Below are 55684 nucleotides of genomic sequence, written 5' to 3'. Positions count from 1 at the left end.
AAAAACGAAGTGATTATGTTAAAAGGTCATAACGTTCAATACGGTGCTCCTGTTGAAACGATGATTTACTTAGGCGGCGGTAAACTTGTAGAAGTTGGCTATGCAAATGAAGGGAAAGCAGAGCATATTGAAGATGCAATTGGTGAAAATACAGCAGCGATTCTGTATGTGAAATCACATCATGCAGTGCAAAAAAATATGATTTCTGTTGAAGAAGCATGGGAAGTTGCGCAGCGAAATAAAGTACCGCTTATCGTGGATGCAGCAGCTGAAGAAGACATTCAAAAATATGTGAAGTATTCAGATCTTGCTATTTATAGCGGTTCAAAGGCAATTGAAGGACCTACTTCTGGTATTGTGGGCGGTAAAAGAAAGTATATTGAATGGCTGAAAGTGCAATTACATTGCATTGGAAGAAGCATGAAAGTTGGGAAAGAAACAACTTTTGGTTTACTTCAAGCACTTGATGAGTACGGAGTAAAAGAAGATAAGAGCGAGCAAGAAAAAGAATTGCTACAAATACTTATGCCGCTAAAAGAATTAAATGGTGTAAATGTAACGATCGTTCAAGATGAAGCTGGGAGAGCAATCTTTCGAGCTCGTATTCATATTAACGAGAAAGAATTAAATAAATCAGCAAAAGATGTTGTGACTGCATTACGCGAAGGGGAAATTGCCATTTATACACGTGATTACGGAGTAAGACAAGGATTCTTTGATATTGATCCACGTCCACTTCAAGGTGATGACATATATGTGATTGAAGAAAAATTGAGAGAAATTGTAGGGGGAAACTAAAATGACAAACATTCAAAAACGTTTTTATAAAGACCGCGTAGCATTAAATGTATTGGCAAACAATATCCAAAATGCGAAAGATATTTTTGAAGCAGCAGAAGGATATGTAGTAGTAGGTGTTTTATCAAAAGATTATGCAACTGTAGAAGAAGCTGTTACAGCGATGAAAGCATACGGAAAAGAAATTGATGACGCTATATCAATCGGACTAGGTGCAGGAGATAATCGCCAAGCGGCAGTTGTCGCTGAAATTGCGAAGCATTATCCTGGCAGTCATATTAACCAAGTGTTCCCTTCAGTTGGAGCGACACGTGCAAATCTTGGCGAAAAAGATAGCTGGATTAATAGTTTAGTATCGCCAACAGGAAAAGTAGGTTACGTAAATATTTCTACTGGCCCAATTAGTGCGGCTGGAGAAGAAAAAGCAATCGTTCCAATTAAAACAGCGATCGCACTTGTACGTGATATGGGCGGAAATTCATTGAAGTACTTCCCAATGAAAGGGCTAGCTCACGAAGAAGAATATCGCGCAGTTGCGAAAGCTTGTGCGGAAGAAGGATTCGCATTAGAGCCAACAGGCGGAATTGATAAAGAAAACTTCGAAACAATTGTACGTATTGCGCTTGAAGCAAATGTAGAGCAAGTTATCCCGCACGTGTACTCTTCTATTATTGATAAAGAAACTGGTAACACGAAAGTAGAAGATGTGCGTGAATTATTAGCAGTCGTGAAGAAGCTAGTTGATCAATATGCGTAAGAAAATTGCAGCGTTCGGCGAAGTAATGATGCGCCTGCAAGTACCTGGATATGAATTGTTGTCGCAAGCTAACACGTTAAATTACTCATTTTCAGGTACAGGTGTGAACGTTGCAGCGGCACTTTCTCACTTAGGGCATGAAGGGCTTCTTATTTCAACTTTACCGGAAAATTCGGTTGGAGATGCAGCTGTATCTTACATTCAAAAGTTAGGGATTCAAACTTCTCTTGTTTCAAGAGGCGGTAAATATGTAGGTATGTATTTTTTAGAAAATGGATTCGGTGCACGTGCAAGCCGCGTTACGTATTCGAATCGACTAGAAAGTAGCTTCAATACGGCGTCTGAAGAGATGTACCAATTTGAAGAAATTGCTAAGGAAATTGATATCGTTCATTTTTGCGGTATTACACTTGCGATGAATGATACGGTGCGCCATCATATGAAGTCTTTAGCGAGAGCAGTTAAAGAAAACGGAGGAACCGTCGTTTTTGATTGTAATTATCGTCCATCACTTTGGGGAGAAGACGGATATGAACAGGCAAAACCGCATTATGAAGAAATGCTGGGACTTGCTGATATCGTTATGATGAACGAAAAAGATGCAATGTTTGTTTTAGGAATAAAAACCGAAGAAACGGAGCGAGAGGCGCAACTTGTTGATCTTATTCCAAAGGTAGCTGAAACGTATCATATCGCTACAATCGCTGGTACTCATCGCTCTATTAACAGTGATAATACACATTCGCTTCGCGGGTTTATATGTAAAGATGGAACGTTCACTTTTGCAAAAACACTTACGTTTTCTGTATATGATAGAATAGGTGCTGGAGATGCTTATACGAGCGGAATTATTCATGGCGAGATAAAGGAGTTCGCACCAGAGAAAGCTGTTTCATTTGCGTCAGCAGCTGGAATGCTAGCACATACAATCGTCGGTGATACGCCAATGTCATCAGAGAAGGATATACTTCGGGCAATGACGGCATCAGTAGGTGATGTAGAAAGGTAGTGGGTGTAACGGTGAACGTAACGAGAAAAAAAGGACCATTATATTTGCAAATAAAAAATATTATTCGTGATCGAATATTGCATGGTGTATATGCGATTCATACGAATATTCCTTCCGAACCGCAGTTAGAAGAAGAGTTCAAAGTGAGTAAAATTACAGTGCGAAATGCGATTAAAGAACTCGCTCAAGAAGGATATTTGGAAAAGAAAAGCGGTAAAGGAACGAAAGTCATCCGCAATACTTCTGCGACAAAACTGTCAAAGGGTAAGAAATTTACTGAAGTGTTAGTGGAAGAAGGATATAAAGTACAGAAGAAATTGCTAAAAGCAGAAATTGTGCAGAATGAAGAAGGAACAGTGCCATTTCGATTATTCGGTAAGGAGAGTTTTCGTATTGAACGTTTATATACGTTAAATGATGCACCGTACATTCATTATACGCACTATTTCTCAGCAGGAATGGCAAGTTCAGATTTATCGGATTTTGACTTGCAATCGCTTTATGATTTAGTTGAAGACCGAGGTATTCATTTAGAAAACTTCAGAGATGAATTCGCTGTTGGACTCGCGCCTATTTTCGTTGCAGAAGCGCTAGGTGAAAAAGAGGGGACAGCGCTATTAAAACGCATGCGTTATTCTTACGATGAAGTTGGCGAAATAATTGAATATAGCGAAGGCTACTACAATACAGAAATGCAGCATTATGTAGTGAATTATGACGTATAAAAAAGAGGGGATTTTCCCTCTTTTTTTATAAAGTAAGGAGAATGGGAGATGGATATATACTTATTAATCGTCACGTTACTTGCAATTGCGATTGTTATTTTAGGGGTATCATGGTGGAAATGGCATGCATTTATTAGTTTAACAGTTGCGAGTTTGTTTTTAGCTATCATGTCTGGACTGAACTTAACGAAAATAGTGACTGCCTATGAAACTGGTGTTGGTAGTGTACTAGGGCATTTAGTTGGTATTTTAGCTCTCGGAACAATTTTAGGGAAAATGATGTCCGATTCAGGGGCCGGCATGCAAGTGGCAGATTTCTTTATTCGATTTTTCGGTGTAAGGAAACTACCTTGGGCTATGTTATTTGCAGGATTTGTTATAGGGATTCCAGTGTTTTTTGAAGTGGGGATCGTCATTTTATTACCACTTGTTATTTCCATTCGAAAAACGACGAAGCAAAATATATTATTAATTGCGTTACCTGTCATTGCAGGATTATCTATTGTTCACGGGCTCGTGCCTCCGCATCCAGGGGCGATGACAGCAATCGGTATTTATAACGCGAACTTAGGAAAGGTACTTTTATATTCATTAATTATCGCGTTACCAACAGCCATTATCGCAGGACCGATATTTGCAAAGTGGGTACATAAAAGGGTTATACCTGAAAATGAACCAGAGCTTATTCGAGTTACGACTGTCTCAACTGATTTGCCGAGTAGTAAAGTTTCATTCTTTATTATTTTACTACCAGTTGTATTGATGATTTTATCAGTAGTTGCACCATATATTTCATTACCGAAAAAAATGACTGAATTTTTCGTGTTTATAGGAAGTCCAGTAATCGCCTTACTTATTTCATGTTTCGCAGCATTTTATTTACTTGGTATCAAACAAGGAATTAATAAAAAGATGATTAAAAAATTAACAGACGAAAGTTTATTACCGGTCGGTTCCATTATTTTAATTATCGGTGCAGGCGGTGGATTTAAACAAATATTAATTGAAAGTGGCGTTGGAACGGCCATTGCGCAAATGGCAGAACATATATCGTTATCACCAATTGTATTAGCTTTCATGGTAGCTGGATTAATTCGAATTGCAACAGGTTCAGCGATAGTAGCATTAACGACAGCAGCAGGGATTGTTTCACCAGTTATTCAGCACATGTCTGGTGTGAATTTAGAGTTGCTTGTTATTGCAACCGGTGCAGGATCATTGATGTTTTCTCACGTAAATGATGCAGGGTTCTGGCTTGTAAAAGAGTATTTAGGTTTGACGGTGAAGGAAACGTTTAAAACGTGGACGGTACTCGAGACATTGTTATCATTTATTGCATTTGGTTTTGCTCTTTTGTTGAATATGTTTCTTTAGGAGAGGAGATCAGATTTAAACGAATAAAACCTACAGAGGAAATGTAATTTCTCTGTAGGTTTTATTCGTTTTTTGTGCTTTCTATTACTTAATGGAACGGACATACTGATCTTCTCCATCGTCTTTGACAAAGACTCCTAGCTCATTCAAATCTTTGCGTAAATGCTTCTTTTTTTTCGAGTTTCCTTCTCGAAGGGCATTTCGTCTTTCATACAAAATAGTATTTATGCTTTTATTAAATCGCTCATCCTCTAATTTCCATAAGCTATACTCATGTTTATAAGGATCTTGTTCCACCCAGGGGAAGCCGTGCATTAAGAAAGTATCTTTAATTTTGCTTGGGGTAATGTCAGATGTTTCACGTAACCATTCTCGGTCTTCTTGATCAATGATAACCACTTGACGCTTATCTACAAAAACGGCTTTTACATTTGATCTGGTGATTTGTTTCTTTTGATCGTCCTTATTCACGTGAATGCTTTCCGAAGTAATGTTCATTTTTAAAGCTTCACTATAAATAATTAAAGAAAATAAAATTCCTGCAATAACACCAATTAGCATGAGGATAATAGGAAGCCAGAAGGGGTTAATAGAATGTAAAAGTTCTATAATTTTTGAATCAGAAAAGAGAGGAATCTTTTTTATAATCTCTATTAATTTAGGGGAAAAATATCCAATAACGCCTAAAAGGATGGGACTTGCTATAGCAAGTAATTTTTCTAAAAAACCTAATCCAATGACAGATGCCTTTTTCATGTGTAGTTCATCCTTTCTTATATATTTTTTTAACCAGGCATGTTTTAAACAGTGAGTTTCTTCACCATTTTTATGAGCTCATCTGAGTAATTTTCTATGGATATAGATGAATTTGCCTTCAGCATTCTTTCTTCGATTGCTCCTAAAATAAATGAAGCTAATGTGTCGGTTTGGAAAGAATCGGAAAACACGCCATTTTGTTGACCAGTCTTCAAAATATCTAATAACATCGTTCTAAGAGCATCCTCCTCTTCGTCGTCTTCGATTCTGTAATAAGGAACGTTCTCTTCATTTCTTGCATTAAAGACAATCTCAATTAAGGCAATATTATTTTTGTAATGAGTTTCTTGATAAGCCAAATGTGCTTCAATAAAAGCCTCTAGTTTATTTATTTCAGATTGAGCTAATAGCACTCGATTACTAATAAATTCATGTTGCTTGGCAACTAAAAATTGTAATGTGCGATTCATAAGGTAAAGCTTATCATTAAAATGATAAGAAATAAGTCCGGTACTAATCTTAGCCTTTTTTGCCACCTTCGTTAAGCTTAAGTTGTTATATCCAACCTCTTCTAATGTATCAATACATGCAAGAATAATTTGTTCACGCCTAGCCTCTGCAATAAAAGAATCAGTCACGCTATTCAACTCCTGATTTATATAATTTGAATGTATAATCAAAAAATTAATTGATCGTTCAATTAAATATTAGTAAGAAATTATTAGTATGTCAAATGTTTTATACCTACATCTTGATAAGGCTCATTTTCTGAAACAAGCCCGTTTTTAGGTAAGCCAAGCTTCCTATTCGCCCTGAAAACATAATATAAATGGAATCCCCTCATTTAGAGCAAGGTGAACTTGTTATGAATGATACTAAAGGAGGAATAGGGTAATGAGCGAAAAGTGTGAACACAGACATGATGATTGTAACCGCAGACATGGTTGCGGAGGCGGTTTTGCGCTTCTAATCGTATTGTTTATTTTATTAATTATCATCGGTGCTAGCTGCTTCGGCGGAGGCGGCGGTTGTGGCTATGGTGGTTATGGCGGTTATGCTGGCGGCTACGGCGGATATTGCTGCTAATTATTAAAAACTATTGAAAATGGCCTTGTGCAATACGCACAAGGCCATTTTATTCATATTTTTATATGCTGTGATAATTTATTAATGTACAGAGAACGGATTAAGAAGAAGAAAATGATCTCGATAATCCCGAAAAAGGTGAGTACGATACATGTCTCTTTTAGTAATGAGAAAGAGAACATGCTTTGTAAAAACTTAACTGCAAATAACGTGTGAATACCAGCAACGATGTAAGGGACGAAAAATAAAATTCCTAATTGAATCGTTGCAGAACGAAACATTTCTGTTTCTGTTAAACCAAGCTTTGTAATCGTAATATACTTTTGTCTCTCAGTTGTTAAGTCATTATACATACGGAAATATAAAACACTAGCTGCTCCGATAAAGAAAATAAAGCCGAGAAATGCCCAAATAAAGAAAGTAGCAATTGAATTTCCTTTGCTGTATTTTAGGTCATCGGCCGCTGTATAAATATTAAATGGGGGTTGAAAATCAGTTTCCGCATTTTTGTGTGCCTCATAGAAGTTATCTGTATCATTTCTAATATGTTTTAATATATTTTTCGTAGGAGCAATCGCATTTTCCCAGTTTTCAACGAAGTAATTATACACTATGGTTGTTTCAATATGAGGAATCATATTATTGAATACATCATCTTGTACAACCATTAAATAAGGGAATGCGAAGGCTGGTTCAATTGATTTATTAATAAATCCTTTAATATGAAATTCTTTTTTATTAGATCCAATTGTAATTGTATTTTGTTTTGCGAATGGATTTGATACAAGATTTAAGAGCTCTGGTGAGTAACGAGAAATAATATAAACTTGTGTAGAATCAAGATGTATTTCGGGTCTCCTTAATTGTTTCGCAAGCGTGTTATAATCACTCATTTTCATAAGAGCAATGTCTTCTTTTAAAGCGGTATCTTTTAACAATGTAGACTTATGTTTGTTGTATTGAAAATTAGCATTTGTAAGCTCCGTTTCAATTTTAGCAATATGTTTTTGTTCAAGTGCATTTTCCCCTGTAGACGTATATGTGAAGGGGAAAGGACGGCGTTCTAATATCATTGCTTTCGTATTATTATTAGTAGCAAATAATCCGATAATAATCGTAAATGCAAGTGCAGATAGCATAGAAACGATAAAGAGTACATTAATATTACTACGAGTACGGTTAGCTAAATCTGAAATCCATAACATATTTATTTGCTTCATATAAAACTTTCTCCGCTTTTTCAAAATAAAGATAAAGAGAAGAAACGTTTGTGAAAAGAATAAATATGTTCCCACCACTACGAGCGGCAAAATAGATAAAATAATAAGGAGGGCAGAGCCGTTTTGTAAATTTTTTTCTGTTATATAACTTTGCGGATAACCAGCAATATAATAGCATAGTCCTAAACAAATTAAGGCAAATAGTGAAATGAGTATAGACGGTCTTTTTTCGTTTTTTTCCTTTTTATTATTTTTAATTAATCGAGTTGTTTTACGAGTACGAATGAACATCGGTGTAAACGTAGATACGATAAGAAATAAAATAATAAAAGTTATTGTTGTAACGATAATTGCTTCTGTAGGCCAATATAAATAGAGGCCTTTTGCGTTTGTTAATTTAGAAGTAACGAGTAAGAAAAAGTTAGAAAAAACAAGACCGCCTTGAATACCAGCAAAAATAGCAAGCATTCCAATGATCATATTTTCAGTAAACAAAAGACGTTTTAATTGTTTTTGAGATATACCGAGAACAGTTAAAACGCCAAATTGCTGTTTCCGTACATTTAAAAACGTCCCAATAGAATATAAGAGAAAGAAGAACGAGAACAAAACGATAACAAACTGTGCCATGCCGGTTAAGTTCATGAGCGGATCTTGTTCTTGTAATTTATTCATAATTTGTAAGCGCGGATGATACGCGTATACAGTAAATGAAAAGAAAACCATTATCGAAAACGCACTACTTACGAAATAAGCGAAATATGCTTTCGAATTACGTGAGACATTTTTAAATGCGAATTGCCAAAATGTCATCCACGTCTTCCTCCTAATAATGCTAAAACATCTAATATTTCTTGATAAAATTTCTCACGGTACAATCCGCGGTGTAGTTCATTGTAAAGCTCTCCATCTTTAATGAAAATAACACGGTTACAATAACTTGCTGCAAACGGATCATGGGTAACCATTAAAATCGTTGCATCTTCTTCTTTATTTAATTTCGTAAATAGCTCCATTACGTCAATTGCCGCTTTTGAATCTAAGTTTCCTGTCGGTTCATCGGCAAGTAGAAGTGAAGGATGATGAATGACAGCACGTGCTACTGCGGTACGCTGTGCTTGTCCCCCGGAAACTTCAAAAATACGCTTGTCCAAAATATGATCAATTCCAAGCTTTTTTGAAATGTTATCAAGCTTTTCATCCATTTCTTTTAATGGAACATTATCTAATGTTAAAGGTAGTACGATATTTTCACCGATTGTTAGTGTATCTAGTAGGTTAAAGTTTTGGAAAACAAATCCTAACTCTTGGCGGCGGAAAATAGCTAACTTCTCTCTACGAAATGTGTGCGGTTTTTTTCCGTTAATCACGACATCACCAGAAGTCGGAGAATCGATTGTAGAGATAACGTTTAAAAATGTAGATTTCCCGCTACCAGATGGTCCCATAATGGCAACGAATTCACCTTTATCCACGTGTAAATTTATATTTTTTAAAGCAGTATGAGGGACTTTTCCCTCATATACTTTTGAGACGTTTTTTATGTGTAATACTTCTTCCATAGTAATCACCTTTCTACTTTTTAAAACTTAATGTGTTGTGATAATTTTTGCATATAAAAGGAACGAATTAAAAGGAAAAATAAAATTTCAACTGTTCCAAAAATCATAAGTACGACTGTAATTTCAGCGAAGAACGAGAGATGTAATATTTCTTGTAACATCTTTGTCGCAAACATCGTATGGATTGATGCCATAATGTAAGGCACGAAGAAAAGAATCGCAAGCTGAATTGTCGCTGAACGTTTCATTTCAGTCTCAGTTAAGCCAATTTTCGTAATCGTTATATATTTTTCTTGCTCATTTGTTAAATCTGTATACATTCGGAAGTAAAGAACACTACCAGCACCGATAAAGAAAATAACACCTAAGAAAGTACCAATTAAGAAGAATGAAGCGACATTTAGTTTTGTTTTGTATAGAGAATCGCTCGCTTCACTTGCATGGAAAGGCGGGTGCTCTGCTTGAATTGCTGCATTATCGTTATCGATTTTTGTTATAAACGATGAACCGATATTATGTGCTTTTTCCCAATCCGTAACTTTGAAGTTATATACACTCATTTGTTTGGAAACGGTGGATAAGGCTTCTACATTTTCATCAGATAGTATGAGTAATTTGTATATTAAGCTATTTGGGAATGGGCTATAACTTTTATATTCTTTCACTTGTAGTTGTAAATTGTTTTGAGTAAGTGTAAGAGTATTTTTCTGTTCTTTATTATGAAGCGTTCCAATAACTTGATCATCTAAGTCTTTCATAAGAATATAAGATTCATTCTTATTTACTGTGAGCGTTTCCCAATTTAAAGCCTTAGCAAGTACATTATAGTCACTTTGTTTAATTGCGTAATAGAGCTGCGTGTTATCTTCAGCTGAAGATACTTCATATATATCCGTTTTAAATTTCGTATAAGTAAAATGCTCTTCATTAAATTTCTGCTCTAACCAGTTTAAATGTTCATCAGCTAACGTATTTTCAGTATGCGATAAATACGTAAACGGGAAAGGGTTTTGTCTAATCGCATCAAACTTTGTAAACTTCCCGAATCCATATAAGAATGTAATCATTGTAAAAGCGAGCGTCGATAGCATCGCTACAATAAAGAGCATATTAATATTCGTCCGAATACGTGATGCTAGATCAGAAATCCAAAGCATATTAATTCGTTTCATATAAAACGTTCTTCGCGTTTTTAAAATACGAATAAGTAAAAAACTAATTTGTGAAAAGAAAAAGTATGTTCCAGCTGCAATAAGGGATGGGATGACAAATATACTAGAGACGGCATATAAAAGCCCAATGATGTCACCTAGCGACATAAAATACAACGGATTTGCGGCTAACGCATATCCACATATTAAACACGTCGCACCAAATAGAGAGATGAGCACGGATGCTTTTCTTTCTTTTTGTTGTGTTCCTTCTTTCAAAAGACGTACGGCTTTTCTCGTACGAATGAGCATCGGTGTAAAAGATGATACGAGAATGAAGAGCCCAAGAAAGATGATGATAGTTAAAACGATAGCACTTGTAGGCCCATATAAATATAAACCAGGTACGTGTGTAATTTTGGCGGTAACTAACAAAAAGAACTGTGAAAAGACAACTCCAAGTTGAATGCCAAAAAATATAGAAAGAACACCAATTAACATATTTTCTATAAATATGAGTCGTTTTAATTGTTTTTGAGATATGCCAAGTACTGTTAAAATCCCGAACTGTTTTTTTCGTACTTTTAAAAACGTCCCGATTGAATACAGTAAAAAGAAAAATGAAAAGAACACAATGACAACCTCTGAAATTGTCATTAATATGTTCAGATAATAATTAACGTCTGTCATATGCAATTTCGGATGAAATAAATAAACTGCAAATGAGAAAAAGATTGCAATGGAGAACGCACTGCTTACAAAATAGGCGAAATAAGCTCTGGCGTTCCGCGTCACGTTTTTAAATGCAAACTGCCAAAATGTCATTCACCTAAACCTCCTAATAGGGTGAAGATGAAAAGAGTATGAGAGATACTCTTTTCATCAAGTTTGTTTTAAATATTTTGTCCACTCGTGTAATGTGATAATTTTTGCATATAAAGTGAACGAATGAATAAGAAAAATACGATTTCAACGAATCCAAAAATAATAAGAACGGCTGAAACTTCTTTGAACAGAGATAAACCAATTACATCTTGTAGCATTTTTGTTGCGAACATTGTATGAATGGATGCCATAATGTACGGAATGAAAAATAAAATACTAAGTTGAATGGTTGCAGATCGTTTCATCTCTGTATCTGTTACACCGATTTTAGAAATCGTTATATATTTCTCTTGTTCGTTCGTCAAATCCGTATACATTCTAAAGTAAAGAACGCTACCAGCTCCAATGAAGAAAATAACTCCTAAAAATGTCCCAATTAGGAAAAATGCAGCACTGCCTGATGTTATTTTGTATAACGATCCTGCTGATTCAAAGGAACGAATAAGAGGTCCTTCATACTGGGATTTATTTCGATCTTTTTGCACTTTTTCTATAAAATTATCAGCAATTTCATATGTCTGTTCCCAGTTTTGAATTTTGTAATTGTATGCTGATATATGTTTTACGGTGTTAGGTAAGTTATTTACGATAATATCAGGCAACACTATCGTTTGATATGAAAAGTCAGATGGGATTGCGTTTACATGCTCATAACCTTTTACTCGTAATTTCGTATTTGTACTAGAGAGTGTAATGTAATCTCTTTTGTAGCTTTGCTCAAATTCGTTGAATATGGTGATATAAGATGTCCCTGTTAGCACATATGCTTCGTTATCATCCATAAATAGTTGTTTCATTCGTAAAGAATCTGCAAGTTTGTTATAGTCACTTTGCTTAATTGCGTATACGTCATTATAAATAGCTATATCTTTATCTTCTTTTAGTGGTGTTTCATATATATCAGCTTTTATTTTTTGATAAGGGAAATGCTCTTTTTGTAATTGTTGCTCAAGCCAATTTAAATGTTCTGTAACAAAAGGGTTCGCATCATAAGAAAAATAAGAAATTGGAAAAGGAGAAGTTCTATTCACCTCTAGCTTAATAAATTTCCCGAATCCATATAGAAACGTAATCATTGTGAAAGCAATTGTAGATAGCATCGCTACAATAAACAGCATATTAATATTCGTTCGAATACGGCTCGCTAAATCCGAAATCCAAAGCATATTAATCCGTTTCATATAAAACTTCCTTCTTTTCTTTAAAATATAAATAAGTAAGAAACTAATTTGTGAAAAGAAGAAATATGTTCCAATTGTAACAAGCGTTGGGATAACGAAAATACTTGAAACCATATATATAACACCGATTTGCGGGCTTACTGATACGAAATATTTAGGATTTCCAGCTAACGCATAACCACCAAATAAACAAATCGCACCAAATAATGAAACAAGTATGGATGGTTTTCTTTCTTTTTGTTTTCCACCATTTGTTTTTAAAAGGTGTACTGCTTTTTTTGTACGAATAAGCATTGGTGTGAATGCAGATACAATGATAAAAAGACTAAGGAAAACAATGGTTGTTAAAATAAACGCGTTAGTAGGCCCGTATAAATATATTCCTGGAACATGGGTAAGTTTGGCTGTTACTAATAAGAAAAATTGAGAAAAAACAACTCCAAACTGCATGCCGAAAAAGATAGATAAAATCCCGATTAACATATTCTCCATAAAAATAAGACGATGTAATTGTTTTCTCGATATTCCTAAAATGGTCAAAATACCAAATTGTTTTTTTCTAACTTTTAAAAAAGTACCAATGGAATATAGTAAAAAGAAGAAAGAGAAAAATACAATTACTACTTCTGAAAATATCATTAATCCTGAAATTTCAGAGGTCATTTCAAAGTTTTGTAATTTCGGATGGAATAAGTAAACAGCAAACGAAAAGAACACAGCAATGGAAAAGGAGCTACTTACAAAGTAAGCAAAATAAGCTCTTGAGTTGCGCGTGACGTTTTTAAATGCAAATTGCCAAAATGTCATAGATTATACCTCCGGCTAGAAGATATAGAAGTAATTGTATTGCAAAAAATGTATGAGAGTGAGTTCTCATACATTTTGCTTGCATATGTTACGATCATGCTTCGGTCACCTTCTCCGTATGTTCTGCTTGATTATTTGCAGCGTTGTGGAAGATGATTTTAATCGTCGTTCCTTTACCAACTTCAGAATCTAGTTTGACAGAGTGACCTAAATAATCACAAATTTTATTTACAATATAAAGTCCCATACCAGTAGATTCTCCGAATGCGCGACCGTTTTTCCCAGTGTAAAATGGTTCAAATACTCTTCGAATATCTTCTTGCGGAATACCAACACCTTCATCGCGAACTTCTAAAATAATATCTTTTCCGTTTCGGTAAGCAGATAAGAATACTTTCTTTCCGCGTTCCCCAGAGTAACGAACAGCATTTGTCATTAACTGATAGATGATAAATTTTAGCCATTTCGCATCAGAAGCAACTTTTAAATCAGAATGGACTTCTAAAACAGGGAAGACACCATTACGAATGAATAGTTCTTTTAATCCGTTAATATTTTTTGTTACCGTATCTTTTAATGAAATCGTCTCAACATGGAAATCTTCATGGAAGTTATTTAACCTAGCCATGTATAAAGCCATATCAAGCCCTTGGTTTAGACGCTCTAATTCTTTTTTAAACTTTGGAATTAAATGCTCGTCTTCCATTTCTAGCACCATAAGCTGCATAACAGAAACAGGTGTCTTCATTTGATGTACCCAATGGTTAATGAATAATTGATGTTCTTGTTGTTTTACTTCATACGATTGTAGTTCTTTTTGGAATAGACGGTACTGCGTACGTACGAGTTCATTGACACCGTGAGGCATCGGAGCAGTTGCTCTTTCAATAAACGCATCTTCCATTTTTTCTGGTTGCTCACTTAATCTATGGTACATTCTACGATTGCGAACGTAACGATAAGCGAGGAAACAAATAAATAAGTATAAACTTAAAACGACGAAGTAAAATTTATTATTTTGAAATCCGTCTACTGCATCATAAAGAACGAAAATGATACCGAAGTTTAATACGTACAGTAGAAAAAATGCAAAATGATCACGTAAAAATAGCTTCATGCTTATTCACTCCAAGTTGCGTTAAAGCGATATCCAAGTCCACGTACTGTTTCAATAGAGTTCTCAATGCCAAGCTCATTAAACTTTTTACGAAGACGTGTAATGTTTACGTTTAATGTATTTTCCTCAACGAAACTTTCATCATCCCAAAGCGCAGCTAATAAATCTTCACGGCTCGCTGTACGAGGAAATTTAGATAATAACATTTCTGCTAAAATTGCCTCTTTCTTCGTTAAAAGAACTTGTTCAGATCCAAAATGAATTTCTGGACGTTCTGGGAATAGTTTTAATCCTTCTACTTCAACGATACGTTCAGAAATATTTGGTGCATAATCACCGTAAATACGGCGTAATTGTCCTTTAATTTTCGCCATTACAACGTCGTAGTGGAATGGTTTTGTAATGTAATCATCCGCACCGCTTTCAATTGCCATAATTTGTTCCATCTCACCAGCACGCGCTGAAATGAAAATAATTGGACAAGTAGATTCATGACGAATTTGACGGCACCAGTAGAAACCATCGAATTTCGGTAAGTTTACATCAAGTAAAACAAGATGGGGTTTCACTGCGTTAAACGATTCCATAATATCATCGAAATTCTCCGCTACCACAGCCTCATAACCGTACTTCTGAATGTGAGATTGCAGTAATGATGAAATATTTGGATCGTCTTCAACGATTAAAATTTTATACATATGTATATTCCTCCTCAAAAAAAACAATTGTAGCTATAGTGTATCATGTGTTTCAAGTCTTTTCATTATGTTGAAAGATAAGCTAGTAAACAGTATAGGTTAAAAGTGAGAAAAGTAAAAAGGGCGCTGGATGAAATTGACAAATAACGGTAATCGGTTTAATATTTAGATAAATATCTAAATGTCTAATTATCGAAAGGAAGAAAGACATTGAATCAAGCATTCAAAGCATTAGCAGATCCAACAAGGCGAAAAATTTTAGACTTATTAAAAGAAGGCGATCTAACCGCTGGTGAGATTGCTGAACATTTCAATATGACAAAACCAAGTATTTCACACCACTTAAATGCACTTAAAAATGCTGAACTTATTCAAGATGAAAAGAAAGGGCAATTCGTTATGTACTCTTTAAACACAACGGTCTTTCAAGATTTATTGACTTGGGTGTTTACATTTACGAATAAGGGGGAAGAGGGGAAATGAAAAAGCATCTTTTTGCAATCTTATTAATTGTTATAACTTGTTTAGCTTGGGCGTTTGCTTGGCCACATTTACCGGATACAATTGCAACGCATTGGAGCGGCGGTAAAGTAGATGGATATTCTTCTAAATCGTATGGAATGCTTTCTATGGTTGGAATTATGATTGTTTTATATATTTTTCTAAACGTGTTACCAAAGATTGATCCAAAGAAAGCGAACTACGAGAAGTTTTCTAAAGCTTTTATGATGATGAATAACGGGATACTACTGCTACTATTTGTAGGGAATATAGATATTATTACAAGTGGATTAGGATACAATTTATTCATTAATCGCGTGCCGGAATTATTAGTGGGTATTTTATTTATAGTCATCGGAAACTATTTACCACAATGTAAACCAAACTACTTTGTAGGTATAAAAACACCGTGGACATTAAGTAACGAAGAAGTGTGGAGAAAAACGCATCGTTTTAGCGGAAAGGTGTTTGTTGCATTGGGGATCATTATGATTTTAAGTGTTTTTGCACCAGTGGCGTGGAAATCTTTCGTAATGGTTGGAATTATTATTGGTGCAGTAGGATTAACGATGGGATATTCTTATGTTGCTTATAAAAAAGAAATAGGGGCCTAATAAAAAATTATGGGGGAGAGAGGATGAAAAGACACGTATTACCATGGAGTTTAATTATTGGCATTGCAATTGGATGGTATATTGTATGGCCATATTTACCAGAACAAATTCCACGCCATTATAATGCGGCAGGAGTAGTAGATGGATATTTTTCTAAAGTAGAAGCAAGTTCTGTTTCAATAGGTAGCATGATGTTGCTGTATTTGATATGGCTAGCTCTTGGGTATATTGATGTAACGAAAGATAAGTATAAACAGCATGCTAAAGTCCTTTCCGCAGTCCATTATGCAATTCTTTTAATAGGATTCGGTTGTAACTTATTTGCGCTATTAGCAGCGTCTAATTATATTGCATCGGGCTCAATTGCATTTAATTTTGGGCTTGGAACATTGTTTCTTGTAATAGGTAATTACATGCAACAAACGAAGCCGAACGGGTTAGTAGGCATTCGAATGGACTGGACATTAGAAAATCCTGTAGTTTGGAGGAAAACACACCGATTTGCTTCGAGGGTATTTGTAATAGGTTCACTTTGTATATATGCCGGGGCTTTGCTTCCAGATCCATTTAATATTTTTATGGGGATTGGAATCATATTAATATGTATTATCGTATCAACAATAAAGTCATATAGTATTTATAAAGAAGAGTTGAAAATGTAAATAAAGCTGCTTTTCCTTTTAGGGAAGAGCAGCTTTGTTTTTTTATCACTTCTTCAAAACCGGTATCCAAATTTCACTTTTGAAGTTTGGAGAAGATATATCTTTCTGTTCATTCCACAATATTTCCGGCCCTTCCGCTAGTTCATAGTTCGAAGAAGGGAACCATTCAGAATAAATACGTCCCCATACATTTTGTAGTGCATCAGGAAACGGCCCGACAGCTTCAAATATAGCCCATGTTGAAGCTGCGACTTCAAGTTGTACGAATTGCTCTGGGCAATCTTTCGTTGTGGCTACTCCAATGTAGTGATCGAGTTCGCCTTTTTCCTCCATTCTTCCTTCAGGAAAATTAGTAGAGGCACTAATAATTCCAGTAGGTTCAATGTTTGAAAGGGACTTTAATGTTTGAATAGACTCTGGGTTTAAACTTTTCCACATAGAAGCAATTTCTTCATTTACACCATTAAAAACGATTGGTACTCGTTTTGTAATACCTATAATTCGAAATGGCTCTTTTTCTTCAATTCGATAATTCATTTCATTTCCTCCTTGAATGGATAATTGGAAGGTCATTGGTGAATAAGCCTTCAAAGAATGGCTACTATTTCGGGCTTCTGAAGGTGTTATACCGTGCAAGTTTTGAAATGCACGAGCGAATGAATCTGGTGAGTTGTATCCATATTTTATAGCGATATCAATGACTTTTACATTGCTGTTTTTTAGTTCAAAGGCAGCGAGAGTAAGACGTCTACAGCGAATATATTCTGATAGTGATATACCTGCTAAAAACGAAAACATTCTTTTAAAGTGATACTCAGAACAAAGAGCTAGCCTCGCAACTTCTTTAAAATCAATTTCATTCGTAAGGTTATCTTCAATATAGCGCATTGCAGCATTCATATTTTTAAGTGAATCCATATTATGACCTCCTCTGTACATAGAATAGCAGGAACGAAATAGCTCCATCCGACATTTCGTGCACAACTTTGTAGGTGCATTTTTTACCTTACAAAATTGTAATGTTCCTGTAAGGAGAATGAATGGATGGTATGATATCCCAATGTTATAGTAACAAAGTACTTTAATTCATTACGTTAACTTTTTGATTTCTTTACTTATGTGCCTTACATAACTGTCATGTTTGTGTAAGAAACATCGATAGTGGCAAGAGTAGAGAGTGTATATAGTTGAAAATAGAGAATAGATGAAATGAGGGATGTCGAGATGAAAACAGTGCTAGAAGCAAAAAATATTGAAAAAGTATATGACACGGGTGGTAATAAATTTGCAGCGTTAAAAGGTATTAACTTACAAGTAAAAGAAGGTGAGTTCGTTGGAATTATGGGACCTTCAGGTTCTGGTAAGACGACTCTACTAAATGTTCTTTCTACAATTGATAATGCGACAAATGGTGAAATTTTAATTGATGGAAAAGATATCGTAAAAATGAATGACGATAAGTTAGCGTTATTCCGCCGCGATCATTTAGGTTTCATTTTCCAAGATTATAACTTATTAGATACGTTAACGGTGAAAGAGAATATCGCTTTACCACTTGCGTTATCAAAGGTGAAAGCGAGTGAGATTGATCGCCGCGTTCTTGAAATCTCAAAGAAATTCGGTATTGATCATATTTTAAGTCAGTTCCCATATCAAGTATCTGGTGGACAGAAGCAGCGCTGCGCAGCATCACGTGCGATTGTTACGAATCCAAGTATGATTTTCGGAGACGAGCCAACTGGAGCGCTTGATTCTAAATCTGCAACAGATTTACTTGAAAGTATGAAGTCGTTAAACGAATATGATAACTCAACAATTTTAATGGTAACGCATGATGCATTTGCAGCAAGTTATTGTAAACGAGTTATTTTCATTAAAGATGGTGAACTATATAAAGAATTGCACCGCGGTGAATCAACGCGTAAACAGTTCTTCCAAAAAATTGTTGATGTAATGTCTTCTATTTCTGGGGGTATGGCTGATGACCTTATCTAGCATTGCCCTCCGCAACATACAGCGGAACTTTAAAGACTACTTTGTATATTTTGCATCTATGATTTTTAGTATCGTTATTTATTTTACATTTAAAGCATTGCAATACAATTCACAAATGGAAAAAGCTGCAGAAGCTTCAAAAAAAATTAGCGGAGCGTTCCAAGTTTCAAGTGTCATGCTTATCATTTTCGTAGCAGTGTTTATTATATATTCGAACGGTTTCTTTACACGTAAACGTAAAAAAGAAGTTGGCTTATATTCGTTATTAGGTATCCGTAAAAGACAAATTGGTAAAATGCTCTTTTATGAAAATATGTTAATGGGATTAATGTCTTTAATTATCGGTATTGCGATTGGTAGTGTCCTTTCAAAATTATTCCTTGAACTGCTAGTAAGCATGATGGGATTAAACTTAAATGTTCATTTTGAAGTACCGATGGCTGCCATTATTGATACAGCACTTATTTTCTTTGTGATTATTTTATATACATCACTTCAAGGATATCGTTTAATTTATCGATTTAAGCTAATTGAACTTTTCCGCGCCGAACGTGAAGGAGAAGCAATGCCAAAAGGATCAGTTATTATGGCATTAATTTCAGTTGTCTTAATCGGTTCAGGTTATTTTTTAGCATTAATGTTCATGAAAGCAGTTAAATATGCAGACTTTATGGCAGTTGCACTTTATATTTTATTGGCGACAGTATTAGGTACGTACTTACTATTTATGTTCTTTACAGTATTCGTATTGAAACGTGCAAGAAATAATAAATCATCGTTTTATAACGGTATGAATATGGTAACGACGTCGCAGCTACTATATCGTATTAAAGGAAATGCAAAATCACTTGCGACAATTTCTATTTTAAGTGCGGTAACATTAACAGCGGTTGGTACGTCTGTTACGATGTATTACAACACATTTACGCAATCAAAAGCAGTTGCACCATATAGCTATTCTTATGAGAAAAAAGATGCAGCGCTTGATAAGAAAGTAAATGCGATTTTTGCAGAAGAGAAGAAAGATCATCCGATTAAAGATCAATTTGAAATTGAGACAGTTCCTGTAAAAGGGAAGTTTGAAGGAGATAAAGTTGATTTCATCTTTAATATGAACTACAGTATCTCAGAGAAATATCAATTTATGTCTCAATCTGAATTTAATAAGCTTGCTAAGAAAATCGACGCAGAAACAGTGAATGTAGCTGCTGATGAAGCATTTATATATGATAGTTCGTATATTGAAGGACATGAGTTTAGTCCACAATATAAAGGAAACAAAGCAGTATTCCAAATTGGGAACGAAACGAAGCAATTAAAAATCCAAGGTGCAAATGACGTTGCGATTACAAATTTAGGTGAATTAGTTGTTGTCGTTTCAGATGAAATGTATGAACAAGCGAAACAAGCATTTGGAACACGTATTGTAAAAAATATTGATGTGAAAGATGAGAAAAACAGTAAAGTGTTAACGGAAAAATTAACAAAAGTGATGCCAGCTGGTGAATCAGAAATGGTGTTATCATTTAGAGATTTCTACACTGGTTTCCATATGGGGCTTGAAGGAACAGGATTAATGATGTTTATTGGAATGTTCTTAGGGCTTGTATTCTTACTAGCAACAGGTTCTATCATTTACTTTAAACAATTAACAGAAGCAAATGCTGATCGTGAGCGTTATGTTGTACTTCACAAAATAGGGGTCACAAAACAAGAAATGAAAAAAGCTATTGCAAAACAAGTAAGCTTTATCTTTGCAATCCCGTTAGTAATCGGAATCCTGCACAGCTTGTTTGCATTAAAAGGTTTAGGGAACATACTACCATTTGAAATTATGATTCCGCTTCTAATTAGTATCGGAGTATACGGCGCTATTTATATTGGATATTACTTCTTAACTGTTCGTTCTTATTATAAGATCGTGAGTGCGAAGTAATAAGGGGCAGCTATCGCTACAGGCGATAGCTGTTTTTTTATTCTTCATAAAATCTTAAGAAACTTCCTCAATTTTTATTAAGAAACGATAGTTATACTTAGACACAAGTTAAAAACTACCGAACGAATGAGGAGAGGTTTATATGCAACTCATAACATTCTTACATGAATTTATGAAACATCCGAAACATACTGGTGCAATTGCGCCAAGTTCAAAAATATTAGCAAAGAAAATGGTCGATGTAATTGATTTTAATAAAGCGAAATGTATTGTAGAGTTAGGGCCTGGTACAGGGGTCTTTACGAAAGAGATTATGAAGAGAAAAAAGAAGGAAACAATATTTCTTCTTATTGAAATTAATGAAGTGTTTTGCAAAGAGCTAAAGAGAAAATTTAAAGATGAGCAGAACGTCATTGTTGTGCACGGTTCAGCTGAAAATATAAAGAAGTATATGGAAGAGTTCCATATAGAATGCGTGGATTACGTTTTATCGGGATTACCTTTTACTTCTTTACCAGAAGAAGTTTCAAAGCGTATTTTAAACAATGTAATGGAAGCGATACATGAGAATGGTGAATTTATTACATTTCAATATTCACTTGTGAAAAAAGGATTTATACAGCATTTCTTCCCTGAAATTACACTAGAGAAAGTGTGGCTCAATTTCCCACCAGCGTACGTCTTTAGCTGTAAAAAAGAGCTAAGGAGAGCGTATGCATAATGGAATTACATGAATTATTATCCTATATTGAGCAGTACGGTTATTGGGCATTATTTTTCTGTTTATGGTTAGGTATTATCGGTATGCCAATTCCAGATGAAATGATTGTTATGAGCGGAGGATTTGTATCTTCATTAGGTATATTAAATGTTATTCCTGCGTTTTTATTAACGTATTTAGGCGTTGTGTCCGGACTTTCTTTAGGCTATATATTAGGGAAAATATTTGGTACAAAAGTACTTGATAAGCTAATGAAAAAGAAAAAAGCAAAGTATGTTGTGAAATCGCAAGAGATGGTAGAGAAGTATGGTCATTATGCATTAGTTACAAGTTACTTCATACCAGTTGTAAGACATGTTGTACCGTATTTAGTTGGAATGAATAACATGTCATTTAAGACGTATGCTTTGTATTCTTATACGACAGGATTTCTTTGGACACTCGTTTACTTTGTGCTAGGTTCTTTATTTGGACAACATATTGAAAGAATTGTAGCAGTTGCGATAGAGTATGGTGTGTATTTTGGCGGGAGCATTGCATTGATTGTGAGTGTGTTTTATTTTTACAGACAAAAAAGAAATACAGTGATGAGTAAATAAAGGAGGCGGCAGCCTCCTTTTATTATTAATATGGCTTTATTTATCGAAGTGCTGATGCAAAGCCCTGTTACATTAAGAAAAAGTTAAGAAACCGTACGAGTTTTTATTAAGAAATGCTCTCTATACTTAGAAAGGTCTTATAGAAAAACATAATGAAAGGCGGAATATAGATGAAAAGATTTATTTTAGGATCATTACTTGTCATCATAGCAGGAGCGGCATATTTGTTAAATGGGAGTGCTACGATTGATAGAGTGAATCCATTTATTGATTTAGAGAACCATTACGCAATTATTGATAATGATGGAAAAGAATTAGGTGGAAATAAAGGCCGTGAGTATACAGTGAAAGCTTATGATGAGAAAGGTGAGGCAAAAGAAGTTACGATTAGTGAGGTTGATGAGTTACCGAAAGGTTCGTATTGGCATGTAATTACAAGAGGGAAGTTTTTACATGACAAAGTGCAAGTAACGATAGAGAAAATTCCTGAAGGTGCGAAGGCAAAGTTAGGATTGTAAATATAAACCCGATTCTTGATGAGAGAATCGGGTTTGTTATTTTATGGTAAAATTTAGAGGGGAGGAGTGAGAGGTATGCTACTTATTGTTAGCCTTATATTGATTGGGATTATGTGCAGTATGAGAATAGTATCCTTACATATGATAGAACGACAAAAGATAGAAGAGCGATATGTATATTGCCCAAAATGTGATGTGAAAATTAGAAAAGGGAATGCTGCGCCTTTTTGTTCGAAATGTAATTTAATATTTTAGAGAAGGTAAAAAGGCAAAAACGAACATATTTCGGTTCGTTTTTGCCTTTTTTAATGAAGAATAAGAACAATTTTTCATTTCTCACTAATAACTTTTACAGTTACCTCCGCAGGAATAGCGTATTTTTTTAATAAAATCATTTTAAATGAAATTATTTTGGAGCTACATACGTTGAAACATAAAATTGTTACTTATTTGTATCTATAACACTTTAAAGTGCGTACTTTTTATTGTGTTGTAGATAAGACATAATTACATACATGAGAGGGAAATGAGTAGTGAGGAGCTAAAAAGCATCTATGTTATTTTTCATAACTATCGTACTTTGATCGGCCAGTCCTTGTCACATTAATTGATATTCATTAAACATTTTTAAATAGATTTTAGGAGGAGATTTTAAATGAAAGATTTATTAAAAGGTACACTTGGTTTTGGTACGGCACCACTAGGTAATATGTACCGCAATATTCCGGAAGAAGAAGCAATCGCAACAGTGGATGCTGCTTGGGATAATGGTGTTCGTTACTTTGATACAGCGCCACTTTATGGATCTGGTTTAGCAGAGATTCGTCTTGGTGAAGCACTATCGAAAAGAAATCGTGATGAGTACTTCTTAAGTACAAAAGTAGGTCGAATTATTTCAGATGAATTGGAAGATCCATCTACACGTGATTTAGGTGAAAAAGGCGGACTGTTCGAATTTGGTCGTAAAAATAAAATTATCAACGACTACAGTGCGGACGCAACTCTTCGTTCTATTGAAGATAGTTTAAAACGTTTAAAAACAGATCGTCTAGATTTTGTTTATATTCATGACGTAGCACAAGATTTTTATGGAGATGAGTGGATTTCACAATTTGAAATTGCTCGAACAGGAGCATTCCGTGCACTTACTCAATTGCGTGATGAAGGTGTAATTAAAGGCTGGGGCCTTGGAGTAAATAAAGTAGAATCAATTGAACTTATGCTGGACTTAGAAGAAGCAAAACCAAATGTTTCTTTACTAGCTGGTCGCTATTCATTATTAGACCATGAGCGTGCGTTACAACGCGTAATGCCTGCGGCTGTAAAAAACAATATGGACATTGTTGTTGGTGGACCATATAGCTCAGGTGTTCTTGCTGGAGGAGCTCACTTCGAATACCAAAAAGCGTCACCAGAAATCATTGCAAAAGTTAATAAAATGAAAAACCTTGCAGATCGTCATGGAATCAGTATTAAAGCTGCTGCTTTACAATTTGCATTGGCTAATCCAGCAGTTGCTGCTGTTATTCCAGGTGCAAGTAAACCGGAACGAATTGCAGAAGACCAAGCTGCATTAAAAACAGTGATTCCGGCAGCGTTCTGGGAAGAAATGCGTGAACAAAAACTAGTTGCAGCTAATGCACCACTACCAATCAACGTTAAATAAAAAGGAGAGTAATTAACATGGCAAAGACTATTACATCTATTCAAATTCCAGCTTCACCTGAACAAGTATGGAAATTAATGGGAGGTTTTGATGCACTTCCAGATTGGTTACCGTATATTCCTAGCAGTAAAGTAACTGAAGGCGGACGTGTACGCCATTTAGCTAATCCTGATGGCGACGCGATTGTAGAGCGTTTAGAAGCATTTAATGAGAAAGAACGTTACTACACATATTCAATTATGCAAGCACCATTCCCTGTAACTAATTATTTATCTACAATCCGTGTTAAAGAAGGGAAAGATGCTAACACATCATTAGTTGAATGGTCTGGTAGCTTCACTCCTGTAGAGGTTACTGATGAAGAGGCAATTAATCTATTCTATGGAATTTATAAAGATGGTTTAGAGGCGTTACAACAAGCGTATTTAGCTTAATCAATTTATTAAACATTTGAAAGCCTGCAGTGTAACAGCTGCAGGCTTTTTTATGAGTATAGAATTTCTTTTTAAGAAAATATATCTATACTCAATGCTGTTACTTAAAGAGAACATCACGAATTATAATAGAATGAAGAAACTGTGGATGTAAAGAGGACAGAAGCACATATAGATCGAGAGCGTTACATCGTCCTTTGAAAACTCGGTGTCACGAAAAAAGAAATGAAAAAGGCAATCGCAAAACAAATGAGATTTATCTTCTTTATTCCTTTAGTAGTTGGTATAATACACACTTTATTTGCACTAAAAGGATTAGCGACAGTTATTCCGTATGAAATTGCAGTTCCGTTACTAATTAGCATCGGTGTGTATAGTGTTATTTATATTGGTTATTATTACTTAACGGTTCGTTCTTATTTCAGTGTTGTTAGTAAATGAAAATAAGGTATACAGTTTTTGAAAAAGCGAAAGAGAGCATAGTGAAAATTATGTTCTCTTTCGCTTTTTTTAGTTAAAATGAGGTGTAAATGAAGATGGTATTTAAATGGAGTGTTACATTTGGAAATTCTTATCATAGCAGGATGTTTATTAATTGGTATCACTTTAATCAGTTTCAGTATTTATCGATTTGTAAAAGAATTAAAAGAAAAAAATTCAAAGAGAGAGAAATGGAAAGTAGTAGCTGGAAATTTGATAGAGTTATTTAGTGATCCATTGCACGGAGCGCCATTCTATTTTTTAACTGGGGGTCTCTTTTTGGTAATCGGACTGTTATTTCTTTCTATGGGAATGGGCTGGCTTGAAATTGATTAAGGCGTATTAACAAAGATATTTCATAGTTGTATTGCGAAGAGGAGAGAGCAAATGCCGGTTATAAGAGATATACAATTGAGTTTTCTAAAAGTAAAAGAGCATACCAGAAACATAGAAGCATTACAGTTAACATCTACAAGCAACTACGATGAAGATATCTCTTTTGGTAAAGAGACGAGCTGTATTACTTCTTTATATTGTCGACATATGCCAAAGTTAAGAATGGAGTATGAGAAAGGTATTTTGATTCATTGTGTGGATGATATTTCATTACTCGATGAGTGGGAGAAGAAATATCGAATTTTCCCTGAATATATGAATGCTTTTGTGGAATATGGGAGTGTGAGGGATTTTCCATATTTATCAGATAGAGAGAAAAAAGAATTAGCCCTTCAAATCGTTCATGCGGAAATGAAGCGTTTAGCTGTGAAATATGATTGGGATATAGAAGAGTTAGAAAAAGTGAAGAATAAGATACTAGAATTGAATTATAGAAACGAGTTCGTATATATAAAAAAGAGTAGTCCGAATAAAAAATACGTATGTAATATAACATGTCAGCATGAAGTGGCTTATGCTGACGTGTACTTAGAAATAAGAGAGTATAGAACGAGGCGGTTAATCAAAAAGGAAAAGCTTATTAGAGAAGAAGATATGTATAAGATGTTTCATCATGTTAGTGAAGTGGCTTGGAAGTTAAATCATAAAGTGCTACTGATGAATGATAAAGGAAAAACTGTATGGATGTTAACCTTTTTAGAGAAAGATATCCCAGCTAATTTAGTTTGGAAGATTGAAAGAATAGATTGAAAATAGATGAGAAGTGGAGTGCATATGATGGAGACACAAATCGTTATTGGAGTACCTGGTTTATGGAAAGATAGAACAGAATTAATACAAGAAGTTGTGAGTAAAAGTAACTATATATTAGCGGGAAATGTGATGCACCATAAGGAGAAAGAGATTGGCTTTGAAATTGATATATATGAACAAAACCCTTCTTTGAGAGAGGCTTTCTTCTATGCAGGTGGTGAGCGTTTTAATGAAGAATTGCTTCAGGAGTTGGAGAAGCATACTTATACAGTGTATATTATTGCAAAAGTTGACGATACAGAGAGATTACAAGAAGTAATTGATGTAGGAATGGAACTTTTAAATGCAGGTGGACTTGCTTTAAAAGTTGAAACAGCAGGTGTGGCTTATTTGAAAGAAGAATGGCAAGAGCTTGCAGAGGATAAGGAAATCTTCCCGATGTATTCGCACCTTGTAACTTTAGTTGGAGATGAAGAGGACGGTTATTATTCATGTGGAATGCAAGCATTTAATCTACCAGACGTTGTTTTAGACGGAGGGATAGATCCGGAAGTAGCTGTAGATTTATTGAATGATTTTAACCTACATAATATATTGGAAAAACCTAATTTGAAAGATGGAGATACAATTAGTTTCACAGAAGATGCTCCAGTGTATCTCTTATCTCATTATATAGATAATCGTTATGAACAAGAGGATCCATTTTATAATCCGTGTGGGGTATGGAAGTTAGAGAGTGCTTCGGCAAAGAAATCTATCTTTCAAAAATTGGGGAGTGTGCTAAAAGGATGGAAAAATACATAAAAGAACAGAGGAGTATATGTGATAAATATAAAGCGGAGTATGTAGAATCTCCGAATGACTTGAAATTAGGAATAGCGCAAAATGTGAAAGATGGTATTGTTCCGATTAATGGGTTACGAATGCCTATAGAAAACGGAACGACAGGTTGGTACATTTGGGCTGGTGAAGAAATGGGGACAGAAGAAGATTTCTTTCTTCCTTTACATGTTCAACATATTGATGAATGGGCACCTGAAATAAAGAAGTATTTAGGGTTACCACCTGGTTGGAGATTTTTAATTGCTGGAGATTACGAGGACGTGTGGTATGATCCGAATTTGTTTGATGAAGATTTAGAAGAGGATACAGATGAATGGGAAGAAAATATGCTACAAGAGTATGGATGGTACATGCATAGCATATTAGCAGAAGATATTGATGGCATCCATGCTAATTATCATACGCATGGTCTAAGAGATAACTTTAATCATCAAGATTTACAAATAGCATTAAATATGGATCCTGAAGTCGCGCATAGTGTTTTTTGTACCATAATAGAAGAAATAAAGAGCGGAAAAAAGTTTGAACAAGGGATTGAGTATACGGATATTATTGAAGGATATCCCATTATTATGAAGTCTTTCGTAGAGATGGATCGAGAAGTTTTGAGGGTTTTATTACCTGATGAAAGAGGGATTCTTCCTACTAGGTCAGAGTGTGATGAGTGTTATAAGACTCAATTGGATAGTATTGAGGAAATTTGATAAAAAAAGAGCTTGAAACTATTCAAGCTCTTTTTTTATCACTATTTATGTCCTAAAATATGCTCAATCTCATGCAAACTTAATTTACTTGCCTTAGCAATCGTTTCAAGTGGTATACCAAGATCATACATATTTTTAATCATTTGAATTTTCCCCTGTTGAATGCCTTTTTCAAGCCCTTTTTCAATGCCTTTTTCAAGCCCTTTTTCAATGCCTTTTTCAAGCCCTTTTTTAATTCCTTGTTCCATTCCTCTTTTTATTCCTTCTGTCTCTGCATGGGCGAATTTTGCTGCTTCATCCATTAAAACTTTCTCCCTTGCGTCATAGGCTTGTCGGAAAGAAGAATCCTGACTCATACGTTCCCATTTATTTATTGCTTTTTGTAAAATAGGGTCTTGGTTCATAGCAATATCCTCCAATAGTTTAGTTAAGTGCTCGTCCTCATTTGCTGAAAGCAATAAAAGCCAACGAACAAATGGATCTTTCCACGGATTTACTTTTTCTTCATGCCATTGTTCAGTTAACTTTGGAATTTCTATAATGTGGATTTCTATGTCTTCACTCAGGATTTTTTGTTGTTGTGTATTCCATAATATGCTCGTTGTATGGAAGGCTGGGTGTTCCGAAAACATTACGAAGTTTAGTAAGTTTATGGTGATGGTTTTGTGAAGTGCACTGTAGGGCATCCCTTTTTGTAGTTGAGATGTGTATAGTCTTCCCCAATAATATAAACTGCGTTTAACCATATCGTGATTATTATTGAGTTGTATTTCTACATTAACTTTTGTTCCTGTGTCTAATGTCGCTGAAATGTCTAAAATAGATAACTTATCCTCTTCATATTCCCTGTGTAAATGTGGATCTTCTAGTTGTAGAGAAGCAATGGGCGACTCTAAAGACTCTTGTAACATAGCATTTAAAAATGCAATTAGAATATCTTCGCTACCATTCGTACCAAACAATTGTTTAAATGCAAAATCAATGCGTAAATTAACTAACTGTTGGTTGAACAAAGTTTGTCCTCTCCCTTATATGAAGGTGCTTCTTTCCTTCATTGTACATAAAAAGAACTAGAGTATGCAAACAAGCCATTCTTCTATTTTTTAGTAGTGTTATTAGAATGTCACAGGTAAGTATGGTTATGTTATACTCTAGTGAAATTAAAAAAATATTTTTGTTTATATCGAGGTGAAGATGCTACATATGCAAAAAGATATTTTAAAACTATTAGATAAAAAGCAAAGTAAGTATGAATTTCCTGCCTTTGATAATGAATATATTGATATTTCACAAGTGAAATTCTCTCTTTTCTTTAAAGATACTAAGGATTGGCTAATGGTGTTTCAAATTGTTGGTGTAGGTTCATTAGGTGTATGTAATGATATTCAAGTATATGGCGATAGAATTACTCATTCAATGGGTGATGATTGCATTTTACAATTAAATAATGGCGATTATGAGTTGTTTGATGATGAAGGTGAATTTATACCGAATATTTATAACGGCAGTTTAAAAATTCGCGAGCATCATTTTGAATATGAATTTACAGAAGAAGATTATATAAATAATGGAATAGAAGTACAAACGACAGAGCATTATCCAACATACTTCATGCGTATGCTTGCTACTAATGAGGAAGTTCAAAAATTATTGTGGTGGGATAAAGGAGAAATTTTAGAAGAGTTCGGTTTAGAAGGCGACTGGAAAGTAGCGTATGAAACGGAAGAATGGAAACATGTTGAAGACGAAAAAGTAAGTGAAAATGAATTCTTCCAATCAGTAGCCGCTGCAATAGAGAAGAAAGATCCACGTATTATTGTGAAGAAGGATTCTAACACGCATTGGAGAAATTGGGTAGCGTTTGATTGTGACTGAAAAGGATAGGAGAAAGAATAATAAATGAAAAGAAGAAGAAAATCCGGAGAAAAAGTACAAATGCATCGTTTTGCACTACCTCTATGCTACGGAAGTGAAGCACCATATTATTATTACGAGGTAGCGCCCCATGAAAGAGAGGAACGCTTCCATTTAACATCAGAACTTTGCGTAATGGACGATGAGCATTACTTTATTAGAGGTTGTTTAGAGATTCCTATCATGGATTACCACGAAAATTTCATATGGACTGTGTGGGTATCACTTAGTAAAGAAAGTTATGATGAAGTATTAGAAAAGTGGGATGAGAGAGGCCGAGAAAATAGTGATCCTTATTTTGGTTGGTTATCTGTAGAAATACGAGTTTATCCAGAAACATTAAATTTAAAAACAAATGTACATATAAGAGAAGTTGGAACGGCACCGTATGTTGAATTAGAGCCAACCGAGCATCCTTTAGCAATCGAACAAAGAAATGGAATTACTTTAGAGAGAGTTAAAGAAATACAAGAAATGATTCAACGACATAGCTAGATTAGAAGAGAAAAAACGAGTGCTAGCACTCGTTTTTTTCTTTACACAACCGCAGGATTATAAATCATCGTAAAGTGTCCTGGTAATAATTCAATGTGACAAGGTGTATGAAGCGAACTTTCTCCATCTGTATCTACTTCTTTTTCTTCTTTCGTTTCAATATGAATGGATTTCGCTTTTACGTGGAAGATGTCATTTTCATTTGAGTCTTCAAATAGTTTCTTTCCGATGTAATCTTTAAATGCTTGAATACCTGTTGATTTGACTACGAAAATATCAAGTGTTCCATCATCACATTTTACGTTCGGAATAAAGGATGGAATACCACCAAGATATTCACCATTTCCAACCATGACAAGGACAGCTTCGTCTTCATATACTTGTCCGTCATAAGTAATTTTTACCGGGAATGTTTCAGCATTTTTTACAGTTCGAATTGTGCTTAAATAGTAACCGATTTTACCAAGCTTTGCTTTTTCTTCTGCATCGATATTGTTTGATACTTCAGATACGAGTCCAATGCCCCAGAAGTTTAAGAAATGTTGTTCATTTGCTTTTGCAACGTCAACTGGTTTTACGTGTTCCTTTGTGATAAGTTTTGCTGCTTCTGCAATGTTTTGCGGAACACCAAGTGTGCGAGAGAAGTCATTGCAAGTTCCACCTGGAATGATTGCAAGTGTAGGTCTAGTTTCGAGAGGTGCTAAGCCATTTGTGCATTCAAATACTGTTCCATCACCACCAAAGACGATAATTAAATCTACTTTACTAGCAAACTCTTGGCAATATTTTGTTGCATCACCTTGTTTTTTCGTATGAAGGATATGTAGATCAGGAAAAGCTGCGGCAAGAGGTGGTACGATTTTCGTTAAATTTGTATGTAAGTCACCTTGACCAGCTTTCGGATTTACGATGAGGAGTACTTTTTCAAATTTTGTCTTTGTCATTTTTATTCTCTCCCTTTGTCTTTTACGAATCGTGATAGAAAATAAACCTCCATCAGTAATTGATGGAAGCTTATTTTATTATATTACTCCGTTACAACTGAAGCGATAAATGGTAAGTTACGATATTTCTCAGCACAGTCGATACCGTAGCCAACGATAAATTCGTCTGGAATTTGGAAGCCAACATATTCAGCTTTTAAGTCCACTTTACGGCGTTCTGGTTTATCAAGTAGCGTACAGAACTTAAGTGCCTTTGGTTTATGCATAAAGAAGTGGTCTTTTAGAAAATGAAGTGTTAAACCAGAATCGATAATATCTTCTACAACAATTACGTTTTTCCCAGTAATGTTTACGTCGATATCTTTTAGTAGTTTCACTTTTCCTGTTGTTTCTGTTTGATTTCCGTAGCTAGATGCAGAAATAAAGTCAATTGTTACATCATTTTTGATGTGACGAATTAAATCAGCAGCAAATACGAATGAACCTTTTAAAACTGCGATAACTACGATTTCTTCTCCTTCAAAATCACGTTCGATTTGAAGTGCTAATTCTTTAACTTTTGCTTGTAATTGTTCTTCAGAAATTAAAGTGTCTTTTATTTTAATATTCATTGTAATCCTCCTACAGTGTAAAACTTGCGAACATTTCGACTGTAAAGGATAGAATAGAAAAAGTCAAAGGAGATAGTAATTTTTTACAAAGATAACGCCAAAATCATCTGATGATATGATATACTAAGTGTATTAAGAAAACGCTTCCATAAAGGGTGAATATGATGAAGAAGAAACAGTACACAAGTGTAACATTTATAAAAGCATTACTTTTAACAATTGTTCTTGGCCTGTTGGCTTACGTAATTGATGTACCTGCGATTCGTATTTCATTAATTGGAATGACTTTAGTGTTAGGAGCAATTTCGCACGGTATGATGTCGCAGCTAAAAGAAGCTGGACTTGATGATATGAGAGATCATATAGATAAAAAGTAAGAAACCTTCATTATATAGAGTGAAGGTTTTTTTGTTTCTTACAAAAATGTAAGGTAGTTGTAAGGCAAATCGATAGTTGCATAATAGCATTTTGGATAAACTATGGGTGTAAGGTAAAAGGCAAGCATATTTTAGGTAAATTAAGTTTTAGGCACTCTATATGTGAAAAAGGAGTAGGAGGGCATGGAGAAACGTTGGACGACCTTTTCTTTTTTAGCGACTAGTAACACCGTAATGCTAGATGGAAAAATGGATTTTTTGCACTTGTTTGATCGTGAAGATGATCATTCTTCTTCTAAATTTACAATGAAATGGAATAAATGGAGCGAGAGTTGTAGGTTTGAAGAAGAGACCCCTAACGAAGAGCAAAAGATTATTTTAACAAACCCTATTAAAGCGTGGGTTGTTCAACGTCGTAAGTGTAACGTCAAAAATCACTTCAAGAAAACTGAGCCGAGACAATTAGTTATCGCTCCGGCCCGTTCTACTTCCAAATCACGCGAAAGTAACATGTAAATAATTGAGACACACACCCGAAAAAACATCGTACATATTGCGATGTTTTTTTCTTTTTCTACAATGAAATCTTTAAATGAAATATATTTCATCTGCATCTTATATTTATATCTCTTGCTTATTCTAGTAATACATCCGATGCGAGTTGATGTGAATAAAATATAAGGAGAGAATGAAAATGAAAAAGAGACTATTACCAATTTGTGCAATGGCACTTTTAGCAGTAGGATATTCTTCAGTAGCGAGTGCAGATACTGGAACAGTAACAAAGGAAGAAGCGCAAGTGCAACAAGATAAAGCTAAAAAAGAAGAAGCAATTAAGGAACAGCAAAAAAGTGAAGTAGAGAAAAAGCAAGCGACACAAGTACAAGAAAAAAATGATATGGCTAAAAAAGAAGAAGCAATAAAAGCTGAGAAAAAAAGTGAAGAAGAGAAAAAGAGAATAGCGCAAGAACAGTTAAAAAACGATATGGCCAAAAAAGAAGCAGCGATAAAAGCCGAGCAAAAGAATGAAGTAGCTAAAAAAGAAGTAGCAAAGCCAGTTGTACAAGGTGAAAAATTACCAAATACAGCATCGAATAATGTAGTAATGATGGGATTAAGTGCATGTCTTGTAGCGGTAGGTACATTATTTGGTTTGAATCGTCGCAATAAGATTAAAGCGTAAATAAAATATTTTCCTATAAAGAATGGGATAATTTCATATATTAAAAATGGTAGGTTACTCCTACCATTTTTGGCATGGAGGAATGAAGAATGAAGTTACTCAATTATATCGGTATCATATTGATGGCTATAGGGCTATTCATGGGATCCTATTATGCTGTGGAATGGTATAAAGGAAGAAGCTCTGCTGGGCAATTAACGGCAGAAGAAATAAAGAGCCTTAAAAATATACAAGATACTCAACTTTCTCATGAAACACCTGTAACTTCTCAAGTGCCTTCTTCTCAAACAGAACATAAAGAAGGAGAAAAGGTAGCGATGTTAAACATACCGAAAATAAAGAAGAAGTTTTCTATATATTGGGGAGCGGATGATACGACTTTGAAAAAAGGAGTGGGTATGTTCGTTAGTGATTTAACGACAACTCCATCTGGAGGGGGACATACTGTACTGAGTGGACACCGAGATACTGTATTTACAGATTTAGAAGAGTTGAAAGAAAAGGATACCCTTGTTTTAGAGTATGATAATAAAACGTACACATATGAAATTCAAAAGACGTGGATTACCCATGCGGATGATCGCACTGTTATTATAAAAAAAGAAGAACCGATATTAACACTGACAACTTGTTACCCATTTAATTATATAGGGAATGCACCAGATAGATATATTATCGAGGCGAAGTTAACTGCTAGTTATTCAAAGTGAAATTATAGTTTCTGAAAGCGGGAGGGGGATATATAAATTATGTCAAAAAATATTTTAATTGTTGAAGATGAAGACATATTACGTGAAATATTAAAAGATTATTTTTTAAGTGAGCAATATGTAGTGTTTGAAGCGAGGGACGGGAAAGAGGCTTTAGTTGTATTTGAAGAAGAAGAGGTTGATTTAGTTATTTTAGATATTATGTTGCCAGAACTCGATGGATGGTCTGTTTGCCGAAGGATTCGAAAGACGTCCGAGGTGCCTATTATTATGCTGACGGCGCGTGTAGATGAAGACGATACGTTACTTGGTTTTGAACTTGGGGCAGATGATTATGTGACGAAGCCGTATAGTCCGCCAATTTTATTAGCAAGAGCGAAAAGGTTGTTAGAAAGCAGAAAAGTGACAAAGCAACTTTTAGAGAATGAAGATGATACATTATCAATCCACGGCATTCACGTTCATTTTCCGTCTCGCACTGTTACGGTAGATAGAACCGATATTAATTTAACGCATACAGAATTTGAAATATTAGCGTATTTCATGAAAAATCAAGGAATCGTTTTAACGCGAGAGCAACTCATTTCAAGAATTTGGGGATATGAATTTGCTGGTGATGATCGAACGGTGAATAGTCATATTCGTAATTTAAGAAATAAATTAGGAGAGAAAGCAAAGTATATTACAACTGTAGTACGAACAGGTTATAAATTTGAGGGCAATGTATGAGGAAAGGAATTGTACTAAAATTATTTACTCTTACAACGGCATTATGCATGTTGATTTTAGCGACGATATTTATTGGACAAACGATATTTTTTAAACAATATTATGCGAATCGAAAAGTGGAAGATATTAAAGTAAATTTAAATTCCTTTGAGAAGAATTATTTAAATTATGCAGGAAATGCAGAAGAAATTCAAAAACTAGAGCAAGACTTTTTAAGAGAAAATAATACGTGGATTACGACATTAGATAAGAACGGGAATTTAAAACATGCAGATGATTTTTATTTTGAAGTAACGATAGATCGTAGGCAACAAAAGAGCTTTGGACAACAAATATTCAAAATTCCTTTAGGCAATCTCGTCAATATAGAAGAGATTGAGAATAAATCATCAGATCAGTTTCTAGGCCAAGGAATTTATTTTTCTGGAGTGAAAAAAGGAGATAGTTTTATTCCATTCTCTTTCTCGTTATCTAAGCAGAATTTAAGTGGATCTAATAAACCGTTAGAAAAAGCATTTAAGGAGAAAATGAGTAAATTAGATGAGGAGAAAAAGAAAGCAGCTGAGGAACAAGTAAGTAAGGAAAAGAAGCCGGCTGTTCAGGAGCAAGCTGCCCAAGAACCAGATGCTTATATAGGTGGGTTTGTTACAAAAGTACAGTTTCCAGATGTAAAAGGCCTCGTAAATCCAATTTATAAAAATACTTTGTTTTTGGATAGTATAAAAGAATTTCAAACGGATGTATTACTAAAAGAGAGTAATCAAATAGAGTATTCAACAAAGACAATGGACTATGAAAAGAATGATATAAAATATAAATTATTAATGAAACCAATAAAAGAAAAAGATGGATCAGTAACATATATTTATGCGATGGCTTCTTTACAGCCTGTAGATGAAGCTGTACAAATGGTGCAAGATTATTACATCTATATCATTGCATTTGTAGTCGTTCTTATTTTTTTAGCTTCGTTTTATTATTCAAAACAAATTGCAAAACCATTATTAAAAATAAATGATACGACGAAGAAAATAGCACAATTAGATTTTACAGAAAAAATACCGATTACTTCAAAAGATGAAATTGGAGATTTATCGAAAAATATTAATGTTCTATCAAATAAACTCCATTCGCATATTGGGCAGTTAGAAGAAGATATTGAAAAGGAAAGAAAGTTAGAAAAGACGCGAAAAGAATTCATTTCTGGTGTTTCACATGAATTAAAAACACCGCTAAGTATTATGAAAAGCTGTATTTCTATTTTAAAAGACGGGGTAGCTGAACATAAAAAAGAGTATTATTTTCAGGCAATGGAGAGAGAAGTAGACAAAATGGATACGTTAATTTTGGATATGCTTGAGTTAGCTAAATTTGAATCTGGTACATATAAAATGAAAAAGAATTCGTTTTATATTGATACAGTAATTGAAGACATATGTGAACATCTATCTGTGGAAATAGAGAAAAAAGAGCTTCGTGTTCATAAAAATATATGTTCATTTGAAGTGATTGCAAATCAAGGCCGGATTGAACAAGTCATCGTGAATTTCATTACGAATGCCATACGTTATACACCAAATAAAGAAGATATTATTATTTCTACAATAGATGAGAAGGATCGTATAAAAGTGTGCATTGAAAATAAAGGTACTCACATTGAAGAAGAACAATTAGATAAAATTTGGGATCGTTTTTATCGAGTGGATACAGCTCGTCAGCGTTCACAAGGTGGGACGGGACTTGGGCTTGCCATTTCAAAGAATATTTTAGAACTACATGATACTGAATATGGGGCAGGAAATACAGAAGATGGTGTGTTATTTTACTTCTATTTACCGAAAAAAGCGTAAATAATATGATTTACGCTTTTTTAATTTATTTTCATATTATCTTTACCTAATCTTTATTTTTAATCAGTATAATTTGTTTAGAATATGAGGTTATGTAAGGAGTCGATGAACCGTGCATAGCAATTGGCTAAGTATAATGGTATTTATTTTCTTTTGCGCATTTATTGTATTTTTAATTGATATTACGATATGAAAAAAGAGCGCTCATTAAGCGCCCTTTTTTTGTGTATTCATTTGATAAGCACTGATGCTTTTGAATAATCGTGGTGAAGTGATAAATAAAAATATAAGTAAAACGGTACATAAAATAAAAGAACCAAGCATTGTACTTCCATTTACGATTAATGAATATAACACAGCTGATTGACCTTTCGGTGCATATTGTCCCCAGAAAATAATGCCGGCAATAAAGTGGCAGAAATAGCGAGCAAAGCTACCGATAAATGTAGCAAGGATAATATAAGCAAGGACTTTCTTACCCTGATTTTGTTTTGATGAAGGTTTGTCTTTACGGTTACCTAAATTTGATTGTTCTAAGCTATTTTCATTGGATGTTAAAAGTGCTTTTTGAATTGGACGATAGAATAAGCCAGCAAATCCGATAAAAGCAAAGGCAATGAAGTACTCAATGAATGCTTGAACAGGTGTTAAAATATAAGCATCTCCCACGACAATTTGTAATAGTCCCCAAACTAAACCGCCTAAGAAAGCTGATTTAAAGCCCCAGCGGTAAGCAATAATAAAAATAGGAATCATAGCGAATGAGATAGAACCGCCTGTTGGAAGTTTAAGTGATAATGGTAAAATATCGATAATCATGGCGAAGGCTGCAAGAATAGCAGATTCGATCATCGCTTGTAAATTGGTGTTACGCATGTTGTCTCCCCCTAAATCCAAGTTATACAAAAAAGAATAGATATCATAGGAGGATACGAAATACGTAAATAAAAATGAGGTATGTATTTCGGACGTTTGCACAATCCCTGCGTTAGCATTAACTAACAGGTTCGAAGGGTCGGAACGAAGTGTTCCCTCTCAGCGGCATGGCTCCCCCAGTGATAACGAGATTCTTTATTTGCTATTGTTTATTGTAAGCGAAATGGATGAGAATGGCAAACGAATACAGTATGACAATAATTGAAATAGAATTGTAGCGAAATGTTAATAAATATGAAGCAAAAGGGTATAGTACAAGAGAAATTGGGTGTGGTATAATTTTTTTGAAAATAATTATCATTCTCTTCTGAGGGGGAAGGTTATGAGCTTAGTAGATATTAAAATTGGAGAGAAAGTGTTAGTAAAAAGTATTCAGTCTTTAGATCAGCTATTAAAGCGTAGACTAGCTGCTTTCGGTCTTACTGAAGGAAGCGAACTTCGCCTGAAACAGAAAGCGATGTTCAAAGGTCCTTGTACATTGGAGTGTCGTGGACAGTTAATTAGTATTCGTCATTGTGACGCGAAAATGATAAAGGTGGAATTAGCGTGAATAAGGTAGCTTTGCTAGGGAATCCGAATACAGGGAAGACATCATTATTTAATGCACTTACTGGTTCTTATGAGTATGTAGGAAACTGGAGCGGTGTAACAGTAGAAAAGAAGGTTGGTAAATTAAAAGATAGACAAGGAACATTAATTGATTTACCAGGTGTTTATGATTTAAATCCAGTTTCACGTGATGAAGGTGTTGTAACAAACTTTCTATTAACAGAAGAATTTAATCATATGTTAAATATCGTAGATTCCTCGCAGTTTGAAAGAAATATGCATTTAACGTTGCAGTTACTTGAATTTGGTAAGCCAGTCTCAATTGGTTTAAACATGGTTGATGTGGCGAAGCAAAGAGGAATTGTCATTGATGTAAAACGATTATCAGAGCTATTAGGTGTAACAGTCGTTCCTGTTGTTGCAAGAAGTGGAAAAGGCTGTGAAGAACTGCTTACGACTCTTAAAGAAAATAACAAACAAGAGAAAAAGCCATTCCTTATTTCATATGGTGTACAAATGGATGAAGGAATTGGAGAAGTAATTGCTCTTTTAGAGACAGCGAATTACGAGCATCCGAGATGGTTAGCACTTCAATTTTTAAGCAATAACGAAGTAGTAGAAAAAGAAATGAAAGCATTACCAATTTATAAGGAACTCATAGCCATTCGATCTCGCTTAGAAGGAAAACTTGATTGTACGTTAGAAGAGCACATTTACAAAACTCGTGAAGCGTATATTGAAAAGTTAAAAACAAATGTTATGAAGCATGAGAAAGAAGGAAAAATTCCTTTTTCAGAAAAAATTGATAGATTAATTACACATAAAATTTTAGGACTTCCAATCTTTTTAGCAGTTATGTTTTTTATTTTTCAGGTTACGTTTACGTGGATTGGTACACCTTTATCGGATATGTTAGATGAGTTTTTTGGTGGCCAGCTTACGGATTGGGTGACGGCTGGACTTACAAGTATTGGAGCTTCTGATTTTATTCAAGCGCTCGTTACAGAAGGTATTATTGCCGGTGTTGGTGCTGTATTAGTATTCGTACCACAAATCTTTGCACTATTCTTTTTTATTTCATTATTAGAAGACTCAGGGTATATGGCGCGAATTGCAGTTGTTATGGATAGAATTATGGAGTTTTTCGGCTTAAACGGAAAAGCTTTTATTCCGATGATTATCGGTTTTGGATGTAACGTTCCAGGTATCATGGCTGCGAGAACGATTGAACAGGAAAAAGAACGTTTACTTACCATTTTAGTAACACCATTTATGTCTTGTTCAGCACGATTACCTGTATATGCATTATTTGCGGGCGTATTTTTCCCGCATAGTCAGGCGACTGTTGTATTTTCTTTATATGTTGCAGGGATTGTTCTTGCGTTATTAGTTACAAAAATTATGTCTCTTACGATTTTGAAAGCGGAAAAGTCTATTTTCGTAATTGAATTACCGCCTTACCGTGTGCCACAAGCAAAAACATTATGGCTAAGCACATGGGAGAAAGGGAAAGGATTTGTTCGTAAAGCTGGTACATTCATCTTTGGTGGTTCGGTTGTCATTTGGTTATTAAACTATGCAGGTCCATCAGGATTTGGTGTTGATATGGGAGACAGTTACTTAGCGATGATTGGTGGATTTATCGCACCACTATTCGCACCGCTCGGCTTCGGAACATGGCAAGCTGCAGCATCCCTTTTAACAGGGTTTTTAGCGAAGGAAGTTGTCGTTTCTACAATGGCAATTATTTATGCAGTTAAAGAAGATGTGCTTGGAAATGTAATGGGAGCACATTATACAGTATTATCAGCTTATGCATTTATGTTCTTTATTTTATTATATGTTCCGTGTTTAGCGACGGTAGCTGTTATTAAACGTGAAACAGGATCAGCGAAGTGGACGATTTTCTCAGTCGTTTATCCACTCGTAGTTGCTTATGTATTAACGCTCATTATATACCAAGTTGGATCCTTACTCGGATTCTAGAAGGAGATGTATTGTGATGATGGTCAATATTATAATTGGAGCTATCATTTTTGGTTATGCAGCATATACGTTAGTTAATTTTGTAAAGAGAAGTAAAAAAGGAAAATGCGCAGCATGTTCTTTAAATAAGTCATGTCAGTCGCAAACTTGTAGCCCGGATATGGAGCAAATTGCTCATAATAAATAGAAAAAGCTTTGCGAATTTCGCAAAGCTTTTTTGTTTTACTTTTTAATTTTTACAAGTTGAGAAGCTTCTACGCCTTTGTAACCAGGGAATTCTTTACTTGGGTCTTTATCAAATTTTAATACACCTACAGATTTTTCATCACCTTTTACATTGCTGTAAGTTGCGTCATCGACAATCGCATACATATCTGTATATGCACGACCACTTCCGATAATTGTGTTGCCTTCATATTTTAATTTTGCCCCATCAAGTGCAGCATTTTCTACTTTTTCTTTTGCAAATAATACACCTTGTTCTGTTGTTACAGCTGGTAATTTATCAAGTGGTTTCGTGTTGTCTTTTTCATCAACTTTGCTAAGTAACTCTTTTTTCACTAGTTCTTCACCAGTTTTCTTATCCATTACAAGAACTTTTTTACCATCTAATGTTGTCATTTTCATTTTATAGAAGTCTTTTTCTTTCACTTCTTTTTTGTTTTTATCTGTAATTTGCTGAACTTGTTCTTCTGATCCGTACAGTACAAAGCCGTTCGCTTTTTCTCCTAATAAAGAACAACCTGATAATGCTCCAAATGAAATTGCTGCTGCTAATCCGATTCCTACTAATTTTTTCATGATGATTTCTCCTTTTATATGTTTTATAGTAAATACAATTTTTGTATTATTGCTTACAAGTGAAGAAGCTTGTTTGTTGCTTCTGGTATTAGTGTATAAGAAATATCGGAATGCAACTATCGAGTTAGCTTACAGTAACATTACACTTATGTAATTTAGTGAAATTGCACAAAAGTAAGTTAATTCCAAATAGATATAATTATAATATATTGTAAATGCAATATTGTATATAAAATGTCATATTATAATGGATGTATTTTGGAAATAACATGTAAGGACATATTAGTTTTGTTATAATAAACACATAGGCTGTAAAATGAATATTCTTTACTGTAAAGGAAGATTTTTCAGTTTTCCAAGTAGTGAATTTGAAATATGAGGTATATCATAGGAGGAATTTAGATGTCTGTATTTAAACGATTAAGAGATTTAACAATGTCAAATGTGTATTCGTTAATTGAAAAAGCAGAAGATCCAGTTAAGATGACTGATCAATATTTACGCGATATGCAAGCCGATGTACAAGAGGCTGAGAAAAGTGTAGCAGCTCAAATCGCACTTGAGAAGAAATTCAAAATATTATTTGAAGAGCAAGAAGCACTTGTGAAAAAACGTGAAGAGCAGGCTCATATGGCTGTTCAAGCTAATAACTTAGATCTTGCGCGTCGTGCATTAGAAGAAAAACAAAATGCAGAGCAAAAAATGAATGAGTATAAAGCAAGCTACGAGCAAAATAAAACTGCTGCTGATAACCTGCGCCTAAAGCTAGAAGAAATGCGTAAGCAATTAAATGAGCTGAAAAATAAACGTGAAACACTTGTAGCGCGTGTAAATGCGGCGAAAGCACAAAAGAATATTAATCAGGCGATGTCTGGATTTGATTCAAACTCAGCAAAAGCTGGTTTAAGCCGTATGGAAGAGAAAGCTCTTCAATTAGAGGCTGAAGCGGAAGCAAGCGGTGAAGTTTATAAGAAAGAAAAGTCATTAGATGATGAATTCGCAAGCTTAAACAAAAATTCTGCTGTTGACGATGAATTAGCTCGTATTATGAAGCAGTATGAGAAATAATATAGAATAGAGACAAATGAACCGACATGTCTAAATATATTCATGTCGGTTTTCTATTATATTTTAGAGGAGGTTTTGCAATGACATGGATGAATGTAGTTGCCATGCTTGTATGGACTGGAGCGAGTGCAGTACTTTTATTTGCAATTATGTGGGTTGATTCGATTTTTACAAAATACAATGATTTAAAAGAAATCAAAAATGGAAATACAGCTGTAACAACTCGTTTTATTATGAAATTATTTGCACAGGGGTACATTTTATCCCAATCGATAACGAAAGCAAATGATTTATGGCAAGCACTCCTTGCATCAGCAGTTTCTTTCGTTATTTTATTAGTGGTAGAAATGTTTATCGAATTCGTATTAAAGAAAATGTCTGGTCTTGATTTAGAAGAAGGTACGAAAGAAGGCAGCGTTGCACATGCGATGTTAGCTGGATCATTACATATTGTTGGTGCACTAATTTTAGGTGCGTGTTTATAAAGAGAAAAGGAGGGGTAGATTATGAGTTTATTTAAACGAATAAAAAATATAATGAAAAGCCCAGAGCCACTGAAGCCGGAAAAGAGTCTTTTAACGTTAGCTCCTGGCGATATGATTGAAGTTTCATTAGTTATGTATGAATTAATTGGGAAAACGAGTATGCATTCGCGTAAGGAAATTGTTTTGACATTGCAAGATGGAAAAGACATTCGTTATTTAAAAATTGAAGATCGTGAAAATACGTATTACAAATTATATACACCAATTGATGGTCGCTTAGATTCAATTGATGAAATTCCGACGACAATTGAAATGGATGATACCGAGTACCATATGGAAGAACAATATAACGGACGTGTTGTTGTGATGGGAAAAACTCCATTCTCAGCTTCAGAAGAACAGTATATATGGGAATTCCAATCAGATAATCGAAAATTATTGCGTATTGAATGGCAAAATGGTCGCACAATGATGTATGAGGGAGAAGCAATCATTCCTGCTGATGTACAAATTATAAGAGCAACGTAAGGGGGCGTAATCATGTCAAACCGATTGTTTACCATGATTAAATCGTTTGTGATCCCTATACTTGCTATCGTTATATTACTTGTTGTTGCTGGTTATGCCTTATCAGGTTGTCAAGGCGGGCAGACAAAGTCGATTCAAGACCGTTATCCACTTGAATCTGTTGCCAAGGAAGGTAAACAAGAATCTTACGTGTATAGGGCCGCCAATCGGTCAGTTCCTGAAGTAGCGAAGGAACTCATTAACGAAAGAGAACCGAAGCAAGCATCTAAAGAAGACGAAAATCAAATGTTCCTCGTTTATTCTGATAAGATTTATAACCTGCAAAAGGATAAAGAGAAACCATCTGATACGTTAATTGAAATAAGTAATAAAGAATTTGTCCGTCAAAATTACCAACCGTCCTTCTTGCAAGGATATATTATGGGTAGCATATTAAACGATATATTCGGTTCACGAAAATCATCGTACGGTGATTATCGAGGATATAATGACAGACAAAATCATAAACCAGTTATTCCAGAGAGACCACCTACGAAAGAAGAAAAGAAAACCCCACCTCCAATTACGAAGGAAGGGAAAGGGTCTATCATTAAGCGAGGCGATAATGTAGATTCGAAACCATCAGTAGGTGATAAGGGAAGTATTACTGAAAAAGGAAGTAATACGACGCCCCCACCTTCTACTGGAAGCAAGGGGAAAATTACAAAAACACCAGGCGGTTCAAGCGGATCAGATGTGAAGCCGAAATCATCTATTAAAACGCCGCCAAGGAATACATCTCCTCCAAAAACGAGGGTCGGTGGTTCAGGAAAGATTACGAAGAGAAGATAGTGTAGAGACCGAAAAGTGTAAATTGCTTTTTGGTCTTTTTCCTTGTTATAAGAACTAATTCCTTTCAGGTGGTGTAATTTAGGCATAAGGGGGCGAGTAAAAATATATCAGCGATTATTAGAATATATCGACCGTAATTCAAAATATATCAGCGATTATTAGAATATATCGACCGTAATTCAAAATATATCAGCGATTATTGGAATATATCGACCACAACTCAAAATATATCAGCGATTATTGAAATATATCGACTTACCAACAAAAACTGACAACGATAGCAACTTAATAATAAAAAGAGGGTGTGCCAAAATTTTGGCACACCCTCTTTTTTATAACGATTAATGAATATCACGTTTCTTGAAATTACCGCCTTTTACTTCTGCTACGTCATAAACTGTAATAAAGGCATGTGGATCGATTTCATTAATAAGTTCTTTCATTTTACTTTCTTCTAAACGGTTAATTACACATGAAATTTCTTTAAACTTCTCTCTTGAATAACCACCGTATACTTCGTTATATGTTGCACTTCGGCCTAAACGATCGCGAATTGTTTCTACCATTAATTCAGGCTCTTTTGTAATAATTTTAAATGCTTTTGAACCACTTAAACCAACTTCAACGATATGAATCACTTTCGAAGCGATAAAGTAAGCAATTGCCGAAAGGATAGCTCCTTGCAGGCCGAATACCGTTGATACGAAAATAAATACGAACATGTTTAAGAATAAAATAAGGTCACTCGTTCCAAATGGTAACTTACGAGAAAGTAATACAGCAAGCATATCGATTCCATCTAATGCCCCACCGTTACGTAATGCTAGTCCCATACCAAAACCGATGATAATACCACCAACAACTGTAACTAATAATGTATCGCCTTCAATAATAGCTGGTATTCCGTGCATGACAACGGTACCTATTGCTAATGAAGCAATCCCGATAATGGAATAAATCGCAAAGCTTTTACCGATTTGCTTATATCCTAACCAAACGAAAGGAATGTTAATAACTGCGATTAGAGCTCCTAATGGTAATCCAAATAATCTTGAACTAACGATACTTAAACCAGTCACACCACCGTCTGATACGTTATTTGGAATTAATACCGCTTCTAATCCGTACGCTGTGATAAATGCCCCAATAATAATCATCAAAGCTTTTGAAGCAATTTTTAGCTTATTGGGCTTGTTTTTGATAATTTTCTCCATATAATTTCCTCGTTTCAAACTAGTTTCTTATTTGTTACGTCATTCACACCTAAATTCCATTTTAACATTTAATTTGAAAAAATTCTCCTTTAATGGATGTATGCAGGGAATATTATCACCATATTATGTTTAAAATATTTTTGAAATCAGTATAAGAAATCCCATCCTTTCAAAGGATGGGATGCTATTAAGAAAATATAAAACTAAGTACTGATATGAATAAAGCGAAACCTAAAATAGTTCCACATATTTTCATATGACGCTTACGTCCCATTACGACAATCGCAACATATTCACGAATCATTGCGTTAGGCCAGTAATAAAATGCAGTTTTTGACCCGATTCCTTGGCTATTAAGACCAGCTTGTCTAGCGTATATACCAGCGCGGAAAAGGTGGAAATTATTCGTTGTAAAAATACTTTTATATTTACCTTCAGGTTTTAAAGAATCCATAATTTCTTTAGAGAACAACATGTTTTGATATGTGTTTACAGAGCGATTTTCCTGGACTGTATGTTCAAGAGGAATTCCTTTTTCAACAGCATAATTTTGCATTGCTTCTGCCTCTGGAAGACCTTCATCTGGACCTTGACCACCAGAGAAAATAATTGTCGGTGGTGTATTTACAGCTGCTTGTTTCCAATAGAAGTCGATAGCTTTATTAATGCGGCTTGCAAGTAAGGGTGGTACTTTATCATTAATTAAGCCACTACCAAGAACGATAATGAAATCTTGATTACGTCTTGGTCTGTTAAATTGGTATAAAAAATAAGCGCTTAAGAAGTTAGATAAGTGTATAAAGAAATAGAAGCTTATAAGAGAAATAGCTGCGAAAATAGGCTCTAAATGCGATGAGACCAAACTTGCTGGATTTATGATAGGGAGTAACATAAAGAATAACATCCCTAAAGCAGCAAGGAGTGTTAAACAGTTAGTGAACCGTCTTCCTTCTCGCTTCATTAAAATTCTAGCATTAAGAAATAGCCCAAACATTAAAGCAACAATACCGAAAGGAAGCATAATAAGAAGTGCTAAAATAGGTAAAATTATAATATAGCGTAGGACATCACTACTTGAATTCACAGATATAATCACACAAAAAAGAAGGAAAAAACAGACAAAGGAATTAAATAAAAAGCCGTTTATTATTTTCCGCGGATCTTTTAAATATGAGATAAGAAAAATAATAAACAATATAAGAGGAATAATTCCAAAATACAGCATAAATATAGTACACCTCAACTTGTATAAGAATTTGACATACCTTTTATATTACATGATTTTATAAGTGAAAATGAAAGAAAAAGGATTTTGAATTTTCTCAATAAAATATATGGATACACATGTTACAATATATTCAAAGCGATATATTAAAAGTAAAATGGTTGAAAAGGCACTCAGTAGAGTGCTTTTTCTTTTTGTATGCAATTGTGCATATTATATTTTTTTTCAAATGAAGAGGATTACAATATAAGTTGTAGACAGACTTTATAAAGCAGAATTTAATACAAACATTTCCCTCTACTTTTTGTATCTAACAATCGTATAACAATAAATAATTCTGTTTTATAGTGTCTGTTTTTGAAAGGTGTCTTTTTTGAAGGCATCTTTTTTTGTTAGTATAGATAGTTTTCACTGTTAGCACAGTGTAAACTATCTATACTAAACATTAGCAATCTTCCGTATAAATATTATCAATTTACTATATATTCCAGTGGTGTTAACCTACATATGAAAGGCTTTCTTTTTCAAAATATTACCCCTAATAAAATTTTGAAGAAGTCAACTGTCTCCAAACTTGTCTTTATGCTTAAAGAAAAAGCACTCAAATTGAGTGCTTTTTCTTATTGAAACATGCTATTTTTCTAGGCGATTTTCATAAAATAAAAGTAAAGAAATGAAAGTGGGTGACAAAATGCCGGCAGTTGTGGAAGGTGTTATTATTGAAAACTGCAATGGAACAATTAATGTAGGTGACAAATATAACGTACAGCCGATTGAAAAGACGAAGGCTTATAATGGATCGGGATCATCAAATACAGGAATGAAAGTACAAACGTTTAGCGGGATTAGTACAGCTGATGTGTGGGATAATGATGCGAATGATCAGGGGATACAGTTTACTTTATAGTACAGTATGTAAAATTGCATAAAATGATGAACTTGTCCTGTGCTACAATCTAGCTGTGAGCTGTTAATGATTCTTCTGTAGTATAGTTGTTAGATTAGAAATATAACATCTTATCGAAAATCATACGTACAAAAAAGACACTTCAAATGAAGTGTCTTTTTTATTTTAGTGATATCCTTTAGCAGAGTCTTTATGAATTTTATTTTTAAAAATACTGTAGCTCCAAAGCTGATATCCAATAACGATTGGTACCATGACCATTGCAACGAAGAACATAATTTTTAAGTTTAATTGACTACCAGCTGCGTTGTATAACGTTGTACTGTATGCATCGTTAATACGAGATGGTAACATTCTTGGGAACATACCTGCAAAGCCAGTTGTCATAAACATTGCGATTGTTAGGCAAACGAATGTGAACGCAAGGCCAATTTTATGTTTGTACACCATAATTAGTGCGAGTACACTCATTAGCATTGCAAGTACTGGAAGAATGAATAGTACCGGATATTCTGTAAAGTTTTGGAATAAGTTTGTTCTATTAGCAGTTGCTACATAGAAAATAGCTAAAATGATAGCAGCTGCCATTGAAAATGGTCTTGCGATTTTATAAGCACGATCAGATACTTCACCAGTCGTTTTAATCATGACCCAAAGGGCACCGGATACGACAAATATAGCAGTGAAGAAAAGACCACCTAATATACCGTAATGGTTTAGTAAGCTAAGTAAATTTCCTTCATAGCCATTTTTTCCGATTTGTAGTCCGTAATACAAGTTAGCGAATGTAACACCGAATAAGAAGGCGATTAGGAAACTGCCAATTGCAAATGCCCATTTACAAGTTTTTTGCCAAATTGGTGAATCATCTTTATGCATGAATTCCAGTCCAGCGGCACGAGCAAATAGTGCAAGTAATACTAAGAATAACGGTGTATATAAATAACTAAACATATTAGCATACGTGACTGGGAAGGCAGCAAATGTTGCGCCACCAGCTGTAATTAACCATACTTCATTACCGCCCCAGAACGGGCCAATTGCTTCTTGTAATTGATTTCGTTCTTGTCGATCTTTCGTAACGAAGGGAAAAATCATTCCGTTACCAAGTGCATACCCGTCAAGAATGAAGTAAACTGTCCAAATCACGCCCCATAAACCGAACCAGATGATTGCAAGCATATCATGAGACATGAGCCACACCTCCCTCAGTAGCAGGTTCTTCTAATGCGGCAGGTCCTTTTTTAGCGAACTTCAGCATTAAGTATACGTCTGCGATTAAAAGTAAAGTGTAGAATAAAATTAAACTAATTAATGAGAACCAAATTTGTGGAACAGATATAGGCGATACAGATTCTGCTGTACGCATTAGTTTATATACTGTCCATGGTTGGCGACCTACTTCAGCGACGATCCATCCTGCGTTAATCGCGATATAAGGAAGTAAGACAGACCATATTGTAATTTTTAAATAACGTTTTGAGTTTTCTAGTTTTCCTTTTCGGTTTAAATAGAAGCCATACCAAGTTAATGCCATAAAGAACATACCGAGTGCAACCATTAATCGGAAGCTATAATACACGAGGTTAACATTTGGACGTTCATCTTTCGGAATATCTTTTAAACCAACAATTTCGCCATCAAATGAGTTTGTATAGAAGAAGCTTCCGAGTTTTGGAATCGTAAGGAATTCAAAATTCTTCTCGTTTTTCACATCAGGAATTTGAACAATTGAGAAGCCTTGTCCTTTTCCGGTTTCCCAAACTGCTTCCATCGCAGCTCCTTTTGCGGGTTGATATTTAGCCGCTGATACACCAGATTGATGTCCCATAAACGGTGTAATTGTTGCGGCGAATAAGCCTAACATTAAGCCGAACTTAAATGATTTTTTGAAGAATTCAACTTCATTTTTACGTAATAAGTGATAGGCACTAATTGCCATAACGAAGAAAGCACCAACAATATAACAACCAACTACAGTATGGAAGAACATATTCCAAGCGTATGGATTCGTAACGAGTGCCCAGAAATCATTTAATTCAGCGCGGCCGTTACGTACTACGTAGCCAACAGGGTTTTGCATAAAGCCGTTTGCTGTAATAATCCAAAGGGCAGAAATGTTTGTTCCAAGTGCAACCATCCACATGCAGAAGGCACGGAACTTTGGTGAAATTTTGTCTTTACCGAATAACCATATTCCCATGAAAGTAGATTCTAAGAAGAAGGCAACAAGTGCTTCGATTGCGAGAGGTGATCCGAAAATGTCTCCCATATATTTGGAGTACTCAGACCAGTTTGTTCCAAATTGGAATTCCATCGTAATCCCGGTTATAATCCCCATTACGAAGTTAATTGTAAATAATTTACCCCAGAAATTTGCCATTTTGCGGTATGTTGGATTCAATGTGCGGGCGTATTGAGTTTCCATACATGCTACTAAAATGACAAGTCCGATTGTCAAAGGTACAAATAAAAAGTGATAAAAAATAGTAATTGCAAATTGAAAACGACTCAGTAACAGAACGTCGGACATAATGAATATTCACTCCTTTTTTACATTATCTACAATCAGTTTATAGTGAAAATACGTTTAAAGTATGTGAGACTTGTTACAAAGCTGTGTGTATATTTTGAAAGAATTATGTCGATTATCTGAAAATATCTTATTTTTACTATAAAGCGATATCCTTTTTGAGTTTTTCATATTTTGGTACACTATTTATGTAGTGTAAACGAGAGAAAAGAGGGTCCTTTACTATGAAGTCATTAGAAGAGATTTTGCAGTACAATGAGAAATTTGTTGAAGAGAAAAAATACGAAGAGTATGAAACAGGAAAATTCCCGAATAAAAAAATGGTAATTATTTCTTGTATGGATACACGACTTGTTGAATTATTACCAAAAGCAATGAATATGCGTAACGGTGATGTGAAAATTATTAAGGTAGCAGGAGCTGTTATCTCACATCCATTCGGAAGTATTATGCGTAGTATTTTAGTTGCTGTATATGAACTTGGTGCTGATGAAGTTTGTGTAGTTGGTCACCACGATTGCGGTATGGCAAAAATTCAGGCAAGCAGTACAATTGAGAAGATGAAAGAGCGCGGTATAACAAATGAGAAATTAGATACACTCCGTTATTCTGGAATCGATTTAGAAAGATTCCTACAAGGGTTCTCTAGTGTAGAAGAAAGTGTAGAACATAGCGTATCGATACTTCGCAACCATCCGTTACTTCCAGAAGAAGTACCTGTTCACGGTCTTGTTATCGATCCTGAAACAGGAAAATTAGATTTAGTTGTGAATGGTTACGACAATTAAGAATTTACTTTGTCATCCTTTTTATCTGGGACAGGATCAAATCCTCCCGGGTGGAAAGGGTGACATTTTAATATACGCTTACAAGTAAGCCAAAAGCCTTTGAATGCACCATGTTTTTGAAACGCCTCTAATCCGTAATGAGAACAAGTCGGATAAAAGCGGCAAGTTGGTGGTGTCATCGGAGAAATGAACTTTTGATAAAAGCGTATAATCCCAATAAAAATCTGTTTCATAATGGTCTCCTTTTCAGCATAGTCTTAAAGTATTATAGCACGACTGTACATAATACTTTACTAATGTGCATTTCCGTTATATCATATTGGATATAACGGAATTAAATTAAAAGCGGGAGAGATGTTGTATGCCATCAGTAGAAAGCTTTGAATTAGATCATACGATTGTAAAGGCACCTTATGTAAGACATTGCGGAGTTCACAATGTAGGTAGTGACGGTATTGTAAATAAATTTGATATTCGTTTTTGCCAACCGAATAAACAAGCAATGAAACCAGATGTTATTCATACGTTAGAACATTTATTAGCATTTAATTTACGTAAATATATTGATCGTTATCCGCATTTTGATATTATCGATATTTCACCGATGGGCTGCCAAACAGGATATTATCTTGTAGTAAGCGGAACACCGACAGTACGAGAAATCATTGATTTATTAGAATTAACATTAAAAGATGCGGTTCAAATTACAGAAATTCCAGCTGCAAATGAAACACAATGTGGTCAAGCGAAGCTTCACGACTTAGAAGGAGCACAACGCTTAATGAACTTCTGGTTAAGCCAAGATAAAGATGAACTTGAGAAAGTGTTTGGATAAGAAGAAAAACTGCCTGTGAAAGGGCAGTTTTTTTATTGTGCTAAGAGCAACCATACTCTTCTTTTTTATGAAAATATATTACATACTCCAACATATAAAACAAAGGCAGAACAGAGAAAATAAACAAATGCTTTCGTTTTTTGCTGCTTCTTTATTTCATCGATTCCAAAAAGGATACACATAATACTTAAAAGGATAAACACGTAAGGTAAAAGAATAGTGAAGTTTGCAAAGAAGCTAAATAGGGCGAGAGAAAGAGCGATAGTGGCGATTATAATTTGAATGTTTTTTAACATGGAATCCCCCTTAAGTAGAAAGAAATAGTTACTGAGAGAAAATAATTATAAATGCTAAATTGGCCAAAATTTCATTCTACATATAGCGAAAGTAGTTTGATATTAAAAAGAAGAATATGAGACTGGAAACGAAAAAATACGGGATACTCATTGATTTTCGTCCGGATTTCAATTCATTAATTCCTAGAAGAATAAAGAAACAACTGAGAATAAATTGTACGTATGGGAGAAGGGAAAAATTATCGGTAACATCGATATAAGTGCTTAGAATGAGTAAGAGAAGCATGAGAAATGCTAAAAAACTCCGTAATATAGTTAGAGTTAGCATTGTATAGCCTCCTTTAGACCATTTATCGGAATATTTCTGTGAAACCAATAAATAAAGCAGCGGCTCCTGCTAGTAGAGCGAGCACACTACCTCCTGTTTGCCTCTTTAATATTTCCTCTAAACTTATGGTGAGGGCCATAACTCCTAAAGAGATAAACATATACGGCATTATTTCTCTATTACTAGTAAAAAATCCATAGATTGCTATAGATAAAGCAATAAGTGATAAAGTAATCCGTACTCCTTTTAGCATGCATGTACCTCCTTTTATTTGATATAGCTAATGATGAGAACAATCCAAATGAAAGCACCGGCAATAATACAAATAAGTCCAGTTGCTGATTCCTTTTTCTTTATTTGTTCAAATGCGATGAGAAACATTAAAGCCCCTAATAGAAATTGTGAAAGAGGTAAAAAATTATTTTGACCTGTATATAATCCAATTGCCGACATAACGATCACAGTGAGTGCTACTATGATGCGAAGTATATTAGGAATTCTCCTTATTCTTTTTTGTATAAGGATTGTCTTCTAGTTTATCGACGGAATGTTTATAAGCATAGCCTTTATTAATTGTCATGATGGAGAGTACGAGGATGATTAGGACGATGATAATACCGATAATTAATATTTTGAACATAAAATCCCTCCTTTTCTTTATTTTACATAATTTTGTAATTGATGAAAACAATAGAAATTAAAAGGATGAAAGAAGGGTGTTACATGGAGACGAAAAAAACATATTATATATCAATAGGAAACGGTCAAATTTCACAAGTGAAGACGGCGGATACGTATAATTTTGAGATTTCCGCAAATGATGAGGAAATTACGGAATTAAGAGAGCACTTCGATCAAGCATATGTAGAAGATTTAGGTTCATTTGTACGCTCCCACGTTCCATTTGTTGAGTATCATCACGATTCAAATAATGACCGATATGATGAACAACTACAAAAAGCATATAAAATGATTTACGATTTAGGAAATCATGAGACGAAAGAATTAGTCGCGCAAATGGGAATAATCAATGGATTGTAATTGGATAATATTATGCAGAAAAGCGAGAATATGCTACAATTTGTGGTAGGAAAAACTTGTAACCATCAATAGGGGAGTAATGGCATGTACAAATTTAAAGATTATTACCACAACACTGTACAATTATCGTTTGAACGTTATCCATTTTCTCCTGAGCCAAAGCATGTTTGGGTTGTATGCCGGTACGGGGATCAATGGTTATTAACGCATCATTTACGTCGCGGTCTTGAATTTCCGGGTGGTAAAGTAGAACTAGGGGAAACACCGGAAGAAGCGGCAGTTCGAGAGGTTCATGAAGAAACCGGCGGCATAGTTTCTGATTTAACTTACTTAGGACAATACAAAGTATCTGGAAAAGACAAAATAATCATTAAAAACATTTATTTTGCAACAATTAGTGCGGTAGAAGAACATACGCATTACGAAGAAACGAAAGGGTCTGTTTTATTAAAAGACATTCCTGACAACATTAAAACGAATAGAAAATTTAGCTTTATAATGCGCGATGACGTATTAGCGCGTACGATGAAACATATAGAAGAAATCGGCTGTTTTACGAAGTAAAGTAGCCGGTTTCTTTTTTTGTATGTAAGAATAAATGTAAATATATCTTTACATTATTTTGGGTATATTATACAATTTTGTAAATATATATTTACATTTTAGGAGGGGGAAGATGGATAAAAGAAAAGAAACGACTGTTACTGTTTCGATGGTTAAATTAAACTTTTCTTTATTTTTTATAATAATTGCTTTGTCGTTTGGAATTGGTTATTTGCATATATTTCTTTCAGGTGGGGTTCAAGTCGAAGTTACATTATTAACGATGTTTCTTTTTATTATCGCAATGATTGTTCTCGTTTGTATTCATGAAGCGATACATTTAATTGGCTTTCGCTATATCGGAGGTGTTCCGTGGAGTGAACTAAAATGGGGCGTTAATTGGAAATTAGGTGTTGCATATGCTCATTCTAAACAGGCGGTTACAGTAAAGCAAATGAAGAAAGTGTTAATGCTTCCGTTTTTACCAACTGGAATTTTGCCAATTGTATTGGGATTAGCTATGAATCTGGAGCCACTCTCATTTTTAGGAATTCTACTAACAGCAGGGTGTATCGGCGACATTGCCGTATATCAAAAAGTTTCAAAGTTTCCAGATGATGCGCTAGTAAAAGATCATCCGAGTAAACCACAGTTTACAGTATATGAATAATAAAGAAAGAGGAGGCGTTTTTGAATAACTGCCTCCTCTTATTATTTTTTGTCGGTGAATCAATATATTGTGAAAATTGTTGATATAATTTAATTACTATTATTGTATTTTTATCTCCACCTCTAAAAACGAAAGCACCTCCAACAAATCATCTACGATACGTGAATGCTTAAAATCACCCCAAAACGAATCTTTTTTCCAAACACCAAGAATCCCTACTTGTTCAGAACCAAGCACATCGTTTTCTGGATGATCTCCAACATAAAGACATTCTTCTGCCTTAACATCTAGTCTTTGCAAAGCACGTTCGAAAATTTCAGGGTGAGGTTTTTTTATTCCTTCAGCTTCTGAAACGAGAATGGTGTTTGTATACGTATGTATATGTAGTGCTCGAAGGTTGCTCATCTGAAATTCAGTAAAACCATTTGTGATAATACCAATTTTAATGTTTCGCTGTTTTAACTGTTGAAGTAGTTCATGCGTGTTTTTGAAAGGAATACAATGATGTTGGAAGTTTGTAATATAGTCGTGTAGTAGTTGCTCTTGCGTTAAAGTAGTAATGTTGTATTCGGAAAGGAGAGTAGCATATACTTTATCCTTCCACGTATAGCCATTATTATCGAGTTCAAGAAATCGAGAACAATACTCTGATTTCTCTATGCTCTTCAAATGTGAGGCGAAGCGATTATATTGCTCACAAATAAATTGTTCTAAAGATTGGCGCCGATCTAATAGTGTTCCATCTAAGTCGAATAGGATTGCACGAATCATGGGAAGCCTCCTTGCAGTTTTTATAATTAATTATCGCATATTCGCAAAAAAATGATTATGATATTTTGTAGAATGGAATAATGGGGGATTGTATGAAGAAACTGTATGGCAAGTTAGTGTGTTGTATTATAGCAAGCGGTTTAGTTGCAGGATGCGATAGTGCTATCGAGGTTACAAAAGAAAAAGAAATTTGTAAAACAGAAGAAGAGTGCACGCAAATAGGAGATAAAACATTACAAAAAGTATATAAAAAGATAGAGGGACTTTCAGAACTTGAAAAAGTAGAGGATTATGACATAGAAGAGTATGAAAGTATGAATATGAAAGAGGCGGAACAGAAAAAAGAAGAGGATGACAATTACTTCTTTTTAGCTTCTTATTATATCGATGATGATGAAATTGTAGATCCTTATTTTGAGAAATTGGATCGTAAGAGATTGAATAAAGTTTTTGCAGATGACGAAGTAGCAAAAGATGATTTGTTAAGTCAGCGACAAGATAGAGAGTATCATGAAACCTTATGGGACATGTATCGCACTCTCGTCCCAGTGAAATATCGTGAGAATATAACAGGATTTGGTCTAATAA

67 protein-coding genes, 1 pseudogene and 1 riboswitch (2 of these 69 only partly in view) are annotated in these 55684 nt (G+C 34.6%); of the genes and pseudogenes, 44 read left to right on the top strand and 24 right to left on the bottom strand.

What is annotated here, in order from left to right; all coding sequences use genetic code 11:
* The 5 genes in view from DN404_RS04910 to gntP are tightly spaced (at most 48 nt apart) and all read left to right on the top strand, a layout consistent with a single transcriptional unit that may run on beyond the window.
* Positions 1-798, top strand: partial view of a DgaE family pyridoxal phosphate-dependent ammonia lyase gene (locus DN404_RS04910; protein WP_016123506.1) — the 3' portion only. 306 nt of this gene lie to the left of the window's left edge; 798 of the gene's 1104 nt are visible here — the last part of the coding sequence; its start codon lies beyond the left edge, outside the window; its stop codon occupies positions 796-798.
* A gap of 1 nt (position 799) precedes the next feature.
* Positions 800-1555: a 2-dehydro-3-deoxy-phosphogluconate aldolase gene (gene dagF / locus DN404_RS04905; protein WP_149214783.1), complete on the top strand. Its 756-nt coding sequence runs from the start codon at positions 800-802 to the stop codon at positions 1553-1555.
* On the top strand, positions 1548-2564 hold the full coding sequence (locus DN404_RS04900; protein WP_006915669.1) for a sugar kinase: 1017 nt from the start codon (positions 1548-1550) through the stop codon (positions 2562-2564). Before dagF ends, DN404_RS04900 begins: the two co-directional genes overlap by 8 nt.
* Positions 2564-3289, top strand: coding sequence for a GntR family transcriptional regulator (locus tag DN404_RS04895; protein WP_000539276.1), 726 nt, complete (start codon positions 2564-2566; stop codon positions 3287-3289). Before DN404_RS04900 ends, DN404_RS04895 begins: the two co-directional genes overlap by 1 nt.
* Before the next feature lie 48 nt (positions 3290-3337).
* Entirely contained in the window at positions 3338-4663 is a 1326-nt protein-coding gene (gntP, locus tag DN404_RS04890) for a gluconate permease GntP (protein ID WP_149214782.1), read from the top strand.
* Between the two features lie 84 nt (positions 4664-4747).
* On the opposite strand, the gene DN404_RS04885 is transcribed toward gntP, so the two are convergent.
* Together DN404_RS04885 and DN404_RS04880 are read right to left on the bottom strand one after the other, a co-directional pair.
* Positions 4748-5419, bottom strand: a complete 672-nt coding sequence (locus DN404_RS04885) for a YqeB family protein (RefSeq protein ID WP_000710347.1) — start codon at positions 5417-5419, stop codon at positions 4748-4750.
* Positions 5420-5463: 44 nt separating this feature from the next.
* Positions 5464-6057 carry a TetR/AcrR family transcriptional regulator gene (locus DN404_RS04880; protein ID WP_000132248.1) on the bottom strand — a complete coding sequence of 198 codons (594 nt, stop codon included), beginning with the start codon at positions 6055-6057 and terminating at the stop codon, positions 5464-5466.
* A 256-nt stretch (positions 6058-6313) separates the two neighbouring features.
* Between DN404_RS04880 and DN404_RS04875 the strand changes: the two genes are divergently transcribed.
* Positions 6314-6505, top strand: a complete 192-nt coding sequence (locus tag DN404_RS04875) for a YjcZ family sporulation protein (RefSeq protein WP_001290392.1) — start codon at positions 6314-6316, stop codon at positions 6503-6505.
* Positions 6506-6558: 53 nt separating this feature from the next.
* Here the strand turns inward: DN404_RS04875 and DN404_RS04870 are convergent, their stop codons facing one another.
* The 6 genes from DN404_RS04870 to DN404_RS04845 form a co-directional block, all read right to left on the bottom strand.
* Positions 6559-8538 (bottom strand): FtsX-like permease family protein, encoded by a 1980-nt coding sequence (locus DN404_RS04870; protein ID WP_000144923.1) that lies wholly within the window; start codon positions 8536-8538, stop codon positions 6559-6561.
* Positions 8535-9287, bottom strand: a complete 753-nt coding sequence (locus tag DN404_RS04865) for an ABC transporter ATP-binding protein (protein ID WP_000393250.1) — start codon at positions 9285-9287, stop codon at positions 8535-8537. Before DN404_RS04865 ends, DN404_RS04870 begins: the two co-directional genes overlap by 4 nt.
* Before the next feature lie 20 nt (positions 9288-9307).
* Complete coding sequence (locus DN404_RS04860; RefSeq protein WP_044307054.1) at positions 9308-11263, bottom strand: ABC transporter permease; 1956 nt, start codon at positions 11261-11263, stop codon at positions 9308-9310.
* A 68-nt stretch (positions 11264-11331) separates the two neighbouring features.
* Positions 11332-13311, bottom strand: coding sequence for an ABC transporter permease (locus tag DN404_RS04855; RefSeq protein WP_149214781.1), 1980 nt, complete (start codon positions 13309-13311; stop codon positions 11332-11334).
* Positions 13312-13405: 94 nt separating this feature from the next.
* Positions 13406-14428: a sensor histidine kinase gene (locus DN404_RS04850; RefSeq protein ID WP_149214780.1), complete on the bottom strand. Its 1023-nt coding sequence runs from the start codon at positions 14426-14428 to the stop codon at positions 13406-13408.
* Between the two features lie 2 nt (positions 14429-14430).
* Positions 14431-15126, bottom strand: coding sequence for a response regulator transcription factor (locus DN404_RS04845; RefSeq protein ID WP_000276738.1), 696 nt, complete (start codon positions 15124-15126; stop codon positions 14431-14433).
* 210 nt (positions 15127-15336) lie between these two features.
* Here DN404_RS04845 and DN404_RS04840 point away from each other — a divergent pair, with 210 nt between their 5' ends.
* From DN404_RS04840 to DN404_RS04830, 3 genes are read left to right on the top strand one after another with little or no spacing between them, the layout of a single operon-like run.
* Positions 15337-15609: an autorepressor SdpR family transcription factor gene (locus tag DN404_RS04840; RefSeq protein ID WP_001070523.1), complete on the top strand. Its 273-nt coding sequence runs from the start codon at positions 15337-15339 to the stop codon at positions 15607-15609.
* On the top strand, positions 15606-16241 hold the full coding sequence (locus DN404_RS04835) for an SdpI family protein (RefSeq protein WP_000716363.1): 636 nt from the start codon (positions 15606-15608) through the stop codon (positions 16239-16241). Before DN404_RS04840 ends, DN404_RS04835 begins: the two co-directional genes overlap by 4 nt.
* Before the next feature lie 23 nt (positions 16242-16264).
* Entirely contained in the window at positions 16265-16903 is a 639-nt protein-coding gene (locus DN404_RS04830; protein WP_149214779.1) for an SdpI family protein, read from the top strand.
* 45 nt (positions 16904-16948) lie between these two features.
* Here DN404_RS04830 and DN404_RS04825 read toward each other — a convergent pair whose 3' ends face one another.
* A complete protein-coding gene (locus tag DN404_RS04825; RefSeq protein WP_149214778.1) occupies positions 16949-17821 on the bottom strand; it encodes an AraC family transcriptional regulator in 873 nt (290 codons plus the stop codon).
* A gap of 306 nt (positions 17822-18127) precedes the next feature.
* Between DN404_RS04825 and DN404_RS04820 the strand changes: the two genes are divergently transcribed.
* From DN404_RS04820 to DN404_RS04760, 13 genes and pseudogenes are all read left to right on the top strand, one after another.
* Positions 18128-18898 (top strand): ABC transporter ATP-binding protein, encoded by a 771-nt coding sequence (locus DN404_RS04820; RefSeq protein ID WP_000859655.1) that lies wholly within the window; start codon positions 18128-18130, stop codon positions 18896-18898.
* Entirely contained in the window at positions 18885-20834 is a 1950-nt protein-coding gene (locus tag DN404_RS04815) for an ABC transporter permease (RefSeq protein ID WP_102955971.1), read from the top strand. Before DN404_RS04820 ends, DN404_RS04815 begins: the two co-directional genes overlap by 14 nt.
* 142 nt (positions 20835-20976) lie before the next feature.
* Positions 20977-21555: a class I SAM-dependent methyltransferase gene (locus DN404_RS04810; RefSeq protein WP_001176087.1), complete on the top strand. Its 579-nt coding sequence runs from the start codon at positions 20977-20979 to the stop codon at positions 21553-21555.
* The gene (locus DN404_RS04805) at positions 21555-22154 is read left to right on the top strand and encodes a DedA family protein (protein WP_000418905.1); all 600 of its coding nucleotides are present in this window, start codon (positions 21555-21557) and stop codon (positions 22152-22154) included. The genes DN404_RS04810 and DN404_RS04805 overlap by 1 nt, the downstream gene beginning before the upstream one ends.
* 170 nt (positions 22155-22324) lie before the next feature.
* Positions 22325-22672: a YxeA family protein gene (locus tag DN404_RS04800; RefSeq protein ID WP_000819384.1), complete on the top strand. Its 348-nt coding sequence runs from the start codon at positions 22325-22327 to the stop codon at positions 22670-22672.
* 75 nt (positions 22673-22747) lie between these two features.
* Positions 22748-22927 carry a hypothetical protein gene (locus tag DN404_RS04795; protein WP_016123498.1) on the top strand — a complete coding sequence of 60 codons (180 nt, stop codon included), beginning with the start codon at positions 22748-22750 and terminating at the stop codon, positions 22925-22927.
* Between the two features lie 400 nt (positions 22928-23327).
* Complete coding sequence (locus DN404_RS04790; protein ID WP_006929197.1) at positions 23328-24338, top strand: aldo/keto reductase; 1011 nt, start codon at positions 23328-23330, stop codon at positions 24336-24338.
* 17 nt (positions 24339-24355) lie between these two features.
* Positions 24356-24772 carry an SRPBCC family protein gene (locus DN404_RS04785; RefSeq protein ID WP_149214777.1) on the top strand — a complete coding sequence of 139 codons (417 nt, stop codon included), beginning with the start codon at positions 24356-24358 and terminating at the stop codon, positions 24770-24772.
* A 159-nt stretch (positions 24773-24931) separates the two neighbouring features.
* Positions 24932-25213, top strand: a pseudogene (locus DN404_RS04780) (FtsX-like permease family protein); the annotation flags it as partial.
* Positions 25214-25333: 120 nt separating this feature from the next.
* Positions 25334-25588: a hypothetical protein gene (locus DN404_RS04775; RefSeq protein ID WP_000404317.1), complete on the top strand. Its 255-nt coding sequence runs from the start codon at positions 25334-25336 to the stop codon at positions 25586-25588.
* Between the two features lie 51 nt (positions 25589-25639).
* A complete protein-coding gene (locus DN404_RS04770) occupies positions 25640-26398 on the top strand; it encodes a hypothetical protein (RefSeq protein ID WP_049107527.1) in 759 nt (252 codons plus the stop codon).
* Positions 26399-26425: 27 nt separating this feature from the next.
* Positions 26426-27205, top strand: coding sequence for a DUF4261 domain-containing protein (locus DN404_RS04765; protein ID WP_149214793.1), 780 nt, complete (start codon positions 26426-26428; stop codon positions 27203-27205).
* The gene (locus DN404_RS04760; RefSeq protein WP_000417366.1) at positions 27190-27948 is read left to right on the top strand and encodes a DUF4262 domain-containing protein; all 759 of its coding nucleotides are present in this window, start codon (positions 27190-27192) and stop codon (positions 27946-27948) included. The genes DN404_RS04765 and DN404_RS04760 overlap by 16 nt, the downstream gene beginning before the upstream one ends.
* 41 nt (positions 27949-27989) lie before the next feature.
* Here the strand turns inward: DN404_RS04760 and DN404_RS04755 are convergent, their stop codons facing one another.
* Complete coding sequence (locus DN404_RS04755) at positions 27990-28961, bottom strand: Rpn family recombination-promoting nuclease/putative transposase (protein WP_102955973.1); 972 nt, start codon at positions 28959-28961, stop codon at positions 27990-27992.
* Between the two features lie 190 nt (positions 28962-29151).
* Here DN404_RS04755 and DN404_RS04750 point away from each other — a divergent pair, with 190 nt between their 5' ends.
* Complete coding sequence (locus DN404_RS04750; protein WP_149214776.1) at positions 29152-29823, top strand: DUF7003 family protein; 672 nt, start codon at positions 29152-29154, stop codon at positions 29821-29823.
* Between the two features lie 24 nt (positions 29824-29847).
* Complete coding sequence (locus DN404_RS04745; RefSeq protein ID WP_149214775.1) at positions 29848-30357, top strand: DUF2199 domain-containing protein; 510 nt, start codon at positions 29848-29850, stop codon at positions 30355-30357.
* Positions 30358-30398: 41 nt separating this feature from the next.
* Here the strand turns inward: DN404_RS04745 and DN404_RS04740 are convergent, their stop codons facing one another.
* On the bottom strand, positions 30399-31301 hold the full coding sequence (locus DN404_RS04740; RefSeq protein WP_000167902.1) for a diacylglycerol/lipid kinase family protein: 903 nt from the start codon (positions 31299-31301) through the stop codon (positions 30399-30401).
* Positions 31302-31384: 83 nt separating this feature from the next.
* Positions 31385-31912, bottom strand: a complete 528-nt coding sequence (gene hpt / locus DN404_RS04735) for a hypoxanthine phosphoribosyltransferase (RefSeq protein ID WP_065485468.1) — start codon at positions 31910-31912, stop codon at positions 31385-31387.
* A 161-nt stretch (positions 31913-32073) separates the two neighbouring features.
* On the opposite strand from hpt, the gene DN404_RS04730 reads away from it, so the two are divergent.
* The 6 genes from DN404_RS04730 to DN404_RS04705 all read left to right on the top strand — a co-directional run bounded on the left by DN404_RS04730 (position 32074) and on the right by DN404_RS04705 (position 36761).
* On the top strand, positions 32074-32289 hold the full coding sequence (locus DN404_RS04730) for a hypothetical protein (RefSeq protein ID WP_002001286.1): 216 nt from the start codon (positions 32074-32076) through the stop codon (positions 32287-32289).
* 183 nt (positions 32290-32472) lie between these two features.
* A complete protein-coding gene (locus DN404_RS04725) occupies positions 32473-32805 on the top strand; it encodes a hypothetical protein (protein ID WP_000415617.1) in 333 nt (110 codons plus the stop codon).
* A 178-nt stretch (positions 32806-32983) separates the two neighbouring features.
* Positions 32984-33472 (top strand): LPXTG cell wall anchor domain-containing protein, encoded by a 489-nt coding sequence (locus DN404_RS04720; RefSeq protein ID WP_149214774.1) that lies wholly within the window; start codon positions 32984-32986, stop codon positions 33470-33472.
* 89 nt (positions 33473-33561) lie between these two features.
* Entirely contained in the window at positions 33562-34182 is a 621-nt protein-coding gene (locus tag DN404_RS04715) for a class D sortase (protein ID WP_149214773.1), read from the top strand.
* Between the two features lie 39 nt (positions 34183-34221).
* Positions 34222-34911 carry a response regulator transcription factor gene (locus DN404_RS04710; protein WP_000041857.1) on the top strand — a complete coding sequence of 230 codons (690 nt, stop codon included), beginning with the start codon at positions 34222-34224 and terminating at the stop codon, positions 34909-34911.
* Positions 34908-36761: a sensor histidine kinase gene (locus tag DN404_RS04705; protein WP_149214772.1), complete on the top strand. Its 1854-nt coding sequence runs from the start codon at positions 34908-34910 to the stop codon at positions 36759-36761. Before DN404_RS04710 ends, DN404_RS04705 begins: the two co-directional genes overlap by 4 nt.
* Positions 36762-36968: 207 nt before the next feature.
* Here DN404_RS04705 and thiT read toward each other — a convergent pair whose 3' ends face one another.
* Entirely contained in the window at positions 36969-37637 is a 669-nt protein-coding gene (thiT, locus tag DN404_RS04700) for an energy-coupled thiamine transporter ThiT (RefSeq protein ID WP_001246588.1), read from the bottom strand.
* Positions 37638-37723: 86 nt separating this feature from the next.
* Positions 37724-37825, bottom strand: a riboswitch (TPP riboswitch).
* Positions 37826-38019: 194 nt separating this feature from the next.
* On the opposite strand from thiT, the gene DN404_RS04695 reads away from it, so the two are divergent.
* From DN404_RS04695 to DN404_RS04685, 3 genes are read left to right on the top strand one after another with little or no spacing between them, the layout of a single operon-like run.
* A complete protein-coding gene (locus tag DN404_RS04695; protein WP_149214771.1) occupies positions 38020-38247 on the top strand; it encodes a FeoA family protein in 228 nt (75 codons plus the stop codon).
* Entirely contained in the window at positions 38244-40232 is a 1989-nt protein-coding gene (gene feoB, locus DN404_RS04690; RefSeq protein WP_149214770.1) for a ferrous iron transport protein B, read from the top strand. The genes DN404_RS04695 and feoB overlap by 4 nt, the downstream gene beginning before the upstream one ends.
* Before the next feature lie 16 nt (positions 40233-40248).
* On the top strand, positions 40249-40419 hold the full coding sequence (locus DN404_RS04685; protein ID WP_000989598.1) for a FeoB-associated Cys-rich membrane protein: 171 nt from the start codon (positions 40249-40251) through the stop codon (positions 40417-40419).
* Positions 40420-40454: 35 nt separating this feature from the next.
* On the opposite strand, the gene DN404_RS04680 is transcribed toward DN404_RS04685, so the two are convergent.
* The gene (locus tag DN404_RS04680; protein WP_000737468.1) at positions 40455-41033 is read right to left on the bottom strand and encodes a lipoprotein BA_5634 family protein; all 579 of its coding nucleotides are present in this window, start codon (positions 41031-41033) and stop codon (positions 40455-40457) included.
* A gap of 402 nt (positions 41034-41435) precedes the next feature.
* On the opposite strand from DN404_RS04680, the gene DN404_RS04675 reads away from it, so the two are divergent.
* The 4 genes from DN404_RS04675 (at position 41436) to DN404_RS04660 (ending at position 43945) form a co-directional block, all read left to right on the top strand.
* The gene (locus tag DN404_RS04675; protein ID WP_086389569.1) at positions 41436-42101 is read left to right on the top strand and encodes a PspA/IM30 family protein; all 666 of its coding nucleotides are present in this window, start codon (positions 41436-41438) and stop codon (positions 42099-42101) included.
* Between the two features lie 80 nt (positions 42102-42181).
* Complete coding sequence (locus DN404_RS04670) at positions 42182-42586, top strand: DUF350 domain-containing protein (RefSeq protein ID WP_000220087.1); 405 nt, start codon at positions 42182-42184, stop codon at positions 42584-42586.
* A 21-nt stretch (positions 42587-42607) separates the two neighbouring features.
* Positions 42608-43114 (top strand): DUF4178 domain-containing protein, encoded by a 507-nt coding sequence (locus tag DN404_RS04665; protein WP_000051739.1) that lies wholly within the window; start codon positions 42608-42610, stop codon positions 43112-43114.
* A gap of 12 nt (positions 43115-43126) precedes the next feature.
* Positions 43127-43945: a DUF4247 domain-containing protein gene (locus tag DN404_RS04660; RefSeq protein ID WP_000071190.1), complete on the top strand. Its 819-nt coding sequence runs from the start codon at positions 43127-43129 to the stop codon at positions 43943-43945.
* A 341-nt stretch (positions 43946-44286) separates the two neighbouring features.
* Here the strand turns inward: DN404_RS04660 and DN404_RS04655 are convergent, their stop codons facing one another.
* Complete coding sequence (locus DN404_RS04655; protein WP_000411240.1) at positions 44287-45159, bottom strand: YitT family protein; 873 nt, start codon at positions 45157-45159, stop codon at positions 44287-44289.
* A 187-nt stretch (positions 45160-45346) separates the two neighbouring features.
* On the bottom strand, positions 45347-46384 hold the full coding sequence (locus tag DN404_RS04650) for a YdcF family protein (RefSeq protein WP_000965218.1): 1038 nt from the start codon (positions 46382-46384) through the stop codon (positions 45347-45349).
* Between the two features lie 673 nt (positions 46385-47057).
* Here DN404_RS04650 and DN404_RS04645 point away from each other — a divergent pair.
* Positions 47058-47291: a spore germination protein gene (locus tag DN404_RS04645; RefSeq protein WP_002001299.1), complete on the top strand. Its 234-nt coding sequence runs from the start codon at positions 47058-47060 to the stop codon at positions 47289-47291.
* Between the two features lie 165 nt (positions 47292-47456).
* Here the strand turns inward: DN404_RS04645 and cydB are convergent, their stop codons facing one another.
* Positions 47457-48485, bottom strand: a complete 1029-nt coding sequence (gene cydB / locus DN404_RS04640; RefSeq protein ID WP_000017662.1) for a cytochrome d ubiquinol oxidase subunit II — start codon at positions 48483-48485, stop codon at positions 47457-47459.
* Positions 48475-49824, bottom strand: coding sequence for a cytochrome ubiquinol oxidase subunit I (gene cydA / locus DN404_RS04635; RefSeq protein ID WP_001286188.1), 1350 nt, complete (start codon positions 49822-49824; stop codon positions 48475-48477). Before cydA ends, cydB begins: the two co-directional genes overlap by 11 nt.
* Positions 49825-50048: 224 nt before the next feature.
* On the opposite strand from cydA, the gene DN404_RS04630 reads away from it, so the two are divergent.
* A complete protein-coding gene (locus tag DN404_RS04630) occupies positions 50049-50612 on the top strand; it encodes a beta-class carbonic anhydrase (protein ID WP_000838169.1) in 564 nt (187 codons plus the stop codon).
* On the opposite strand, the gene yidD is transcribed toward DN404_RS04630, so the two are convergent.
* Positions 50609-50845, bottom strand: coding sequence for a membrane protein insertion efficiency factor YidD (gene yidD, locus DN404_RS04625; protein ID WP_000809330.1), 237 nt, complete (start codon positions 50843-50845; stop codon positions 50609-50611). The two genes, DN404_RS04630 and yidD, sit on opposite strands and share 4 nt — an antisense overlap.
* A gap of 128 nt (positions 50846-50973) precedes the next feature.
* On the opposite strand from yidD, the gene luxS reads away from it, so the two are divergent.
* Positions 50974-51447, top strand: a complete 474-nt coding sequence (gene luxS, locus DN404_RS04620; protein ID WP_001141371.1) for an S-ribosylhomocysteine lyase LuxS — start codon at positions 50974-50976, stop codon at positions 51445-51447.
* Positions 51448-51512: 65 nt separating this feature from the next.
* Here luxS and DN404_RS04615 read toward each other — a convergent pair whose 3' ends face one another.
* The 4 genes from DN404_RS04615 to ytzI all read right to left on the bottom strand — a co-directional run bounded on the left by DN404_RS04615 (position 51513) and on the right by ytzI (position 52711).
* Positions 51513-51743, bottom strand: a complete 231-nt coding sequence (locus DN404_RS04615) for a YczI family protein (protein WP_023523232.1) — start codon at positions 51741-51743, stop codon at positions 51513-51515.
* A gap of 350 nt (positions 51744-52093) precedes the next feature.
* Positions 52094-52324 carry a DUF3953 domain-containing protein gene (locus DN404_RS04610; RefSeq protein ID WP_000912059.1) on the bottom strand — a complete coding sequence of 77 codons (231 nt, stop codon included), beginning with the start codon at positions 52322-52324 and terminating at the stop codon, positions 52094-52096.
* A 14-nt stretch (positions 52325-52338) separates the two neighbouring features.
* Positions 52339-52569, bottom strand: a complete 231-nt coding sequence (locus tag DN404_RS04605) for a DUF3953 domain-containing protein (protein WP_033687460.1) — start codon at positions 52567-52569, stop codon at positions 52339-52341.
* Positions 52562-52711: a YtzI protein gene (gene ytzI, locus DN404_RS04600; protein ID WP_000472791.1), complete on the bottom strand. Its 150-nt coding sequence runs from the start codon at positions 52709-52711 to the stop codon at positions 52562-52564. The genes DN404_RS04605 and ytzI overlap by 8 nt, the downstream gene beginning before the upstream one ends.
* Positions 52712-52794: 83 nt before the next feature.
* Between ytzI and DN404_RS04595 the strand changes: the two genes are divergently transcribed.
* The 3 genes from DN404_RS04595 to DN404_RS04585 all read left to right on the top strand — a co-directional run bounded on the left by DN404_RS04595 (position 52795) and on the right by DN404_RS04585 (position 54325).
* Entirely contained in the window at positions 52795-53112 is a 318-nt protein-coding gene (locus DN404_RS04595) for a hypothetical protein (protein ID WP_000448409.1), read from the top strand.
* Between the two features lie 84 nt (positions 53113-53196).
* A complete protein-coding gene (gene mutTA / locus DN404_RS04590; protein WP_000276385.1) occupies positions 53197-53676 on the top strand; it encodes an antimutator 8-oxo-(dGTP/GTP)ase in 480 nt (159 codons plus the stop codon).
* Between the two features lie 112 nt (positions 53677-53788).
* Positions 53789-54325, top strand: coding sequence for a DUF3267 domain-containing protein (locus DN404_RS04585; RefSeq protein ID WP_000361288.1), 537 nt, complete (start codon positions 53789-53791; stop codon positions 54323-54325).
* Between the two features lie 99 nt (positions 54326-54424).
* Here DN404_RS04585 and DN404_RS04580 read toward each other — a convergent pair whose 3' ends face one another.
* Complete coding sequence (locus tag DN404_RS04580; RefSeq protein WP_006925596.1) at positions 54425-55096, bottom strand: HAD family hydrolase; 672 nt, start codon at positions 55094-55096, stop codon at positions 54425-54427.
* 92 nt (positions 55097-55188) lie between these two features.
* Between DN404_RS04580 and DN404_RS04575 the strand changes: the two genes are divergently transcribed.
* A protein-coding gene (locus DN404_RS04575) for a hypothetical protein (RefSeq protein WP_000737819.1) crosses the window boundary here: on the top strand, positions 55189-55684 show its start. It continues 617 nt past the right edge of the window; 496 of the gene's 1113 nt are visible here — the first part of the coding sequence; its start codon is at positions 55189-55191; its stop codon lies off the right edge, out of view.

It is taken from the genome of Bacillus sp. TE8-1, assembly GCF_008368855.1.
In the GTDB taxonomy this organism is placed as follows: Bacteria; Bacillota; Bacilli; order Bacillales; family Bacillaceae_G; genus Bacillus_A; species Bacillus_A cereus.
This window is presented reverse-complemented; position numbering and strand designations above follow the sequence as displayed.

Excerpts from the sequence above, each read along its gene's own strand:
- dagF (WP_149214783.1), top strand. The coding sequence starts at position 800 with ATGACAAACATTCAAAAACGTTTTTATAAAGACCGCGTAGCATTAAAT.
- DN404_RS04900 (WP_006915669.1), top strand. The coding sequence starts at position 1,548 with ATGCGTAAGAAAATTGCAGCGTTCGGCGAAGTAATGATGCGCCTGCAA.
- gntP (WP_149214782.1), top strand. The coding sequence starts at position 3,338 with ATGGATATATACTTATTAATCGTCACGTTACTTGCAATTGCGATTGTT.
- DN404_RS04885 (WP_000710347.1), bottom strand. The coding sequence starts at position 5,419 with ATGAAAAAGGCATCTGTCATTGGATTAGGTTTTTTAGAAAAATTACTT.
- DN404_RS04875 (WP_001290392.1), top strand. The coding sequence starts at position 6,314 with ATGAGCGAAAAGTGTGAACACAGACATGATGATTGTAACCGCAGACAT.
- DN404_RS04870 (WP_000144923.1), bottom strand. The coding sequence starts at position 8,538 with ATGACATTTTGGCAATTCGCATTTAAAAATGTCTCACGTAATTCGAAA.
- DN404_RS04865 (WP_000393250.1), bottom strand. The coding sequence starts at position 9,287 with ATGGAAGAAGTATTACACATAAAAAACGTCTCAAAAGTATATGAGGGA.
- DN404_RS04860 (WP_044307054.1), bottom strand. The coding sequence starts at position 11,263 with ATGACATTTTGGCAGTTTGCATTTAAAAACGTGACGCGGAACGCCAGA.
- DN404_RS04855 (WP_149214781.1), bottom strand. The coding sequence starts at position 13,311 with ATGACATTTTGGCAATTTGCATTTAAAAACGTCACGCGCAACTCAAGA.
- DN404_RS04850 (WP_149214780.1), bottom strand. The coding sequence starts at position 14,428 with ATGAAGCTATTTTTACGTGATCATTTTGCATTTTTTCTACTGTACGTA.
- DN404_RS04845 (WP_000276738.1), bottom strand. The coding sequence starts at position 15,126 with ATGTATAAAATTTTAATCGTTGAAGACGATCCAAATATTTCATCATTA.
- DN404_RS04835 (WP_000716363.1), top strand. The coding sequence starts at position 15,606 with ATGAAAAAGCATCTTTTTGCAATCTTATTAATTGTTATAACTTGTTTA.
- DN404_RS04830 (WP_149214779.1), top strand. The coding sequence starts at position 16,265 with ATGAAAAGACACGTATTACCATGGAGTTTAATTATTGGCATTGCAATT.
- DN404_RS04825 (WP_149214778.1), bottom strand. The coding sequence starts at position 17,821 with ATGGATTCACTTAAAAATATGAATGCTGCAATGCGCTATATTGAAGAT.
- DN404_RS04820 (WP_000859655.1), top strand. The coding sequence starts at position 18,128 with ATGAAAACAGTGCTAGAAGCAAAAAATATTGAAAAAGTATATGACACG.
- DN404_RS04815 (WP_102955971.1), top strand. The coding sequence starts at position 18,885 with ATGACCTTATCTAGCATTGCCCTCCGCAACATACAGCGGAACTTTAAA.
- DN404_RS04810 (WP_001176087.1), top strand. The coding sequence starts at position 20,977 with ATGCAACTCATAACATTCTTACATGAATTTATGAAACATCCGAAACAT.
- DN404_RS04805 (WP_000418905.1), top strand. The coding sequence starts at position 21,555 with ATGGAATTACATGAATTATTATCCTATATTGAGCAGTACGGTTATTGG.
- DN404_RS04800 (WP_000819384.1), top strand. The coding sequence starts at position 22,325 with ATGAAAAGATTTATTTTAGGATCATTACTTGTCATCATAGCAGGAGCG.
- DN404_RS04795 (WP_016123498.1), top strand. The coding sequence starts at position 22,748 with ATGCTACTTATTGTTAGCCTTATATTGATTGGGATTATGTGCAGTATG.
- DN404_RS04790 (WP_006929197.1), top strand. The coding sequence starts at position 23,328 with ATGAAAGATTTATTAAAAGGTACACTTGGTTTTGGTACGGCACCACTA.
- DN404_RS04785 (WP_149214777.1), top strand. The coding sequence starts at position 24,356 with ATGGCAAAGACTATTACATCTATTCAAATTCCAGCTTCACCTGAACAA.
- DN404_RS04770 (WP_049107527.1), top strand. The coding sequence starts at position 25,640 with ATGCCGGTTATAAGAGATATACAATTGAGTTTTCTAAAAGTAAAAGAG.
- DN404_RS04765 (WP_149214793.1), top strand. The coding sequence starts at position 26,426 with ATGGAGACACAAATCGTTATTGGAGTACCTGGTTTATGGAAAGATAGA.
- DN404_RS04760 (WP_000417366.1), top strand. The coding sequence starts at position 27,190 with ATGGAAAAATACATAAAAGAACAGAGGAGTATATGTGATAAATATAAA.
- DN404_RS04750 (WP_149214776.1), top strand. The coding sequence starts at position 29,152 with ATGCAAAAAGATATTTTAAAACTATTAGATAAAAAGCAAAGTAAGTAT.
- DN404_RS04745 (WP_149214775.1), top strand. The coding sequence starts at position 29,848 with ATGAAAAGAAGAAGAAAATCCGGAGAAAAAGTACAAATGCATCGTTTT.
- DN404_RS04740 (WP_000167902.1), bottom strand. The coding sequence starts at position 31,301 with ATGACAAAGACAAAATTTGAAAAAGTACTCCTCATCGTAAATCCGAAA.
- hpt (WP_065485468.1), bottom strand. The coding sequence starts at position 31,912 with ATGAATATTAAAATAAAAGACACTTTAATTTCTGAAGAACAATTACAA.
- DN404_RS04730 (WP_002001286.1), top strand. The coding sequence starts at position 32,074 with ATGATGAAGAAGAAACAGTACACAAGTGTAACATTTATAAAAGCATTA.
- DN404_RS04725 (WP_000415617.1), top strand. The coding sequence starts at position 32,473 with ATGGAGAAACGTTGGACGACCTTTTCTTTTTTAGCGACTAGTAACACC.
- DN404_RS04720 (WP_149214774.1), top strand. The coding sequence starts at position 32,984 with ATGAAAAAGAGACTATTACCAATTTGTGCAATGGCACTTTTAGCAGTA.
- DN404_RS04715 (WP_149214773.1), top strand. The coding sequence starts at position 33,562 with ATGAAGTTACTCAATTATATCGGTATCATATTGATGGCTATAGGGCTA.
- DN404_RS04710 (WP_000041857.1), top strand. The coding sequence starts at position 34,222 with ATGTCAAAAAATATTTTAATTGTTGAAGATGAAGACATATTACGTGAA.
- DN404_RS04705 (WP_149214772.1), top strand. The coding sequence starts at position 34,908 with ATGAGGAAAGGAATTGTACTAAAATTATTTACTCTTACAACGGCATTA.
- thiT (WP_001246588.1), bottom strand. The coding sequence starts at position 37,637 with ATGCGTAACACCAATTTACAAGCGATGATCGAATCTGCTATTCTTGCA.
- DN404_RS04695 (WP_149214771.1), top strand. The coding sequence starts at position 38,020 with ATGAGCTTAGTAGATATTAAAATTGGAGAGAAAGTGTTAGTAAAAAGT.
- DN404_RS04685 (WP_000989598.1), top strand. The coding sequence starts at position 40,249 with ATGATGGTCAATATTATAATTGGAGCTATCATTTTTGGTTATGCAGCA.
- DN404_RS04680 (WP_000737468.1), bottom strand. The coding sequence starts at position 41,033 with ATGAAAAAATTAGTAGGAATCGGATTAGCAGCAGCAATTTCATTTGGA.
- DN404_RS04675 (WP_086389569.1), top strand. The coding sequence starts at position 41,436 with ATGTCTGTATTTAAACGATTAAGAGATTTAACAATGTCAAATGTGTAT.
- DN404_RS04670 (WP_000220087.1), top strand. The coding sequence starts at position 42,182 with ATGACATGGATGAATGTAGTTGCCATGCTTGTATGGACTGGAGCGAGT.
- DN404_RS04665 (WP_000051739.1), top strand. The coding sequence starts at position 42,608 with ATGAGTTTATTTAAACGAATAAAAAATATAATGAAAAGCCCAGAGCCA.
- DN404_RS04660 (WP_000071190.1), top strand. The coding sequence starts at position 43,127 with ATGTCAAACCGATTGTTTACCATGATTAAATCGTTTGTGATCCCTATA.
- DN404_RS04655 (WP_000411240.1), bottom strand. The coding sequence starts at position 45,159 with ATGGAGAAAATTATCAAAAACAAGCCCAATAAGCTAAAAATTGCTTCA.
- DN404_RS04650 (WP_000965218.1), bottom strand. The coding sequence starts at position 46,384 with ATGCTGTATTTTGGAATTATTCCTCTTATATTGTTTATTATTTTTCTT.
- DN404_RS04645 (WP_002001299.1), top strand. The coding sequence starts at position 47,058 with ATGAAAGTGGGTGACAAAATGCCGGCAGTTGTGGAAGGTGTTATTATT.
- cydB (WP_000017662.1), bottom strand. The coding sequence starts at position 48,485 with ATGTCTCATGATATGCTTGCAATCATCTGGTTCGGTTTATGGGGCGTG.
- cydA (WP_001286188.1), bottom strand. The coding sequence starts at position 49,824 with ATGTCCGACGTTCTGTTACTGAGTCGTTTTCAATTTGCAATTACTATT.
- DN404_RS04630 (WP_000838169.1), top strand. The coding sequence starts at position 50,049 with ATGAAGTCATTAGAAGAGATTTTGCAGTACAATGAGAAATTTGTTGAA.
- yidD (WP_000809330.1), bottom strand. The coding sequence starts at position 50,845 with ATGAAACAGATTTTTATTGGGATTATACGCTTTTATCAAAAGTTCATT.
- luxS (WP_001141371.1), top strand. The coding sequence starts at position 50,974 with ATGCCATCAGTAGAAAGCTTTGAATTAGATCATACGATTGTAAAGGCA.
- DN404_RS04615 (WP_023523232.1), bottom strand. The coding sequence starts at position 51,743 with ATGTTAAAAAACATTCAAATTATAATCGCCACTATCGCTCTTTCTCTC.
- DN404_RS04610 (WP_000912059.1), bottom strand. The coding sequence starts at position 52,324 with ATGCTAAAAGGAGTACGGATTACTTTATCACTTATTGCTTTATCTATA.
- ytzI (WP_000472791.1), bottom strand. The coding sequence starts at position 52,711 with ATGTTCAAAATATTAATTATCGGTATTATCATCGTCCTAATCATCCTC.
- DN404_RS04595 (WP_000448409.1), top strand. The coding sequence starts at position 52,795 with ATGGAGACGAAAAAAACATATTATATATCAATAGGAAACGGTCAAATT.
- mutTA (WP_000276385.1), top strand. The coding sequence starts at position 53,197 with ATGTACAAATTTAAAGATTATTACCACAACACTGTACAATTATCGTTT.
- DN404_RS04585 (WP_000361288.1), top strand. The coding sequence starts at position 53,789 with ATGGATAAAAGAAAAGAAACGACTGTTACTGTTTCGATGGTTAAATTA.
- DN404_RS04580 (WP_006925596.1), bottom strand. The coding sequence starts at position 55,096 with ATGATTCGTGCAATCCTATTCGACTTAGATGGAACACTATTAGATCGG.